This window comes from Vibrio pacinii DSM 19139 (assembly GCF_000711795.1).
Taxonomy (GTDB): domain Bacteria; phylum Pseudomonadota; class Gammaproteobacteria; order Enterobacterales; family Vibrionaceae; genus Vibrio; species Vibrio pacinii.
The window spans coordinates 1-57,671 of sequence record NZ_JONH01000015.1 but is presented as its reverse complement, the minus strand read 5'-3'; the positions used below and the strand labels follow the sequence as shown (position 1 = coordinate 57,671).

At 47.0% G+C, this 57,671-nt stretch carries 57 protein-coding genes and 2 riboswitches (1 of these 59 running past the window's edge); of the genes, 17 read left to right on the top strand and 40 right to left on the bottom strand.

Annotation, left to right across the window (positions count from 1 at the left end):
* The 18 genes from BS19_RS10990 to BS19_RS10905 all read right to left on the bottom strand — a co-directional run.
* Positions 1-983, bottom strand: partial view of a DUF6701 domain-containing protein gene (locus tag BS19_RS10990; protein WP_157631166.1) — the 5' portion only. Its footprint begins 2,332 nt before the window's first position; 983 of the gene's 3,315 nt are visible here — the first part of the coding sequence; its start codon is at positions 981-983; its stop codon lies off the left edge, out of view.
* A complete protein-coding gene (locus BS19_RS10985; RefSeq protein ID WP_038175306.1) occupies positions 980-1,432 on the bottom strand; it encodes a hypothetical protein in 453 nt (150 codons plus the stop codon). Before BS19_RS10985 ends, BS19_RS10990 begins: the two co-directional genes overlap by 4 nt.
* Positions 1,422-2,132 (bottom strand): PilW family protein, encoded by a 711-nt coding sequence (locus BS19_RS10980; protein WP_038175305.1) that lies wholly within the window; start codon positions 2,130-2,132, stop codon positions 1,422-1,424. Before BS19_RS10980 ends, BS19_RS10985 begins: the two co-directional genes overlap by 11 nt.
* Complete coding sequence (locus BS19_RS10975) at positions 2,132-2,704, bottom strand: type IV pilus modification PilV family protein (protein WP_038175304.1); 573 nt, start codon at positions 2,702-2,704, stop codon at positions 2,132-2,134. Before BS19_RS10975 ends, BS19_RS10980 begins: the two co-directional genes overlap by 1 nt.
* Positions 2,704-3,162 carry a prepilin-type N-terminal cleavage/methylation domain-containing protein gene (locus BS19_RS10970; RefSeq protein ID WP_038175302.1) on the bottom strand — a complete coding sequence of 153 codons (459 nt, stop codon included), beginning with the start codon at positions 3,160-3,162 and terminating at the stop codon, positions 2,704-2,706. The genes BS19_RS10975 and BS19_RS10970 overlap by 1 nt, the downstream gene beginning before the upstream one ends.
* 142 nt (positions 3,163-3,304) lie before the next feature.
* The gene (locus BS19_RS10965; protein WP_038175301.1) at positions 3,305-3,811 is read right to left on the bottom strand and encodes a type II secretion system protein; all 507 of its coding nucleotides are present in this window, start codon (positions 3,809-3,811) and stop codon (positions 3,305-3,307) included.
* Positions 3,812-3,844: 33 nt separating this feature from the next.
* Positions 3,845-4,411, bottom strand: a complete 567-nt coding sequence (locus tag BS19_RS10960; protein WP_038175300.1) for a prepilin-type N-terminal cleavage/methylation domain-containing protein — start codon at positions 4,409-4,411, stop codon at positions 3,845-3,847.
* A gap of 81 nt (positions 4,412-4,492) precedes the next feature.
* Entirely contained in the window at positions 4,493-4,966 is a 474-nt protein-coding gene (locus BS19_RS10955; RefSeq protein WP_038175299.1) for a hypothetical protein, read from the bottom strand.
* Positions 4,950-6,170 (bottom strand): type II secretion system F family protein, encoded by a 1,221-nt coding sequence (locus BS19_RS10950; protein WP_038175297.1) that lies wholly within the window; start codon positions 6,168-6,170, stop codon positions 4,950-4,952. Before BS19_RS10950 ends, BS19_RS10955 begins: the two co-directional genes overlap by 17 nt.
* A gap of 8 nt (positions 6,171-6,178) precedes the next feature.
* Complete coding sequence (mshE, locus tag BS19_RS10945; protein WP_038175296.1) at positions 6,179-7,903, bottom strand: MSHA fimbrial ATPase MshE; 1,725 nt, start codon at positions 7,901-7,903, stop codon at positions 6,179-6,181.
* Positions 7,900-8,979: a tetratricopeptide repeat protein gene (locus BS19_RS10940; protein WP_038175295.1), complete on the bottom strand. Its 1,080-nt coding sequence runs from the start codon at positions 8,977-8,979 to the stop codon at positions 7,900-7,902. The genes mshE and BS19_RS10940 overlap by 4 nt, the downstream gene beginning before the upstream one ends.
* A gap of 3 nt (positions 8,980-8,982) precedes the next feature.
* Positions 8,983-9,822, bottom strand: a complete 840-nt coding sequence (locus BS19_RS10935) for an ExeA family protein (protein WP_038175293.1) — start codon at positions 9,820-9,822, stop codon at positions 8,983-8,985.
* A 4-nt stretch (positions 9,823-9,826) separates the two neighbouring features.
* The gene (gene mshL / locus BS19_RS10930; RefSeq protein ID WP_038175292.1) at positions 9,827-11,494 is read right to left on the bottom strand and encodes a pilus (MSHA type) biogenesis protein MshL; all 1,668 of its coding nucleotides are present in this window, start codon (positions 11,492-11,494) and stop codon (positions 9,827-9,829) included.
* A gap of 15 nt (positions 11,495-11,509) precedes the next feature.
* Positions 11,510-11,836, bottom strand: a complete 327-nt coding sequence (locus BS19_RS10925) for a hypothetical protein (RefSeq protein WP_038175291.1) — start codon at positions 11,834-11,836, stop codon at positions 11,510-11,512.
* A complete protein-coding gene (pilO, locus tag BS19_RS10920) occupies positions 11,829-12,479 on the bottom strand; it encodes a type 4a pilus biogenesis protein PilO (protein WP_038175289.1) in 651 nt (216 codons plus the stop codon). Before pilO ends, BS19_RS10925 begins: the two co-directional genes overlap by 8 nt.
* Positions 12,479-13,918 (bottom strand): MSHA biogenesis protein MshI, encoded by a 1,440-nt coding sequence (locus tag BS19_RS10915; protein ID WP_038175288.1) that lies wholly within the window; start codon positions 13,916-13,918, stop codon positions 12,479-12,481. The genes pilO and BS19_RS10915 overlap by 1 nt, the downstream gene beginning before the upstream one ends.
* Positions 13,919-13,923: 5 nt before the next feature.
* The gene (csrD, locus tag BS19_RS10910; protein WP_038175287.1) at positions 13,924-15,936 is read right to left on the bottom strand and encodes an RNase E specificity factor CsrD; all 2,013 of its coding nucleotides are present in this window, start codon (positions 15,934-15,936) and stop codon (positions 13,924-13,926) included.
* 162 nt (positions 15,937-16,098) lie between these two features.
* On the bottom strand, positions 16,099-16,644 hold the full coding sequence (locus BS19_RS10905) for a single-stranded DNA-binding protein (RefSeq protein WP_038175286.1): 546 nt from the start codon (positions 16,642-16,644) through the stop codon (positions 16,099-16,101).
* Positions 16,645-16,926: 282 nt separating this feature from the next.
* Between BS19_RS10905 and BS19_RS10900 the strand changes: the two genes are divergently transcribed.
* From BS19_RS10900 to BS19_RS10885, 4 genes are all read left to right on the top strand, one after another.
* Positions 16,927-17,574, top strand: a complete 648-nt coding sequence (locus tag BS19_RS10900; protein ID WP_038175284.1) for a response regulator transcription factor — start codon at positions 16,927-16,929, stop codon at positions 17,572-17,574.
* A gap of 111 nt (positions 17,575-17,685) precedes the next feature.
* Entirely contained in the window at positions 17,686-18,561 is an 876-nt protein-coding gene (gene galU, locus BS19_RS10895; RefSeq protein WP_038175282.1) for a UTP--glucose-1-phosphate uridylyltransferase GalU, read from the top strand.
* Between the two features lie 131 nt (positions 18,562-18,692).
* A complete protein-coding gene (gene uvrA / locus BS19_RS10890; protein ID WP_038175281.1) occupies positions 18,693-21,515 on the top strand; it encodes an excinuclease ABC subunit UvrA in 2,823 nt (940 codons plus the stop codon).
* A 68-nt stretch (positions 21,516-21,583) separates the two neighbouring features.
* A complete protein-coding gene (locus BS19_RS10885) occupies positions 21,584-23,359 on the top strand; it encodes a PglL family O-oligosaccharyltransferase (RefSeq protein ID WP_038175278.1) in 1,776 nt (591 codons plus the stop codon).
* A 39-nt stretch (positions 23,360-23,398) separates the two neighbouring features.
* Here the strand turns inward: BS19_RS10885 and BS19_RS10880 are convergent, their stop codons facing one another.
* On the bottom strand, positions 23,399-24,520 hold the full coding sequence (locus BS19_RS10880) for a pyridoxal-phosphate-dependent aminotransferase family protein (RefSeq protein ID WP_038175277.1): 1,122 nt from the start codon (positions 24,518-24,520) through the stop codon (positions 23,399-23,401).
* A 221-nt stretch (positions 24,521-24,741) separates the two neighbouring features.
* Positions 24,742-24,919: riboswitch (Lysine riboswitch) on the top strand.
* Positions 24,920-25,032: 113 nt separating this feature from the next.
* Here BS19_RS10880 and lysC point away from each other — a divergent pair.
* The gene (gene lysC, locus BS19_RS10875) at positions 25,033-26,388 is read left to right on the top strand and encodes a lysine-sensitive aspartokinase 3 (protein WP_038175276.1); all 1,356 of its coding nucleotides are present in this window, start codon (positions 25,033-25,035) and stop codon (positions 26,386-26,388) included.
* A 72-nt stretch (positions 26,389-26,460) separates the two neighbouring features.
* On the opposite strand, the gene pmbA is transcribed toward lysC, so the two are convergent.
* Positions 26,461-27,804, bottom strand: coding sequence for a metalloprotease PmbA (gene pmbA / locus BS19_RS10870; RefSeq protein WP_038175275.1), 1,344 nt, complete (start codon positions 27,802-27,804; stop codon positions 26,461-26,463).
* Between the two features lie 109 nt (positions 27,805-27,913).
* Here pmbA and yjgA point away from each other — a divergent pair, with 109 nt between their 5' ends.
* Positions 27,914-28,441 (top strand): ribosome biogenesis factor YjgA, encoded by a 528-nt coding sequence (gene yjgA / locus BS19_RS10865; RefSeq protein WP_038175274.1) that lies wholly within the window; start codon positions 27,914-27,916, stop codon positions 28,439-28,441.
* A gap of 156 nt (positions 28,442-28,597) precedes the next feature.
* On the opposite strand, the gene thiQ is transcribed toward yjgA, so the two are convergent.
* From thiQ to mpl, 5 genes are all read right to left on the bottom strand, one after another.
* Entirely contained in the window at positions 28,598-29,302 is a 705-nt protein-coding gene (gene thiQ, locus BS19_RS10860; RefSeq protein ID WP_038175273.1) for a thiamine ABC transporter ATP-binding protein, read from the bottom strand.
* Positions 29,286-30,890 carry a thiamine/thiamine pyrophosphate ABC transporter permease ThiP gene (gene thiP, locus BS19_RS10855; RefSeq protein ID WP_038175271.1) on the bottom strand — a complete coding sequence of 535 codons (1,605 nt, stop codon included), beginning with the start codon at positions 30,888-30,890 and terminating at the stop codon, positions 29,286-29,288. The genes thiQ and thiP overlap by 17 nt, the downstream gene beginning before the upstream one ends.
* A gap of 9 nt (positions 30,891-30,899) precedes the next feature.
* Positions 30,900-31,907, bottom strand: coding sequence for a thiamine ABC transporter substrate binding subunit (gene thiB, locus BS19_RS10850; protein WP_038175270.1), 1,008 nt, complete (start codon positions 31,905-31,907; stop codon positions 30,900-30,902).
* A 48-nt stretch (positions 31,908-31,955) separates the two neighbouring features.
* Positions 31,956-32,077, bottom strand: a riboswitch (TPP riboswitch).
* A 59-nt stretch (positions 32,078-32,136) separates the two neighbouring features.
* On the bottom strand, positions 32,137-32,766 hold the full coding sequence (locus tag BS19_RS10845; RefSeq protein ID WP_038175269.1) for a flavin prenyltransferase UbiX: 630 nt from the start codon (positions 32,764-32,766) through the stop codon (positions 32,137-32,139).
* Between the two features lie 11 nt (positions 32,767-32,777).
* On the bottom strand, positions 32,778-34,130 hold the full coding sequence (gene mpl, locus BS19_RS10840) for a UDP-N-acetylmuramate:L-alanyl-gamma-D-glutamyl-meso-diaminopimelate ligase (protein ID WP_038175268.1): 1,353 nt from the start codon (positions 34,128-34,130) through the stop codon (positions 32,778-32,780).
* 312 nt (positions 34,131-34,442) lie between these two features.
* On the opposite strand from mpl, the gene fbp reads away from it, so the two are divergent.
* Positions 34,443-35,459 (top strand): class 1 fructose-bisphosphatase, encoded by a 1,017-nt coding sequence (gene fbp, locus BS19_RS10835; RefSeq protein WP_038175267.1) that lies wholly within the window; start codon positions 34,443-34,445, stop codon positions 35,457-35,459.
* A gap of 129 nt (positions 35,460-35,588) precedes the next feature.
* Here fbp and BS19_RS10830 read toward each other — a convergent pair whose 3' ends face one another.
* From BS19_RS10830 to tamA, 4 genes are read right to left on the bottom strand one after another with little or no spacing between them, the layout of a single operon-like run.
* Positions 35,589-35,948, bottom strand: a complete 360-nt coding sequence (locus tag BS19_RS10830; protein ID WP_038175266.1) for a DUF2799 domain-containing protein — start codon at positions 35,946-35,948, stop codon at positions 35,589-35,591.
* A gap of 57 nt (positions 35,949-36,005) precedes the next feature.
* Positions 36,006-36,353: a gamma-glutamylcyclotransferase family protein gene (locus BS19_RS10825; protein WP_038175265.1), complete on the bottom strand. Its 348-nt coding sequence runs from the start codon at positions 36,351-36,353 to the stop codon at positions 36,006-36,008.
* A 22-nt stretch (positions 36,354-36,375) separates the two neighbouring features.
* Positions 36,376-40,146 carry an autotransporter assembly complex protein TamB gene (gene tamB / locus BS19_RS10820; RefSeq protein WP_038175264.1) on the bottom strand — a complete coding sequence of 1,257 codons (3,771 nt, stop codon included), beginning with the start codon at positions 40,144-40,146 and terminating at the stop codon, positions 36,376-36,378.
* Complete coding sequence (gene tamA / locus BS19_RS10815) at positions 40,143-41,858, bottom strand: autotransporter assembly complex protein TamA (protein WP_038175263.1); 1,716 nt, start codon at positions 41,856-41,858, stop codon at positions 40,143-40,145. The genes tamB and tamA overlap by 4 nt, the downstream gene beginning before the upstream one ends.
* Before the next feature lie 116 nt (positions 41,859-41,974).
* Here tamA and msrA point away from each other — a divergent pair, with 116 nt between their 5' ends.
* Entirely contained in the window at positions 41,975-42,598 is a 624-nt protein-coding gene (gene msrA / locus BS19_RS10810; RefSeq protein ID WP_038175262.1) for a peptide-methionine (S)-S-oxide reductase MsrA, read from the top strand.
* Between the two features lie 46 nt (positions 42,599-42,644).
* Here the strand turns inward: msrA and BS19_RS10805 are convergent, their stop codons facing one another.
* On the bottom strand, positions 42,645-42,845 hold the full coding sequence (locus BS19_RS10805; RefSeq protein WP_038175261.1) for a DUF1107 domain-containing protein: 201 nt from the start codon (positions 42,843-42,845) through the stop codon (positions 42,645-42,647).
* A 205-nt stretch (positions 42,846-43,050) separates the two neighbouring features.
* On the opposite strand from BS19_RS10805, the gene BS19_RS10800 reads away from it, so the two are divergent.
* The 7 genes from BS19_RS10800 (at position 43,051) to BS19_RS10775 (ending at position 48,416) form a co-directional block, all read left to right on the top strand.
* Entirely contained in the window at positions 43,051-43,602 is a 552-nt protein-coding gene (locus tag BS19_RS10800; protein WP_038175259.1) for a YtfJ family protein, read from the top strand.
* Between the two features lie 76 nt (positions 43,603-43,678).
* On the top strand, positions 43,679-43,978 hold the full coding sequence (locus tag BS19_RS19795; RefSeq protein ID WP_245609276.1) for a DUF2607 family protein: 300 nt from the start codon (positions 43,679-43,681) through the stop codon (positions 43,976-43,978).
* Between the two features lie 65 nt (positions 43,979-44,043).
* Entirely contained in the window at positions 44,044-44,703 is a 660-nt protein-coding gene (gene zrgA / locus BS19_RS10795) for a zinc uptake protein ZrgA (protein ID WP_038175258.1), read from the top strand.
* A gap of 53 nt (positions 44,704-44,756) precedes the next feature.
* Positions 44,757-45,464, top strand: coding sequence for an ABC transporter ATP-binding protein (locus tag BS19_RS10790; RefSeq protein ID WP_038175256.1), 708 nt, complete (start codon positions 44,757-44,759; stop codon positions 45,462-45,464).
* Entirely contained in the window at positions 45,461-46,720 is a 1,260-nt protein-coding gene (locus BS19_RS10785; protein ID WP_038175255.1) for an ABC transporter permease, read from the top strand. Before BS19_RS10790 ends, BS19_RS10785 begins: the two co-directional genes overlap by 4 nt.
* 36 nt (positions 46,721-46,756) lie before the next feature.
* A complete protein-coding gene (locus tag BS19_RS10780; RefSeq protein WP_391090322.1) occupies positions 46,757-47,221 on the top strand; it encodes a DUF3299 domain-containing protein in 465 nt (154 codons plus the stop codon).
* Between the two features lie 298 nt (positions 47,222-47,519).
* Complete coding sequence (locus tag BS19_RS10775) at positions 47,520-48,416, top strand: TIGR03899 family protein (protein WP_038175251.1); 897 nt, start codon at positions 47,520-47,522, stop codon at positions 48,414-48,416.
* Positions 48,417-48,530: 114 nt separating this feature from the next.
* On the opposite strand, the gene pgi is transcribed toward BS19_RS10775, so the two are convergent.
* A complete protein-coding gene (pgi, locus tag BS19_RS10770) occupies positions 48,531-50,186 on the bottom strand; it encodes a glucose-6-phosphate isomerase (RefSeq protein ID WP_038175250.1) in 1,656 nt (551 codons plus the stop codon).
* Between the two features lie 458 nt (positions 50,187-50,644).
* Between pgi and BS19_RS10765 the strand changes: the two genes are divergently transcribed.
* Positions 50,645-51,067: a secondary thiamine-phosphate synthase enzyme YjbQ gene (locus BS19_RS10765; RefSeq protein WP_038175248.1), complete on the top strand. Its 423-nt coding sequence runs from the start codon at positions 50,645-50,647 to the stop codon at positions 51,065-51,067.
* Positions 51,068-51,127: 60 nt separating this feature from the next.
* Here BS19_RS10765 and alr read toward each other — a convergent pair whose 3' ends face one another.
* Together alr and BS19_RS10755 are read right to left on the bottom strand one after the other, a co-directional pair.
* Positions 51,128-52,204 (bottom strand): alanine racemase, encoded by a 1,077-nt coding sequence (gene alr / locus BS19_RS10760; protein ID WP_038175357.1) that lies wholly within the window; start codon positions 52,202-52,204, stop codon positions 51,128-51,130.
* 12 nt (positions 52,205-52,216) lie between these two features.
* Positions 52,217-53,629: a replicative DNA helicase gene (locus BS19_RS10755; protein WP_038175247.1), complete on the bottom strand. Its 1,413-nt coding sequence runs from the start codon at positions 53,627-53,629 to the stop codon at positions 52,217-52,219.
* Positions 53,630-53,801: 172 nt separating this feature from the next.
* Between BS19_RS10755 and BS19_RS10750 the strand changes: the two genes are divergently transcribed.
* On the top strand, positions 53,802-54,566 hold the full coding sequence (locus BS19_RS10750) for a DUF481 domain-containing protein (protein ID WP_211252999.1): 765 nt from the start codon (positions 53,802-53,804) through the stop codon (positions 54,564-54,566).
* 87 nt (positions 54,567-54,653) lie between these two features.
* Here the strand turns inward: BS19_RS10750 and rplI are convergent, their stop codons facing one another.
* From rplI to BS19_RS10715, 7 genes are all read right to left on the bottom strand, one after another.
* Complete coding sequence (gene rplI / locus BS19_RS10745; RefSeq protein WP_038175245.1) at positions 54,654-55,106, bottom strand: 50S ribosomal protein L9; 453 nt, start codon at positions 55,104-55,106, stop codon at positions 54,654-54,656.
* A 30-nt stretch (positions 55,107-55,136) separates the two neighbouring features.
* A complete protein-coding gene (gene rpsR, locus BS19_RS10740) occupies positions 55,137-55,364 on the bottom strand; it encodes a 30S ribosomal protein S18 (protein ID WP_000090472.1) in 228 nt (75 codons plus the stop codon).
* A 16-nt stretch (positions 55,365-55,380) separates the two neighbouring features.
* Positions 55,381-55,683 carry a primosomal replication protein N gene (gene priB / locus BS19_RS10735; protein WP_038175244.1) on the bottom strand — a complete coding sequence of 101 codons (303 nt, stop codon included), beginning with the start codon at positions 55,681-55,683 and terminating at the stop codon, positions 55,381-55,383.
* Between the two features lie 8 nt (positions 55,684-55,691).
* The gene (rpsF, locus tag BS19_RS10730; RefSeq protein WP_038175243.1) at positions 55,692-56,072 is read right to left on the bottom strand and encodes a 30S ribosomal protein S6; all 381 of its coding nucleotides are present in this window, start codon (positions 56,070-56,072) and stop codon (positions 55,692-55,694) included.
* A gap of 225 nt (positions 56,073-56,297) precedes the next feature.
* Positions 56,298-56,780: a bacterioferritin gene (gene bfr / locus BS19_RS10725; protein WP_038175242.1), complete on the bottom strand. Its 483-nt coding sequence runs from the start codon at positions 56,778-56,780 to the stop codon at positions 56,298-56,300.
* A gap of 74 nt (positions 56,781-56,854) precedes the next feature.
* Positions 56,855-57,043: a (2Fe-2S)-binding protein gene (locus tag BS19_RS10720; RefSeq protein ID WP_038175240.1), complete on the bottom strand. Its 189-nt coding sequence runs from the start codon at positions 57,041-57,043 to the stop codon at positions 56,855-56,857.
* Between the two features lie 298 nt (positions 57,044-57,341).
* Positions 57,342-57,671, bottom strand: a 330-nt coding sequence (locus BS19_RS10715) for an EF-Tu C-terminal domain-related protein (RefSeq protein ID WP_038175239.1), incomplete at its 5' end; no start/stop codon positions are given.

Sequence of the window (57,671 nt, the reverse complement as noted above, 5' to 3'; positions counted from 1 at the left end):
TGCAACACAACTTTACCCGTAACGTAGAGCGCAATATCATTATTGTTGAAGTTAAGGTTGCTAACCCAATACTCACCGGGCTGAAGCGTTATCGAACTGCCATTAACTCCAAAAGCAAAAGAGTTGTACAAGCCTGGTGAAAGCAAGACATTGCCGCCATTGGGCGAGACAACATTTTCACCACCATAATCAAATGAATTCAGCTGCGGCGGTCCTAAAGGAAACACGTTGCGGTCACGACTTACCGTACAGCTACCGCCAGCATTAACGCCATCTCTATAAACACACGCATTGTTACTATTACCATTGACTTGCGAACTTGCAAAGGCCAGAGGTTGTGAACGAGTGAATTGATCTAAAAAGATACGGTTACCGGCTCCGCTCCCTCCTGAGATACTCAAATAACCATCCCATTGCTGCCAACCTGAACCTGCCCTCACGTAGCGGTTTGTTTGCAAAGATTCTGGGAAATAATTACATAGATCAGGTAAAGGAGTGGGAGGTGGCACCACAGGTTCGTTACAGCTCAAGGACAAGGTCCCCTCACCAGATAACTGAACTTTATTGGGGTGAATCCCCTTCAAGTCCGCTGGATAAGATCCAATAAAAATATAGCCTGAACCATCATCAACATAGTAATCAAGTTGGCCTACACTACTACCACTCGCGGCAGGAAAAAATAACAACTGTACAGAGTAGTCTCCGCCAACAACCATAAAATCAGGGTCTCGAATAAAAGGGGCTCCGTCACTTGTGTTTGGAACGCGATCATCATTAGTCCAAATCGGGATAGAAGTATTGTTGCCGCCGACCGCTTTGATGCCATCTAATGACTCATTCAAACCAGAATTTTGAATCGAGAATACCACTTTAAATCCCACACTAGGGTCAACCTGACATGTATTGGCCAGCAGCAGCGGTGAGTACCACAAGCTCAAAGAAAATAATGATAGTAAAATACCCAATTGTTTGTTGATCATCATTCCTTCACCCATACTTGCTGACTTCTTACCACTTGTGATAACCCTGAACCACAAGTCACGCTGCTTTCAAGTCGATAAAATGTTTCGCCATCAAGGGGCCCTTTTACGTTACAACTTAGCGTGACGTTACGGCAACTTGCCACTGTACTGATGAGCTGATTGGCTCGATTTTGCAGCTCAACGGACACATCACCGGTATTGCTGTTTCCATCAGGATCACAATGAGCAGCGATTGCAGAGCTTGTCGAGCTGAGCGGATAAAACAGCGTCAAGGCTAGCTCGTTAACCGAGTGACTCAACAACCAAGCTTGAGTGCCCAGAACGTCACGGGTATGCGCATCACTGTTGGATAATTCTATTCGACTCAGTGCGGTAGCAAGAAAGCCCATTACAACAAGCACAAATATCACCACTATGTAGAGGTTACCTCGCTGGCGTTTAGGGAACATTGATCACCTGTATCTGTTGTTCAAAGTTAGTTGTTTCACCATTTTGCGCGAAAGTTAAATTGGTATGCACTAAGCCATTATTTTGCACCGTGGCTGGCAGGTATTCCAACACGCCGCTAACCACAAAATCTGACAGGGCCGCGCCATCTCTTTCAACTCTGCCTTGACCTGCCAATGAAGCAATACAATAGCGGCGTTCTTGATTGGGATTAAAGATATAATACCGCTTGGCGACCGATTCACTGCTAAGGTTACCGGCTTGATTTGCAACCGAGAATACCTGATTGGCTAAGGCCGTTACCCTCCCCGTCAAAGAGAATGAATCATCACGTACAGTGAGATTGGTGGTAGGGTTGATAATCATGGCTAAATTGTCAAAACTGCTTGCATCTAGGTCATCTCGCTGACCGACAATAAACTCGATATCATTATTCGAGATAGCATAGAACCCCGAATACACAATAGGATAAAAGAACACGCAATTATCTTGCGAACGAAACAGGTTTGGCACCGCGTGGCGCACTTCACGAGACATTTTCTCTAACACAAATTTAGCCTGGGTCTGCAAGCGTTGACGATCGACGGTGTCGGCGTAGCCTCGTGCGCCAAACTCGACAAATCCGGCAATACCCAACACCAAAATACCACCGACGACAATGGTTAAAATCATCTCAATTAAGGTAAAACCACGCTGACGCATCAGTAGTTACCTCGGTAGCCAATAAACGAAATTGGTGTGTGGTTACTGGCTGATAGGGTCAACGAAATTCGTTTTAAACTCGCATCAGACGCATTGGCATAAGCCACCGTAATATCCAAGCGAAAGTTTCGATAGGTGCCATTGCTATCGCCAATTAAATGATTAAGATCGTGACAGCCCGCGGTAGCATTTGGCGTCCAACAACCGATAAAGTCATCAACATCGTCATATCGATTAGGATTATCATCCGTTTCGCCACGATCGCTATCAATGCGGAGACTGCGGCTATTACCGTTGAACGCAGAGCAATCTGTCGCGCCTGTGTCGCTTGATGAGCAACGAACCAAACCACCTTGAAAATCACTATGATGGTCAAAACTGCGCGCCAAAATCTGCGTCATCACACTTTGACCTAAAGCGGCCGCGCGAGTCTGATAATGCGGATCGCCCGAACGTGCGATTTGCGGAACGAGAAAGTTAGCAATGGTGAGCATCGCCAACCCCATAACGATAATCACAATCACACTTTCAATCAGTGTGAACCCTGATGATACTCGTTGGCGACTATGCATTAAGTGCAACTCCCTTGCGCCACGTAGCCATTGGTTTCAATGCTAACGGCGCAAATTGAGGATTGAGAACGAATTTGCAGCTCTACTCGCTGGCTAGGCTCACCAAGTAAATTGAATTCGAGGCAGTTTAATACTGGAGAGAAGCGAACCTCGTCAATCGAAACCCAATCACTGCGCTGAGCATTAGCAAGGGTGCAGCCCTCAATGGATCCAAGGCAAGTTGAGGTAACTCGAAGCGCGGTCTTGCTATCGGCAGCGCATGAGTTGGCCCCATTAGACTGCATACGATTAACTTGCACTTGACGAATCACCGAAATGACCTGCTCTTGCGCGACCATCGGCGCAAAACTGCCACGCCCAATGTAGCGACTGGCCGCATAGAGCGAGACGATCGCGACTAAGATGATCACCACAATCAGTTCAACCAATGTAAAGCCAGTGTTTTTAACGCGTGTCATACTCGCCAACAATCAAAGTCAAAAAACTACCACTAAGTATAACCTAGCCGATTCAATTGCTGTTGTTTTTCAAGGAAATTTGCGAAGGGTTGGATAGAAAGGATTGAGAGAAGAAAAAGGCCAGCTAGGCTGGCCTTTAAACTTAGTTTGCAGCAGGCACACCACATGATTCACCTGCAACCCCATTTCTGAGAGCAACAGTTGCAGGAGTTGTTGCATTCGCAGCTTCAGTGTAACGAACACATTGTTCACTAAAGTTATTAAACCCATAGTCAATAAAAGCAGGCTCGACATCATCAGCAGATGTTTGAAGGACAACAAAATCATCAGATAAATCTAAAGCTTGTCCAATACCAGTTGCGTCTGCAATAGGGTATCCAAAGCTAGTTCTGACCCCATTGGATAACGGAGGTGTATTGTTATCGGTATCCGCTTCGTCACGCCCTAGAGTCTCTTCCCCAGCTATTGCTGAACCACCATATACAATTCCCATTGCACCAGAAATTGCTCCACGAAGACCTTCTAAAGAAGCCTCACGAGCATCACCCTGCAAATTCAAAAAACGGGGTGCCGCGGTGACCGCTAAAATACCTAAAATGACAATCACCACCACCAATTCAATTAGGGTGAAACCGCTTTGTTTTTTCATCGTTAACTCTCTCTATGTCGGTTGCTTACAGGGTTACTGCAAAGTTACGGTCACACGACCTGTTTCAATTTCATACACAAACTGGTGATCGCTGTTACCCTCTTTTTGTGTGTAGGTACAAGTGGCATCACCATCGTTCGCTTGCGCGGTATATTTGATATCTGAATTATTTTCAGCGTCAGCTATCGTCCCCACTCGTGGTGGGTTTTGCAGTAAGTTATCCATCAAATCAATGCATGCTTGATCGGTCAGTGAGAGAGGAAAACTACTGTCATCGCTATTGATCGCGTAAGGGTAACCATCACGGAAGTTACCATTAGCTTGATTTGAACTGGTCAGCCAAAAGTTGACGCCATCATAGTTGACTGAGTTACGCGTAACACCATTGATGCTCAGCGAAGGCCTGGCTTCGGCTTCCCACTGAGCACGCGCGGACAAAACCCCTGTCGCGTATCCACCCGCGACACCTTCAATGCTGGCCTTTTTAGCTTCATCGGTCACATCAAGAAAACGCGGCAGCGCAGCAACGGCGAGTAGTCCAACAACCACAATCACCACCACTAACTCGACCAGAGTAAAACCAGTTTGCTTATTTGCCATAGTGTAACAACCCGTTAGTTTCTGCTCCGCATTATACGGAGGTTATATGATTTCGCTATATGTCATATGTCAATAAATCGACTAAATTAAGAAGCCAACTTTTGCTGAAAAGTTATTATCAATCAGACTAATAGAAATAAATCCATTCTGATTATAGTTATACAAACAACGATAATGACCCGCTATAGATTCATTGCTAATCTCAAGCGGCTGACTGCCAAGTAACTCTGTTTCTGGGTACAAAATCTCCAGCCAATATTTACAATCTACTTGCGATTGATGATTGAGAGGTGTTATCCATCCTGTATTAGTGTAGTTCAGCCTTTGTGAGCCTATCTTGAGGCTGGTTGGTTGTTTTGCAAGTAGCCATTGTTGTTTGTAATAACTTGCCCGTTCATTTATGCGCTGATTAGCCAATTGCAACGCTGATTTACTGGCTTGTTGTTCAACCGCTTGCCATGCAAACAGAAAGCTCATAACCAAAAGGATAAGCAGTAATAACCAGATAACTAACCTAGATTTCTGAACATTATCGCCACTAGCCTTTAATTGCATCAAGCATGCCCCACATCGGCAAGAAAATCCCGAGTGCCAGTATCAGCACCATCGCGGCGACAATCACTAATAAAATCGGTTCTATGCGAGCGGTTAAGGTTTTTAAATCGTAATCGACTTCACGATCGTAAAAATCTGACACTTCCAATAGCAACTCGTCGATTCGCCCTGTCTCTTCCCCAACGCTGATCATTTGAATCACCAACGGTGTAAACACCCCACTGCTAATCGCCGTTGATGAGATGGTACCCCCAGCTTCAATCGAGGCTTTCATCTCTAACAAACGATTTTCAAGATATTTATTACCAAGCGCTTCAGCCGATAGCGCGAGCGATTGGTTTAGTGGTACGCCTGCTTTGAGCATTAAGGCAAAGGTGCGCGAAAAACGCGACAGCTGAGCCCGATTAACCAGTTCGCCCACCACAGGCATTCGCAAGCGCATTTTATCCCACTGTTCACGTCCAGCGGCGGTGTTAGTCCACCCCCTAAAGCCCAAAAATGCCGCAACCATTACCACAATCATCGCAGCCCAATAGTTAACAAAGAACTCTGAAGTCGTAATCAAGATCCGGGTCGGCAGCGGTAAATCGACACCAAAACGAGCAAACATACTGGAAAACTGCGGTATTACCTTCACGTTGAGAATAAACAGCGCAACAAGGATAAAGCTGATCACAAAGGTTGGATAACGCATCGCGGTTTTGATCCGTTTGCGCGTCTCAACTTCTTGCTCGTAATAATGGGCCAGTTGGAGCAGCGCTTGGTCTAGCCGACCAGTATTTTCGCCAACGTGAATCATCGAGACAAACAGCGGACTGAATACTTTAGGGTACATCTGCATCGAGCTCGATAGGCTGCGGCCATTGGTCAGCTCTTGAGTGACATCTTGCAAGGCTTCTTGCAGCTGTTTACTGGTACTATTTTGACTGAGACCCTTCATCGAACGCAGTAAAGGTACGCCAGCCTTGGTCAAGCTATAAAGCTGGCGACAAAAAATCACCAGTGCTTCAAGAGGCAGAGCCGGAGTCAACAAGGTTTTGATATCGAGACGTAAACTGCCACCTTGCCTGCCTAATTGTATTGAAATGGGGATAATGCCTTTGTTGATCAATTGCTCAACCACTACATCTTGAGTCGGTGCATCGATTGAGCCAGACGTCGCCGTTCCATCTGAGTGGCGGCCTTGATAATTGAATGTTGGCATAACCCCTCCTAGATGTAGATAGCTTGCGCAAAGCCTGATGAGTCCCCTTCACCTAAACTCATCACTTCACCTAAACTGACCACGCCTTGTATCGCCAATTCCATCGCAGACGCCAGCAGAGGTTTATAGTTGTCTGATTGGCGTGCCACGCGGGCAAAACCGACCGCATCATTAGCGCGCAACATGTCCATCATTTCCAGATCGAGCTCGAGCATTTCAAATACACCAATCCGGCCACTGTATCCGGTGAGATTACAGTTTTGACAACCTCTTCCAACCGAGAAAGTAACATTGACCTGATTAGGAAAACGCTGTGCAAGCCACTGCTTACTGCTGTCATCTAACCCGTGCTCGGTTTTACAATCGGGGCACACTTTACGCACCAAGCGCTGCGCAACAACCGCACGCACAGCACTTGCCACCAAGTAGCCGGGAGCGCCCATGTCCATCATTCGAAGAGCACTGTCTACAGCATCGTTAGTGTGCAACGTACTCAGGACTAAGTGACCGGTTAGCGCCGCACGCAAACCGATTTCAACCGTTTCTTGGTCGCGCATCTCACCAACCAAAATGATGTCGGGATCCTGGCGCAGAAAGGTTCGCAGAACCGTAGAAAAGTCTAAGTTAATTTTAGGATTCACCTGCACCTGATTGACACGCGGCAAGCGATATTCGACCGGATCTTCTGCGGTAATGATCTTTTTACTCGGTTGGTTGAGTTCGGTTAACGCGCCATACAAGGTGGTGGTTTTGCCTGAACCGGTAGGCCCAGTCACCAAGATCATGCCATGCGGACGTTTGAGTTGATGGCGTAATCGCATCAGCAAATCAGCAGGTAGGCCTGACTGCTCTAACTTGCGGACTCCGGCCGATTGGTTGAGCAGACGCATCACTACCGACTCACCGTATTGCACTGGCATGGTCGACATACGAATATCGACCGACTGACCTTTGCTGCGGATATTAAATCGGCCATCTTGTGGTAAACGTTTTTCCGAAATATCGAGATTGGCCATCAACTTGAGTCTTAACACTAAAGCCGAAGCAATATTGACCTCATTAAGCAGCGTCTCATGCAAAATGCCATCAATCCTTTGCCGTAAACGCAAAACGTTCGCGTCAGGTTCAATATGAATGTCAGAAGCCCCAACCTGAATCGCATCTTCAAATAGCGAGTTAATCAGCTTTACAACGGTCACTTCTTCGCTGTCAGTGCCTTCAACATTAAAATCAAACGCATCGGTAATTTGGTGCTCTGCTTGCAACTGCTCGGCAAACGAGGCGATCTCTTTGGTGCGGCGATAATAGCGATCAAAACCATCAACCAACTGTTTTTCTGGTGCAATGACAAATTCAATACTGTATTGCGCCAGTTGCCCCAATAATGCCTCTTGAGCAAACAAATCAGCCGGGTCACTCATGGCTACGCGCAGAGTGTCTCCTTGTCGGCCAATAACCAGTGCGCGTAAACGGCGCGCATGTACCTCTGGTAACAGTTGCACGGCATCGATATCGACATTTGCTCGACTCAAGTCAATCAACGGGATATCTAATTGCTGTGAAAGAAAGCTCAGCATTTGATGCTCAGTCAGAAAACCAAGCTCAATAAGGGTTGCACCCAACTTACGTCCGGTCGACTTTTGCGCGCTCAGCGCCTGTTCAACCTGCTGCTCAGTAATAATGCCCTCTTCTACGAGCAAATCACCCAGTCGCTTGCGGAGTTGAATTTTCATTGCGCTTGCTCCTCTAAACGACCGATGAGTGCTAAACGGTCCCGGATAAACTGCTGAGACTGACTGGATATTCCTAACTTAGTCAGCGCCTGACGGTAAGATGATTTCGCGGCCGCCAGATCAAAAGCTCGCTCTTGCTGGATCGCTAGCCCTAACCACCAGCGGCCACTTTGCGGCTCTCGCTCCACCAACTGGGAGTAACTCTCTAGCGCCAGTTGGTCTTGTTTCTGTTTTTGCGCCAATGCTGCGCGCAGCGACAGATACTCTATCGACGCATGCTCTGGTAACGCGCTCAGTACCGTTAATGCGGCCGGGTTTTGCTGCTCTTTGAGCAACATTTTCGCTAGCGCGAGGCGCAAATCAATATTGTCACTGTCTAAAGCAATGCCTTTTTGCAAGGTTTCCGCCGCTTTACGCACTTCGCCTTTACCGTAATAAAGCGCCGCGAGCCGCTGGCGAATATCGCTATCGTTTGGCGTATAACGCAATGCTTGGTTGTAAGCGTCTAACGCCTGAGAGAGATTATTGCTATCGAGCGCTTTTTTCGCGCGCTCAGAAGCCTTATCTGCCAGTTGCTGCGGCGTGAGAGCAACGTGCTCAATCACAACCTGCCCCTGCTGTGCTTGCGAGGCGACAACTTTATTGGTTGAAGCACTGACAAGCGTGTGGTTGACAGACGATTCCACCACTTGCGGTTGCGTTTTTGCTATCGGCGCGCTTTGAGAATGAGATTGCACGGCTTTGATTGGCGCAGACTCTGTTTGACTAGACTGAGACGCAGCAAGCGGATCATTTGACGCTAAATACATCGGTGACGAAACCACCGATGTTTTACTGGTCGGTGATACATCAGCAGTGGCAAGCGCCTCAACAGGTTCAAAGTGGTAAAGAGGTGCAGATGGCACTTGTTGCGAGATCGCCCAACCACCGACGGCTAAGCTTGTCGTAAAGCTTGCTACTACCCATGCCACAATCCGAGTCGATTTAACTGGCTTAACCTCGGCTTTGACCAGCACGCTATCGGTACTGGCACTTTTAGTCGATAGATCTGCCAACGCACGATTGATCGCACTCATAGGTTAACTCCATCCCCATAGCCACGGGCTTTTGAATTTAGGCTTACAACTGTCATAGGTGTCATATATCGCTCGATATAGCTGTGAATTATTGATGACTTTGGTTTGATCACTGCAGGCCAAAACCAAGCTTTTGTGACATATCTGGTTGATCAAACGTGGGTAGCCAAAACTGGCCCGCCACAGTGCTTTTTTGTGATGAAGCGTAAACAAACCAGCGTCGCCACCGACTTTATTGATGCGATTATCCACATAAGCAACAACCTCATCTAAGCTCAACCCACGCAGATGAGCGCTAAAGGTAATACGTTGACGCAGTTGGCGCAGGTGATGCTGAGTTAAACGTTGGTCCAATTCCGGCTGGCCGAACAATACAATTTGCAGCAACTTCTGTTGTTCGGTTTCTAAATTGCCAAACAGGCGTAATACCTCTAGTGCCTCATCACTTAACGCCTGCGCCTCATCCACCAACACCACCACTTGCTTACCTTGCTTCGCCAGTGCGAGTAGCTTGTGTTGGATGGCATTGACCACCGCATTTGGCTCGACTTGGGTGATGCCCAACTCATTAGCAACCGTTGCTCTTAATTGCTCGCCACTCAGAGCCGGATTTGGTAAAAAGACTAACTGAACGTGTTCGGCAACATGTCTAATAATGACGCGGCAAATCATGGTTTTACCCGTACCGACTTCGCCAGTCACCTTAATCAGCCCCTCGCCCATATCAAGTGCACCGAGCACGGTTTGAATCGCTTCATAGTGCGGAGCCAGCCCCAAAAACATTTCTGTGTCTGGCGTTAGGTGAAAAGGAAAATTGGCGAAACCAAAATGCTCAAGATACATGGCGTTACTGCTCGTCTGGGAACCACTCTTGCAGTAGATCGCGTGATCGTTCGAGCTCTTTTTGCCATGTGTTCACCCCAACCACTGAAGGCTTAAGCAAGATCACCAATTCCGTTTTTTCCGTGTATTGGTTGGTGTTCCTAAATAGATGGCCTAAACCTGGTATGTCGCCCAAAAATGGAATTTTAGACACTCTGTCTTGAGTGGCCGACTTCATTAGGCCGCCAATCACAACTACATCACCATCTTGAGCCCGAATTACCGAGTCTGATTCTCGAATCGCACTTGTGGCCAGTGGCAAGGTTAAGTCAGTCGAGCCATAAGTGATGCTTTTATTCTCTTGCTGCACATCAATCACCGCTGGGTGAACATGTAATAAAACATTACCTTGATCATCGATTTGCGGCGTTACATCAAGGGATATTCCCGAAAAGAAAGGCGTTAACTCAATATCAGTGGTGGTATTGCTACTCGAATTGCCGGTGTCGGTATTTGACGAAAAGTCAGTAACAAAATAGCTGTCTGTACCGACTTTGATCACCGCTTTTTGGTTATTCGAGGCCGTCACTCTTGGACTGGAAAGAACATTGAGATCGCCCTGAGTTGCCATAAAGCTCAACACGGCTTCAAAACTACCACTGGAAATCACTAAATTGGCTTGGCCGCCCAATAGAGTGCCGATCGTGTCTAAACCTGGCAGTTTGAGCGGTAAACCATTACTGTCTTTGACGGTTGACCCTTGACCTAAGGTGTAATCAGTTCCATTAGAGGAAAATGCCTTTGACCAATTGATGCCTTGTTGGTAACCGTCACTCAAGGTCACTTCTAATATTTTCGTTTCAAGGATGACCTGGCGATGCATTCGCTGTTGCGATACGCCCAAGAAATTACGCACTTCACGAATCTCGTCGGGAAAGGCGCGCACCGTAATCACACTCGCTTGCGGAGTCACCACCACACTTTGTCCTTGATTCGAACCTATCAACTGCTTGACTGCTTGTTGCAACTGTGGCCAGAAGTCACTCTCACTGGTAGTTTCGATTTCAGTTCCACCTTTCGCACTGCTATTGCGACTATTGGATGAATCATCATTGCTCGAAACGTTGGATGAGTTGGATGAATTATCATTGCTCGAACCGTTTTCCGGATTCGTTACGGTCCCAGTCGAAATCGAGGTAATTGAACGACCTGTACGTTTAAATTGCAGGTAGTCGACTGGCAATGTAACGGTACGCAAACCGGCAGGATAGACCTGAATAACATTGCCACTCTTGGTGATTTGGTAGCCATACATATCTTCAATCACGTTCAACACTTCATCAAGCGAAACGTCATTGAGATTAGCAGTAATGGTTCCGCTGACATTGGGGTGAATAGCCGCGCTATACGCCGTACCTTTGACTAAGCTGGCAAAAAATGCTTTTGCATCAACCTGATTAGCCTTAATTCGAAAACGTTTGATCGAGTGTTGAGCGACCAAGTCACCACTGCTGGTGGTTAATTCCGGCATCAGGTCGGCTTCAACCGACGCAGGCAGCTCATCTAATCCTAAACTGTTGTTTTGATTAATCGCCTCATTGAGCGCGTTTTTGGCTTCTACTGGATCGCGATGTCCCATCGAGCAACCGACTAACGTTGATGCAATAGTGATAGCTATAGCGAATTTACGCATATGTTTCTACTGACCTTACTGTTTCACTTCTAGAGAGAAGAGTTGTAGTTTCCACGTTTTACCACCGCGCGCGAGGGTAACGAGTTCTGGCTCAATGTGACGAACGGTGTAGCCTGAGACTCGCTCTCCAATAACCATAGGTTGACCATTTAAAATCGCGCTGCAATCACCAGATTGTGGGCAAACAATACTTTGCAGTTTTGGTAATGGGGCCACTTTGTTGACAGATTTAATGCCATTCGTTGCGGGCGCACTCCAACCAAGAGGTGCCGTCGGATCTTGCTTGGCTTGAACAGCAAGCGCGACAATCATTGAAAATGTTACGACAAGAAACCTAACCACTAATAAACTCCTGCCTGGTGCCCAAGGTATAAACCGTCAAAACTAATCGCGCTTGTGGGTACGACTCCACTTGATAATCAAACTGACGCCAATAATAGTTCACTGGCATCGCTTCCAATGCTTCTAAATAATTCACAATGTCAAAATAACGCCCAGTCAACTCGATTCGAACCGGATGGATATAGTACCCCGTCATGCCTTTATCCTCGCTGGGGGGAACAATCGGTTCTGCGGGCAAAGACTCAAGTGACACCAGACGTAACTGCTTTGAACCTAGTAATACTGATTCAAGTAATTGTGCCATTTCACTCGGAGTAATTAAGCTTTCGACCAGTTCAGCCAGTTGTTGCGAACTTTGTTGGCTCTGTGCCATCAAACGTTCAAGTTGCTTGTCTAACTCGCGATCCGGATCCTTATTCAACTTCGCTTGCATCAGTAGAAGGTCGGCTTGCAATTGCTGACCATTCAGCTTTGCATTAGATAACTGAAGGCTTAGCTGTTGATTTTTATTATAAACAGGCTCAACAACTAACGTCAGCAGACCGAAGATAATCGCCACCAATCCACACAAACTAATTAATACTTTTTCACGGGGGCTTAATTGCGCAAACTTCTCATTCCACCGCTGCCAATAACTCGCCATTAATTGCTCTCCCGCTGAGTTTTGAGCTCGAAAGTAATAATATCTTGTTCATTTCGGCCAATTTTTAGCTGTTCAAACGTTCGTCCCACTAAACTCAACTCGTTTTTAAACTGATTAACCCAATTCGGAATCGCTTGTGGACTTTGAGCCAATCCGGTTAAATCAAGGCCGTTGCCATCAATTCGGATCGTCTGTAACGAAATATCACTACGCCCTAACGTCGCGAGTGAACGCAGTACCGATGAGTACCCCACTTGCTGTGATTGATCGAATTTCTCAACGGCCGCCAACGCACTCTGGTTAGCCTCTATCTCTAATTGTAGCCTAGCAATCGCCGCCTCTTTGGCTGCGCTCGGTTTATGCTGACTCAATTGCTCGCTAAGCTGAGTCATCTGTTGTTTAAATGCCGCTTGCTGGCGACTGTGCTCAGCCAATTGCTGGTTTAAGCCACGCTGTTGATAATAGAGATTCGCTGTCACCACCACTAACAAGGTCGCCGCCACTCCCCATCCGATCGCGATATTGGTCAGGGTAAAGTATTCTTTTTTCGGTCTTAATTCTTCAGGAAAGAGATTTATTTCGGCGTGGGGCAAGTTTTCGCACACGCGCACTAGAATTTCACCGGACAATTCGGCCTGCTCAGACAACAGCGCCGTTTGAACACTCAAACGTTGATTTAATGCTTCAACAATCTCTTGCTGCGACTCTTCATCACAACAGATCATCATCTTATGCAAAGGGGCAGAGCGAAGCTGAGAGGAGAGATAATCAATCGAGCGCTGTAGTTCAAGGGCGATACCATCGAGCTGTAGCACACTGCTTGCGACACCGGTTAATGGCGGTGTAATGCCGCGCATCGTTCGCTGAAAAGCACTTTGAGCATTAATAAATGCACTGACTCGAAACGCCCCTTGTTGGCTGCGTTGCAGCAGCAAAAAGTGACTCAAGTCGCCCGCTGAATGGCCCCAGATTTCATCTTCAACCAAGACGCGTTCAAGTTCGATAGATAGTGACGTCAGTGTTCGATATAACTGGCTGACTAAACCTTTGTCCACCACGTAAACTTGCAACTTGTTATTGGTCGACAAATACATCGAGTCAATAACGACATCCGAGATTCGCTCACTGATGAGTTCTTTTAGCAAAAATGGCAGCGCCTGAGCTAACTCTTCATCTGGCACATTGGGTTTGTCTATCTGATAGGTCTTATAAAGTGAAGAGTGTAATACCACATCCAATTTAACATTTGTGATAGTCAGCCCTTGCAGCGTGTCCGTTAGCACTTGTTGCCATGGCTGACCATGAAGCTCAACCTGACGCGGTAACTCACTGTGCAAAGAGGAAGAAAAAAACAACGCGCTCGGCTGAACGACCACATAGAGATGTGTCGATGATTGCTCGCTGCGTTTAAACCTATTGATTATCGATTGAATGCTCATCTAATTCACTTTGCTTTACGCCACCGGTTGCGACGACCGATTTGCACTTTATGTTCTGGCGGTTTTGCTGGAAGGAGCGACGCTTGCAGGGGCAATAACTGCGTTTCTTCACTCAAATATCGCCCTTGTACTCCATGAATGCCTAATTGTACGCTGGTGTGGTATTCGGCCTTATTATCCACCCCAACCGCAATAAGCTTGGTGGTTAGCCCTTCACATGCCCCAAGTAAGCTTCTGACAAACAACTGGTTTTCATCACGCTGATCGATTCTCTTTATCAAGCTACGGTGCAGTTTTAAATAACTCACGGGTATATCTTTGAGATAATGCGTACTGACAATTGATCGACCTGCTTGGCCGACCGCGACTTGACAACCAAGCCCCACGATCATTTTGGTCACGGGCCGCATGTAATCAAGATGTTTAACCAAGCGCGCTTCGGTGAATTCAAAGATCAATCGCTGGCGCAGGCTGATACTAAGCTGCAGAATTTCATCACGAAACCACTTAAAATACTCTCGATCCGCAAAAGGTACCACATGCAAATTGATCGAGTAACTCTCTGAACTATCAGACTGTTTTAAATATTGCATAATGGCAGAAAACGCAGCCTTATCGAGAACCCCTTCATACCCAACGGATTCAATTGCTGAGTTGAACCTAGAAGCTTTGATCACTCCCTTTTCTGGATCATTGATTCGCGCAAACAGCTCATGGTGTTCACAGACAAGCTCTTGATGTGAGTTAAGCAAATAACACGGCTGGGCAAAAATGTAGATGTGTTCTGGTTTTAATGCCACATCAAAAAGTGTCCGCCAGCGAACGCTGCCTCGCTCGTCTTGTTGCACATGGTGCTTATGAAAACGACTCCAAGTATTCATCCCTTGTAACTGAGCACTTTTCAATGCGGTTTCAGCTTCATCGATGATGCGCCCTTGGCTCTCTCCTTCACGGTACATACTCACGCCAATGTGAACCCAATTGTCAACATCGAGAGGCAACGGCGGGGTGAGCTTGGTAATCTGTTTCAGACATTGAGTGGCGATATGAGAGACATCTTTACTCGATAAACTCGGAGCGAAGATGGCAAAGTCAGAGCTGTAGTAACGTGACAAAATGACATCGGGGTAGCGCTGAATGACATTATTAAGCCCTTCACCCACATCCACTAAGAAGTCATTTGCGACCTGTTTCCCCTGCTCTTCTTCTATCTGCTCCCAATCATCAATCCGTAGCATCAACACTCCTCCATGGGAGCCATTTTCAGACAGTGCCGCTTCAAGTTTACTATCAAATAGCACTCGATTAGCCGTCCCGGTCAGTTGGTCTAAAAAAGTTTGAGTTCGAATAAAGGTATCGAAACGACTGCGCTCTTGCCGCGCATCTTGCAGCTCTTCAATTAATCGATCTAACGCTTCACTGGCGGTATAAGGCCACTCTCGCTCATCGCCTTTGGCGTACTCTTCGACTCGACCAGCTAAAATCATCCGTCCACGCTCTTCGAGCATTTCTGAACCATACAGTTGTTCTTTGAGCCACTTCAAACCACGCAGCAAACAGAACACCACCAAACCAACCGCAAGCGTGATCGACCACAACGCCTGCATCGAATAGCCAAAACCAATATAAGGCGGGATTGCTTTAAAGCGAATTTGGTAGCCGCGATTACGTTCTAGGGTGTATTCCACCTCATACAACAACTCGCTCGCCACTTTCGATGAAGTATCTTTGAAGCGATAAATTACACCGTATGAAGAGAGCAACTCCATTTCAACAACACTTGAGGCTTGCAACATTTTCGGCATCCAACGCTGAAGAGAGTACGCCGCGTCAGGGTCTTCCATCTCTTTATCGACAACATCGACGATCCCTTGCAAAGAATGGTCAAGATATTCTTGGCCTAATCGTTTGAACGATAAAGTGCCACCTAAGAACAGGATAAACATCGCGCTGATAACAATAACAGTTACAAACGCAACCAAGCGTGTACTCAGTTTTAAGGTAGGCGTGTACCTCATGAATGCAGAATTCCTTTTCTCAATCGATAATATTCGGTTATTTCGCGGATGCTTTTAGCTTATAGAGATTAGTGTAGTCAACGACTTATACTCTCGGCGAGTTGCTGAGGTAACTATATAAAAAAGCCGCGACAAGCGCGGCTTTTTTTCGATAACAAACGTCTAAAACGGGATGTCGTCATCAAAATCCATCGGCGGCTCATTATATTGAGGCTGCGCCTGCTGTGGCTGAGATTGAGGTTGCTGCGCTGGCTGCTTTTGCATCGCCGGCTGTTGAGGTTGTCCCCAACCACCTTGCTGAGCTTGTTGAGGTTGAGATTGACCCATACCACCTTGAGCTGGTGCACCACCTTGCGCACGGCCACCCAACATTTGCAGAACACCCGTGTAACCTTGGACCACAACTTCCGTTGTATAACGGTCTTGGCCGCTTTGGTCTTGCCACTTACGCGTCTGCAATTGACCTTCTACATAGACTTGAGAGCCTTTACGTAGATATTCGCCCGCCACTTCGGCCAACTTGCCAAACAAAGCAACACGGTGCCACTCTGTTTTTTCACGCTGTTCGCCCGTCGCTTTATCACGCCATGATTCAGACGTTGCAATAGTAATGTTGGCAACTGCACCGCCACTCGGCATGAAACGTACCTCTGGGTCAGTGCCCAGATTACCGACTAAAATAACTTTGTTCACTCCACGGCTAGCCATGTTTCGCTCCGTCTAAATTTGGGTTGTTCAGAAAATAGCGCATAAGGATAACACGCTTTGTGCTCGCAACAAATCTCTCAACCACAATGTCGTTTCAGTTTATCAAGCAACATCAAACTGAGTCCGTTTTTAGAGTCGTCTCAAACTGTAACTATGCTGAGTAATCAGTAAATTACCTAGCCATATGAATCGCAGCGCAAACACTCAACCAAAATTAGCGCGCCTCTAAGACTTGCTGCACTCTGTGATTCAATTATTACAACCTTAGTATTAGAGGACATTATGGCTAGAAGCATATATACCAGAACCATCTCCTTCCTATGTGAAGACTCATCGCTTGAACATCCGTTTATCGATCAACTAGAACAAAAGTTGGGGATGGTAATACCACGAATAATACCAAACGAACTGCTACTCGCCTTACAACAACACAAACATCGAATTTTGCTGGTTGATTACCATAACTACACTAAGCTTAAAAGCCAGATACGCGCCCTTCCCTTAGCCGACAAATCGTTTGAAACCATTGTGTTTAACGTTAGCCAGCGATTGACCACCGACGAGCTTCTAGCGTTTGGCCATTTGAAAGGGGTGTTTTATAAAGACATCAATATTGATTTGATCATGCGCGGTTGTGAAGCCGTGATCAACGGAGAAAACTGGCTGCCAAGAAAAGTGACCGCTCAATTGCTGTTTCACTATCGCAGCGTCGTCGATACGCAAACCACTCCAGCCACAGTCGATCTGACCGCACGTGAAATTCAAATTTTGCGTTGCCTAATGAATGGCTCTTCAAATATACAGATCGCCGAAGACATGTTTATTAGCGAGTTTACCGTGAAATCACACTTGCAAAAGATCTTCAAAAAACTCGGGGCGAAAAACCGCGTTCAAGCGGCCGCTTGGGCCAAACAACATATGAGAAACTAAATCGACGACGATTGTTTCGTCATTCTGAGCGCACAGTGATTATCTCATTTAGGGTTTCATGATAAAGTTGCGCCAGTTTGACGAATAATAACAAGTTAAAGGGTTCTACTGATGATTAAGAAATGCCTATTTCCAGCCGCGGGTTACGGTACACGCTTTTTACCTGCGACCAAATCAATGCCAAAAGAGATGATGCCAGTGGTGAACAAACCACTGATTGAATATGGCGTCGAAGAGGCAATTCAAGCAGGTATGGATGGTATGTGTATTGTCACTGGACGTGGTAAGCACTCGATCATGGACCACTTTGACATGAATTATGAGCTCGAACACCAGATCAGTGGCACCAACAAAGAAGATCTGCTGATTGATATTCGCGATATTATTGATACCGCCAACTTCACCTATATTCGTCAACGTGAGATGAAAGGCCTCGGCCACGCAATTTTGACCGGGCGTGAATTAATTGGTGACGAGCCGTTTGCGGTGGTTTTAGCCGATGACTTATGCGTTAACGAGCAGCAAGGCGTACTCGCCCAAATGGTTGCCCTATTTAAGCAGTTCCGCTGTTCGATTGTCGCCGTGCAAGAGGTGCCAGCGGATGAAACCCATAAATACGGCGTTATTGCCGGTGAGATGATCAAAGACGATATTTATCGCGTCGATAACATGGTAGAAAAACCTGAACCAGGCACTGCGCCGAGCAACCTTGCCATTATTGGCCGCTACATTTTAACCCCAGATATTTTTGAGTTGATTGAAAATACTGAACCCGGTAAAGGCGGCGAAATTCAAATTACCGATGCGCTGCTCAAACAAGCACAAGCGGGCTGCGTACTTGCGTATAAATTTAAAGGTCAGCGTTTTGACTGTGGTAGCGTCGAAGGATATATCGAAGCGACCAATTACTGCTTTGAAAACCTCTACCTTAAAGACACCAAGACTTCAGAACTTGGCAAACAAACCACCACCAAAGAGAGCGAGTAATATCAGCCTTTGAGTGGCAATGAAAGGCAGCTTAAACGGCTGCCTTTACTGTTTTTTTATCCAGTATTTATTTGCACATTTCTCACACTATGTAATACTTAGCCAACTAATTTTTGCATAGAGTGACAAGCATGGATCAGATAGAAGTCCGCGGCGCCCGCACCCATAACCTGAAGAACATTAATCTCACCATTCCCCGAGATAAAATCACTGTCATTACTGGTTTATCAGGCTCAGGCAAGTCCTCGCTTGCTTTTGATACCCTCTATGCAGAAGGCCAACGTCGTTACGTCGAATCACTCTCTGCTTATGCGCGTCAGTTTTTATCCTTGATGGAAAAACCCGATGTCGACCATATTGAAGGCTTGTCGCCAGCGATATCGATTGAACAGAAATCCACTTCACATAACCCGCGTTCCACGGTTGGAACCATTACCGAAGTGTACGATTACCTGCGTTTACTTTACGCTCGCGTTGGCGAACCTCGCTGTCCAGAGCACAAAGTCCCCCTTGCGGCGCAAACCATTTCTCAGATGGTCGATAAAGTCTTGGAATTGCCCGCTGGCTCAAAAATGATGTTACTGGCGCCAATCGTCAAAGAGCGAAAAGGCGAGCACGTTAAAACCCTAGAGAACTTAGCCGCGCAAGGCTTTATCCGCGCCAGAATCGATGGTGAAACCTGCGATCTTTCCGATCCTCCGACGCTTGAATTACACAAGAAACACACGATTGAGGTGGTGGTTGACCGATTCAAAGTCCGCGATGACTTGCAACAAAGGCTAGCCGAATCTTTTGAGACCACATTAGAGCTCTCTGGCGGGATTGCGGTACTTGCACCAATGGAAGGCTCAGACGATGAAGTGGTTTTTTCTGCCAATTTTGCTTGCCCACATTGTGGCTATAGCATGCAAGAACTTGAGCCGCGCCTGTTTTCATTTAATAACCCTGCAGGTGCTTGTCATACCTGTGATGGCTTGGGCGTCCAGCAATACTTTGATCCGGCCAGAGTGATTGTCGATGACAGTTTAAGTTTGGCGCAAGGAGCCATTCGCGGTTGGGATCAAAAGAATTATTACTACTTTCAGATGCTTTCATCGCTCGCTGAACATTATGGTTTTGATCTTCACGTGCCGTTTAAGTCCTTGGCGAAAAAGACCCGGGAGATCATTCTTACCGGTTCAGGCCGAGCTGAGATCGAGTTCAAATACATCAATGACCGCGGTGATATTCGCGTTAAACGTCACCCATTTGAAGGGATTCTAAATACGCTAGAACGCCGTTATCGTGACACTGAATCCAATGCCGTTCGAGAAGATTTAGCCAAGTACATTTCGACCAAAACCTGCGCTAGCTGTGACGGCAGCCGCTTGCGCATAGAAGCACGGAATGTCTTTATTAACGATACCACGCTCTCGCAGATCGTTGAGTTAAGTATCGCCGATGCGCTGAGCTTTTTTGCCTCCCTGCAACTAGAAGGCCAACGCGCGCAAATCGCTGAAAAAGTGATGAAAGAGATTAACGACCGACTGCAATTCTTAGTCAATGTCGGTCTCAACTACTTAAATTTATCCCGCAGTGCCGAAACCCTTTCTGGCGGCGAAGCGCAACGTATTCGTTTGGCGAGCCAAATTGGTGCCGGACTCGTCGGCGTGATGTATGTGCTTGATGAGCCTTCCATTGGGTTGCATCAACGTGATAACGAACGTCTACTGAAAACCCTTACCCACCTGCGCGATTTAGGCAATACGGTACTGGTGGTTGAGCATGACGAAGATGCAATTCGGATGGCTGATCATGTGATTGATATCGGTCCAGGCGCTGGTGTTCATGGCGGCAATGTGGTTGCTGAAGGCACCATGGCTGAGATCATTGCCAACCCTAACTCGCTAACGGGTCAGTATTTAAGTGGCAAACAGCAGATCGCCATTCCTGAAACTCGCACGCCTAGAGACAGTAAAAAAGTCGTCGAACTTATTGGTGCCTCTGGTAACAATTTAAAGAATGTCAACCTCGAGATCCCTGTCGGGCTGTTTAGTTGTATTACCGGTGTTTCTGGATCGGGTAAGTCAACCTTAATCAACGATACTTTCTTTAAAATTGCTCATACCCAGCTTAACGGCGCCACCACCGCCATGCCAGCGCCGTATAAAAAGATTAAAGGGTTAGAGCACTTTGATAAGGTTATCGATATTGACCAGAGCCCTATTGGTCGAACACCGCGTTCAAATCCCGCCACTTATACCGGCATCTTTACCCCAATTCGTGAACTGTTTGCAGGAACCCAAGAGTCACGCTCACGTGGTTATAAACCAGGGCGTTTTAGCTTTAATGTCCGGGGCGGTCGCTGTGAAGCGTGTCAGGGAGATGGCGTAATCAAGGTTGAAATGCACTTCTTACCTGATGTTTATGTCCCTTGTGATGTGTGTAAAGGCAAGCGCTACAACCGCGAAACACTAGAGGTTCGCTATAAAGGCAAGAGCATTGATGAAGTGCTAGAGATGACGGTCGAAGATGCTCATCAATTCTTCCAGCCCGTCCCTGTGATTGCACGAAAACTGCAAACCTTAATGGATGTCGGCCTCTCTTATATTCGTCTTGGTCAGGCCGCAACAACCCTTTCAGGTGGTGAAGCGCAACGCGTTAAACTGGCTCGAGAGCTATCCAAACGTGATACCGGAAAAACGTTGTATATTCTCGATGAGCCGACGACAGGTCTGCACTTCCACGATATCAAGCAGCTACTTGCGGTCTTGCATCGCCTACGTGATCATGGCAACACGGTCGTGGTGATTGAACACAACTTAGATGTGATAAAAACCGCTGACTGGATTATTGACCTAGGGCCTGAAGGAGGCCAAGGTGGTGGCGATATTATTGCGTCTGGCACTCCCGAAGCGGTAGCGCTGGTTGAGGGGTCACACACAGCGCGATTCCTTAAACCTATGTTAAGTTAGCATTTAGTTGTAAGATTAACAGACCAGTGACTACCTCACTGGTCTGTTTTTTTGAGGTGTTGTAATTTATGGCGACTACGCATGTAGCTGGAACAGAGCTGGAAATAAAGGCGCCAAAGCCGCCGTTAATCAAACCTTTCTTAGTTTCTATTGCAATCGTATTTTTGCTAGCGATGCACTGGTTTATGCCCAATCCGGGCGGCTCTGGGCTTGCACTATCTTTTAATGCCACGACATGGCTCGCCATCAGCTTCTCCCTTGCCATTGGTTTCTACCAGATCGGCTCGGAAGGAGCGCTCCGTTACAACAAACTTACTCTAGGGTTATTCATCTGCTGTGTCATGATGACACTGCCCGTTCTCTATACTAGCGCCAATCCCGATTTGGCCGCCGGCAGATTAATTGGTTTATGGGCGGGGTACTTGTTGTTTGTGGTATTACAACAGATACGTTTTAGCAACAAACAAAAACAGCGCCTGTTGTGGTTTGTGGTCATTGCGGTGTTGATTCAAAGCCTATTCGGCTGGGTGCAATTGTTACTCCTCGAGCCAGACAATGTGTTTGGCTACGACACGCTCAATAATCGCCCTTATGGTATTTTCCAACAGCCCAACGTAATGGCCAGCTTTTTGGCAACTGGCTTGGCACTGTCGGGGTACTTATTGGCACGTCATCCAACCAAATACCAACGCCGAATCAGTGAAGTCGCCTTGCTCTATCTCACCCCGATAGTGACGCTCCCCCTACTGATTGTCTTAGCGTCCAGAACCGGCTGGTTAGGGGCGGTGTTAGGCGTTGTTTTTCTCCTGCACTACCTTTATCGCTTTGCGACGAAAAAGCGTTTTTGGGGTTGGATAGTCTCGATTACGCTTGGTATCGTTATCGGCTTCTCTCTTTCGGCTTTACCGGGGCAATCTTCAACGCTGATTGGCCACAAAGCCAACCTTGAAAGTCCAAGACAATATACCTTTCCACAAGCGTTAGATATGTTGATTGAAAAGCCGTTTACCGGTTATGGATACGGCCGCTTTGAGCCGGAGTATTTGGTTTATACCGCACGCCAACATCAGCTCAACCCAAGTTATCAACCTGGGCTTGCCGCCATGGATCACCCGCACAATGAACTGCTTTATTGGGGAGTAGAAGGGGGATTACTGCCTTTGTTGGCGATTATACTGGCGGCGTTATTCGTCTTAGCCCGATTATTTCAAGCCAAGAAAGGCACACGTTTAGCCATGTTCGCCCTGTTTGTGCCTATCGTATTGCACAGCCAGCTTGAGTACCCGTTTTATCACTCATCAATACACTGGTTAACCTTTATTATTCTGCTGTTTTGGGTTGACCAACGCGCCAGTCGCTACCGCAGTTTATCATTGAGTTTTATTTCAAAAGCCGCACTAAGAGTGGCTAGCTTGATCGTCCCTATCGTCACCAGTATCTATATGTTGAGCGCTCTACACACCAACTATGTGCTCACTCAATTTGAGCGTTCACAGCCTAAAGATCCACAGATCCTAGAGCGCGTTTCTAACGCTATCGTTTGGCAGGACCGTTACGATTGGGACATTTACAGTACCTATCTTAATCTGGGTCTCATTGAGCAAAATAGCCAGTACATTCAAGCTTACATTGACTGGTCTTTGTCGATGATTAAGGACAAACCGAGACCAGCCTTTTACAGCAACTTAATTTTGGCGTATCAAGGCATTGACGACACGATTAAAGCCGAACAGATCCGTGCCGAAGCGACATTCTTATTCCCCAATCGCGATTTTTCACAGATTCACTATATCGCTCCTGACATCGACGCTTTAAAAGCTGATAATCAACGGCTAGCACACTAAAAGGGCGACCATAAGGTCGCCCTGTCGCTTAAAGTGTGATTACTGAGTCAAGGACTCTTCGAGCGCTCTTAAGCACAGTGCGACGTTCTCATGGCGAGCAGCATAGCCCATCAAGCCGATTCGCCACGCTTTACCGGCCAGCGCACCAAGGCCAGCACCAATTTCTAAATTATAGGTTTCGAGCAAGTGAGAGCGTACTTTCGCTTCATCGATACCTTGTGGAACATAAATCGCATTCAGTTGTGGCAAACGAGACGCTTCAGCCACAACAAACTCAAACCCCAGCTTTTCTAAGCCTTGCTTAAGCTTTTCATGCATCTCTCGGTGGCGCTGCCAAGCATTCTCCAAGCCTTCTTTTTTCAGCATTAATAGCGCTTCATGTAACGCGTACAAACTATTGACTGGCGCCGTGTGATGATAGCTGCGCTTACCTTCACCACTCCAGTAGCCCAACACTAAGCTCTGATCGAGAAACCAGCTTTGCACTGGTGTGGTGCGTGATTGGATTTTTTCGATCGCCGCAGCAGAAAAGGTCACTGGCGACAAACCCGGCACACAAGACAGACACTTTTGACTGCCAGAGTAGACCGCATCCAATTGCCACTCATCTACTTTTAACGGCACGCCACCAAGCGAAGTTACGGCATCGACAATGGTTAGCACGCCATGTTGCTTGGCCAATTTACCGAGCGCTTGTGCATCGCTACAAGCGCCAGTCGAGGTTTCTGCATGCACAAACGCCAGCACTTTAGCGTCTGGGTGAGCGCTAAGTGCTTGCTCGACTTTATCGACAGACACTGGTGCGCCCCACTCATCATCGACGACTTCGGCAATACCACCAGCGCGAACCACGTTTTCACGCATCCGTTCACCAAATACCCCATTGCGACAGACGATAACTTTCTCACCCGGCTCAATCAAATTAACAAAACAAGTTTCCATGCCCGCACTACCCGGAGCCGACACCGCGATGGTAAATTCATTTTCCGTTTGGAACGCGTATTTGAGTAGTGCCTTTAACTCGTCCATCATGCCAACAAACAAAGGGTCCAAGTGGCCGACCGTTGGGCGACTCAAAGCTTGCAAAACTTGTGGAGAAATATCTGAAGGTCCTGGTCCCATAAGGATGCGCTGGGGAGGAATAAAACTTTGAATTGTCATTGGCTGCTCCATAATTATTTTTGTTGTTGTCTTTGTTGTGACTTTCCACCTTAATCGAATTCCAATCACCCGGCAATTAGCCCAAAGTCGGCAGGTCAAACCAGTGTCACAAGTTTGTTAATTTTAAAATGCCAATAAGCAACAAATTCTCGTTGACATCATACGAAGAAACACGTTCAATGCAGAAATAAGTGGTGAATATTTATGCCACTGGCAAATTATTTTGCAGAAGAGGAGCACTGCCCAGGTAGGTGTGTTGTGGAGCCGCAACTCCAACACAATCCATCGAGGGGGAGCAGTGCCGAGGTAGTTCCGGGGTGTCGGCTTGGATCTATCGGTTGTTAGGGTTGAATCCCTACGACTGTCATCAGCCCCGTCTGATGATGAGCTTCTGAGGTACATCATTCAAAAATAGACCTCTCTTTCGCTCAACTCTCTTCATCAAAGTAAAAACATTGGATGTTGGTCTAATGACCAAATTTTTTATTTCAGGAAGTCGTGGGAGATACGCTGTGAGCAGTTTTAATGTAGCTAAATTTGGTGGCACAAGCGTTGCAAACTTTGAAGCAATGAGCCGCTGTGCTGCAATTATCGAAAATAACCCGAACACCAAACTGGTCGTCAGTAGTGCGTGCTCCGGCGTGACAAATCTCTTAGTTGAGCTCGCCAATGGGGTGCAAGATCACAGTCGTCGTAGTGAATTATTGGCCCAACTCGCCCACATTCACGATGCGGTACTCAATCAGCTTAATGAGCCAACTCAAGCAGCGAGTGAGGTGTATGCCATTCTTGATACCGTGACCAGCCTGGCTGAAGCGGCGTCAATTCAGTCAAGCAACAAACTGACTGATCACCTAGTTGCATGTGGTGAATTAATGTCGACTCACTTACTGACGCAGTTAATGAAAGAGCGTGGCATTAACGCGGTACGTTTCGATATCCGCGATATCATGCGCACCGATGATAATTTTGGTAAAGCAGAGCCCAACCTCGAGCGTATCGGTGAGCTAGCCAAAACCGCTTTGGTTCCTGTTTGCCAAGAACACGTTGTCGTCACTCAAGGGTTCATTGGCTCAGATGAGCAAGGCAACACCACAACCCTTGGTCGCGGTGGCAGTGATTATAGTGCAGCTTTGATTGCCGAAGCGGTTGCGGCGGCAGGTCTAGAGATTTGGACTGATGTTCCGGGGATTTACACCACCGATCCACGGATTGCCGCTAAAGCCTCACCGATTCCAGAAATCAGCTTTAGTGAAGCTTCTGAAATGGCCAACTTCGGCGCTAAAATTCTGCATCCATCGACCTTGGTCCCAGCACTACGCCATGACATTCCGGTCTTTGTTGGTTCATCGAAAGAGCCAGAAAAAGGCGGAACGTGGATTCGTCACCAAGTCGAAAGTTCACCTCTGTTTCGAGCCTTGGCATTACGTTGCAATCAAACCATGGTCACGCTGCGCAGTGCGAAAATGTTCCATGCGTATGGTTTTCTCGCCAAAGTGTTTGAAATTTTGGCTAAACATAAAGTCTCGGTCGATTTGATTACTACGTCAGAGATCAGTGTCTCACTGACTTTAGATCAAACTGGCACCTCTGGCGGCGCTCCGCAATTACCATCAGCGGCCAAACTCGAGCTCGAAGAGCTGTGCAGTGTTGAGGTTGAACATAACTTATGTTTAGTGGCATTGATTGGGAATAACATGAGTGAAAGCAAAGGCTATGCAAAACAAGTCTTTGGTACACTAGAAGACTTCAATCTACGTATGATCTGTTACGGTGCGAGCCCGCACAATCTGTGTTTTTTGGTCAATGAGTCTGTTTCCAAGTCAGCGATCCAAAAGCTGCATGCCGAGCTATTTGAAGCCGAGTAACAATCATCGAGTAACAATCAAGACAAACAAAAAAGGTTGGCCCGCGCCAACCTTTTTTATCGATGACCGTTGTTATTCACCGGCCACTTTCATCCGCTCAAGCAAAATAGAACCGGTCTGAATTTGAGACCGCGTTTCAACATCGTTGCCCACAGCGACAATTTGATTGAACATCTGTTTTAAATTACTCGCGATGGTAATTTCAGACACTGGATACTGAATTTGACCATTTTCAACCCAGAAGCCAGCGGCGCCACGAGAGTAATCACCGGTAACAATGTTAACACCTTGCCCCATCACTTCAGTAACCAATAAACCGGTACCTAATTCGTTGAGCATCTGTTCGAAATTCTGCCCAGTCGAGTTAACAAACCAGTTGTGAATCCCGCCCGCGTGACCGGTTGGTGTCATGTCCATTTTACGCGCGGCGTAGCTCGTTAATAGGTACGTGGCGAGCACACCATCTGTAATGATCTCTCTATCTTGAGTGAACACCCCTTCACTATCGAATGGGCTTGATGCCAAACCGCGCAGTATGTGTGGCTTTTCCGAAACGTTAAACCATTCAGGCAGTACTTGTTCCCCCAATTGATCAAGTAAAAACGACGATTTACGGTACAAGTTGCCGCCGCTGATCGCCATCACTAAATGCCCCAACAATCCCGTTGCCACATCCGCTGCAAACATCACTGGATAGTGACCGGTTTTGAGCTTTTGCGCATCCAAACGACTGACGGTTTTTTCAGCGGCTTTCTGGCCGACCATTTGAGGAGTCCAAAGATCATCTTTATGACGTGCAACCGTGTAACTGTAGTCGCGTTCCATTTCCCCATTGCGGCCTTGGCCAATGACACTGCAACTGGTGCTATGGCGGCTAGACGCATAACTGGCGAGCAAACCGTGACTGTTGCCATATACTCTCAAACCGTAGTGGCTATCGTAACTCGCGCCATCGCTTTGTTTGATTTTATCGCTAAATGACAAGGCTTGTTGTTCGGCAGCAATCGCCACCTCAGCAGCACTGTCTGGATCCGGCGTGTCTGGGTGAAACAAGTCAAGTTCAGGAATATCTTTGACCATCAACTCTTTCGCAGCAGGACCAGCAAAAGGATCTTCAGAGGTGAACTGAGCGATATCAAGCGCCGCTCGCACCGTCTGTTCAATGGCTTTTTCACTTAAGTCAGAAGTCGACGCGCTGCCTTTGCGTTGGTTACGATAAACCGTGATGCCAAGAGCACCATCGCTATTAAATTCGACGTTTTCCACCTCACACATACGGGTAGAAACACTCAAGCCTGTGGTTTTACTGATCGCCACTTCAGCCGCATCAGAATTCGCTGCTGCCATCTCCAATGCCTTTGCTACTGCAGCTTCTAGCTCAACGCGCTGTTGAGCAACTTGCTCTCTTACGTCCATATCTACTTCATTTCTTAAGATCAATTGCCATTAGGATAACAAGAATTTCGCTTTCTCCCCACGATTCTTGTTAAAATAGAGAAATAGATGGTCATATTAGGGTAGAAAGATGGCACGTAAAAACCAAAAAGCGCCATGGGAAGAAGAAGAAGAGATCATTTGGGTCAGCAAAACCGAAATGAAACGCGACATGGAAGAGCTACAAAAGCTTGGTGAAGAGCTGGTTGAACTTAGACCGTCGGCTCTAGAAAAATTTCCTTTGAGTGAAGACCTAGCCGATGCAATAAAAGACGCCCAACGCTTCAAGAACGAAGCACGTCGTCGTCAGTTGCAATACATTGGTAAGTTAATGCGTTTTGAAGATATCGAACCACTGCAAGCAGCGCTAGATAAAGTCCGCAACAAACACTCACAGGCAACAGCAGAGTTACACAAACTTGAGCAGCTGCGTGACCGTATTGTTGAAAAAGGCGATGAAGCGATCTCAGAGGCAACCGAGCTTTATCCAAGTGCGGATCGTCAGCGATTACGTCAATTGGCTCGCCAAGCCAACAAAGAGAAACAAGCCGGTAAGCCAGCTAAAGCATATCGTGAAATCTTCCAAGTGCTTAAAGCGCTCAATGAAGAAGAGAGTTAAGCGATTAGCGATTAGCGATTAGCGATTAGCGATTAGCGATTAGCGATTAGCGATTAGCGATTAGATTTAAGGGTTGACGTGCATGCGTCAACCCTTTTCGTTACCACCTCACCATTCCAGCACAACAGCGTGATACTCAGACGCCTGACTTTTTATTTAATCGCTGGCACGAACAAATTCGCTCAATGCAGGGTGGCAGTGCTGTGTCGTAAGCTGGGTGACAGGGCCATTCGCGGCCACTTTTCCGTCGGCCACAAAAATAAAGTCACTCGCGATCGATCTGGCATCACTAATGTGGTGTGTCACCATCAACACTGTAATGTGTCGTTCATCAGCCAGCTTGCTCACCAATGCGAGCATCTCTTCGCGTAAAATAGGATCAAGAGCAGAAAAGGGCTCGTCCAGTAGCCAAATGGGATGCGGCTGAACAAAACAGCGCGCCAATGCGACTCGTTGACGCTGGCCGCCTGAGAGCTGTTCAGGGAGACGATCAAGGTAAGCATCGACTCCGACTTGTTGCGCCGCTTGAACCACTTGTTGCTGCTGCTGAGGCGTCAGCTTAAGCCCAGGGTGCAAGCCTAAAGCGATGTTCTGCTGCACCGTTAAGTGAGCAAACAGATTATGCTCTTGAAACAACATCGCAAATGGCCTTTGGTGCGGCGCTCGGCCAACAAGATTGACCCCATCGACCATAATTTGCCCTTTACTCGGCTCAATAAAGCCTGCCACTAGCGCCAGTAAGGTGGATTTACCGGCACCACTAGGCCCCATCAGAGCAACAATCGAACCTTGGGCGATGGTGACATCAAAATGGAATAGCTCATCATGATAATAATAATCGACCTTATTGAGACTTAACATACTTGACCTTATCGTTGGCGTTAAACAACACTTCGAGTAGCGAAAAACAACCGACGCTCAGCAGTAACAGGGTTAGCGATACCACTGCGGCAACTTCCATCTGATAACTGCCAAGCAGTTGAAACAGATACAGTGGCAGAGTTCGGAACTCTTGGCTGCCAAACAGTGCAATCGCACTCAGGTCGCCAATCGCCAACATAAAGCTGATAGCAAAGGCATGGGCAAACGGCTTTTTCAATGCTCGCCACTCAACCACTTTAAAACGCTGCCAACCTTTAAGGCCTAGACTCGCGCATAAGTACTGATAATGCTGCTCTATATGTAACATAGGTTGAGCAAGGGTTTTTATCACATATGGCAAGCCCATTAACGCATTGACCGCAACGACCACAACAAACGCTAGACTGAACACATCGGTTACCGTGCGCAGCAGCAAAAAGAGCCCAGTAGAGACCACCAACCCTGGCGTAACCAATATGATCGTTGCCATTAACTCAATATGATCAGCACTTTTATGCCGTCGATTGAGTCTTAAACGGCGACTGGTTAACAAAATCGCATAACCACTGACGACCGCAATCACACTAGCCAACGTCGCCACTTTCAATGAAGCCAGTAATGCCGACCAAAAACGACTGTCCACAAACACGGTCAGCGCTTTGCTATTGAAACCACTGAGTACCACCATCAATAGCGGGGGTAACACCAATAACATCGCCAAACCGATCCAGCTCCAGTCCCAGCATTTCATGTAGCCACTGTCTCTCACTAACCGGATGTTCTTTGCTTGCGAGCCCACCGCTGTCGCCATCGGTTTGGCTAAGCGCTGAATCGTTAACGCCATGATCGCGCACAACAGCATTTGCCACAGCGCCAATAACGCCCCAGTTTGGAGATCAAAATCAAACTTAATCGCTTGATAAATGGCCAGCTCTATCGTGGTCGATTTGGGGCCGCCGCCTAATGCCATGACGGTGGCAAAACTGGTGAAACACAACATGAACACTAAACCACAAACATGCGGAAGCTGCTGACGCAGTCTCGGCCACTCTACCCAACGGAATTTTTGCCACGCGCTCATGCCAAGGTGCGCGCACAACTTATGTTGTTCAAGGGGAATCGTATCTAAGGCTTGCAGTAACAGTCGCGTCGCATACGGCAAGTTAAAAAAAACATGCGCGAGCAAAATACCGTTGAGGCCGTAGATAGAAAATGGCAGCGCTATGTCGAGGCTATTCAGCCATGAAGCGAGCAAGCCACTGTTGCCATAAATAGCCAGCAGACCAAAAACACCGACCAACACTGGCAGCACTAACGTAGTCGCAAACAGTTTAAGCAGCAGTGACTTGCCGAAAAACGCTCGCCTCGACAGTGCGTGAGCAACGGGAATCGCGAGCCCTACGCTAAGTAGTGTCGAAACAAAAGATTGGTAGAAACTAAACTTGGTGACGTGGCGGTAATAGGGATCGTTCCAGACACTCATCACATCAAGCGTTGGCGCTTGTATTAATAGAGCAGCGAATGCGGATACAACAAAGGTCGCGATAATCATCGCGACCCATAAACCGACTTTAGGAATGGTATACAAAAGACACCTTTAGAAAGTCAGTGCGTTTTGCCATTCGCGAATCCAAGCTTTGCGGTTTTGCGCCACCTCATCTGCCGAGAAAGCAAGTGATTTGCTAGGCACAGTCAGAGTATCAAATCCTTGTGGCAATTTAACGTCGGTAACAGGGTACATCCAGTTGCCAGTTGGCATCGCCGATTGGAAGTCATCACTGAGAATAAACGCCATAAACTGATCGGCCAGTTTGTCATTTTGAGTACTTTTCACCTTGGCCGCGACCTCTACCTGAGTGTAGTGACCTTCGGCAAAGTTAGCCGCTGCAAACTTTGCGTCATTCTCTGCAATCAAATGATAAGCGGGCGATGTGGTGTAAGACAAAACCAAATCCGACTCACCAGCAAGGAACATTGAGTAGGCTTCTGACCAACCTTTGGTGACAGTCACCGTCTTGTTGGCTAACTCTTGCCAAGCTTGCGGCGCATCCTCACCGTAAACCGATTTAATCCACAACATAAGCCCTTGTCCAGGCGTTGAGGTGCGCGGATCTTGGTAGATCACTTTCAAATCGTCACGAGACTCAATCAACTGTTTAAGGCTGGTTGGTGGGTTAGCCAGTTTCTCTTTGTTGTATACAAAAGCAAAGTAGCCAAAGTCGTAAGGTACGAACGTTTGGTCATCCCACCCATTAGGCAGCGTCACCGTACTGGTATCGACGGTATGTGTTGTTAGTAGCCCGGTTTGTTTCGCTTCTGCCATCAGGTTGTTATCTAGGCCCAACACGATATCGGCTTTACTGTTACTGCCTTCCAAACGTAAGCGATTAAGAATCGAGACGCCATCATCGAGCGCGACAAAGTTAACGTCACAACCACATTGCGCTTCAAACGCTTTTTCAATCGTCGGACCTGGGCCCCACTCTGCGGCAAACGAGTCATAGGTGTACACCGTTAAGGTGTCATTCGCCGCTTGGGCGGAAAAAGAGGTGATCAATGCAACGGCAAGGCTGCTGATAGAAATAGGGGTTAGAGTGTAGTTCACTGCTCGCGCTCTCCTTGTGTGAGCGGCACAGGCTTGAGGGACAGTAACTTGGTGTCCATACTCAATTCCTACGCCAGCATTATCTGGTTCAGGTACACGGGTCCCAAGCAAAGCCTGATCTCAGCCACCAGCCAATAAAGATTGACTCGGTAGCTCCCCGATGAGTTACGCTCAGATTGTAATAGTTATCAGACTCAATAGCCATCCCCTAATAGTTGGAGGTGCAGCTTTAAATATGACGGGGATCATAGCCCCAACGTGGAACGAGCCCTTGCTCAATACCCAAGTGATCGAGAATGCGCGCCACCATAAAGTCAACTAAATCGTCAATCGACGTTGGCTGATGATAAAAACCTGGCGCAGCTGGCATAATAGTGACGCCAAGCTGCGACAGCTTATGCATATTCTCGAGGTGGAGGGTTGAAAATGGTGTCTCACGTACGACCAACAGCAGCTGGCCACGCTCTTTAATCACCACATCGGCGGCACGCTCAATAAGGTTGTCCGACATACCGTGAGCAATCGCAGCGACACTGCCAGCCGAACAAGGACAAACCACCATCTGCTTTGGTGCCGCCGAGCCCGAGGCAACCGGAGAGAACCAATCATCTTTACCACACACCACCAGTTTGTCTGGCGCGCAATTAAGCTGTTTTACTAGCGCTTGCTGCGCAGCTTGTGGGTTAGCTGGCAACTTTAGCTCTTGCTCAGTCGCCAACACCACGCGCGCGGCTGAAGAAATCAGCAGATAAACTTGATAATCGGCGGCGAGCAAACACTCTAGCAAACGCAGACCGTAAGGAGCGCCGGATGCGCCAGTAAAAGCTAAGGTGATGGCTTTAGGTTTGTTGTTACTCATAGTTACTCAGTTCAGTCGGCGAGTTTCGCCAATAATTTGCTGTGAATACCTTCGAAGCCGCCATTACTCATCACCAACACTTTATCACCCGGTTGCGCACTGGCAACAATGTCGGCCACCAGTTGATCAATGTCATGCGCAACTTGGGCGGGTTGATAACACTGCTCAGCAACATCGGCAACAGACCAATCGATATTATTCGGTTGATAGAGAAACACGCGATCAGCTTTGGCCAATGACGCGGCTAACGTATCTTTGTGCACACCACGTTTCATGGTTGCACTGCGCGGTTCAAGTACCGCTATAATTTTATCCTTGCCGACCTTGTTACGTAAACCACCTAAAGTCAGTTCAATCGCAGTGGGGTGATGAGCAAAATCATCATAAACGGTCACACCGTTAACCTGCCCTTTTAACTCTAGTCGGCGCTTGGTATTAATAAAGCTTGCCAGCGATTGACAGGCGAGGTCGGGGGTAACGCCAACATGGCGCGCCGCTGCAATCGCCATCAAAGCATTATCGACATTGTGATCGCCGACTAAATCCCAACCGACTTGACCCACTTTTTTACCCTGGAACAAAACATCAAATTTAGATCCATCACGCTCAAGCTTTTCAGCCTGCCAATCACCGCCTAAACCACTGAATTCGGTTTCGCTCCAGCAACCACGAGCTAAAACATCGCTAAGCGCCTGATCTTGCTTGGGAGCGAGAATACGACCATTACTTGGTACAGTGCGAACTAAATGATGGAACTGACGCTTAATGGCTTCAAGATCATCAAAAATATCGGCATGATCGAACTCAAGATTATTCATCACCAAGGTACGAGGGTGATAATGAACAAACTTAGAACGCTTATCGAAAAAAGCGCTGTCATATTCATCGGCTTCGACCACAAAAAACATACTCTCACCCAAACGTGCCGAGACTCCGAAGTTACCCAACACGCCACCAACAAGAAATCCAGGTTGATAACCACACGCCTCGAGGATCCACGCCAGCATACTTGATGTGGTGGTTTTACCATGTGTCCCTGATACGGCAAGCACCCAACGATCATGGAGTAAAAACTCCTGCAGCCACTGTGGGCCTGAGGTATAGCGCAAATTGGTATTAAGTACATGCTCTACGCACGGATTACCGCGGCTCATGGCATTACCGATCACCACTAGGTCAGGCGCAGGATCAAGCTGTGAAGGATCAAAGCCTTCTATTATTTCAATACCTTGTGACTCTAGTAGTGTGCTCATCGGCGGATAAACGTTGGCATCACTACCCGTCACTTTATGCCCCAGTTGACGAGCTAACACCGCTGCGCCACCCATAAATGTGCCGCAAATCCCCAAGATATGAATATGCATAACCGACCCTGTTTTAGGCGAAAAATAATCCGCTCATTATGGCGGCAAAGCGCTAAAAAGCGAACTACTTTGACTATCGATTATCATGATAGTCAAATCACTTGGTTACTCTTCAGCCACAAGTCACTACTAGGCAAACAAAATGTAAGTTGTTCTTTAGTCGACAAATAAATTGAGATCTCAAACAGTTAGTTCATTACCAATAAAAAGATCTTACTTTTACACTTAGGCTTGGGTAGTCATTCACGATCCGCAGAGATCTGTCCACCCCATCCCCCTATCATTGAGCGACTTTTTTTAAAGGAAAAATCCATGTCTGGAATGCGCACCCTTGGCGAGTTCATTGTTGAAAAACAAGCGGACTTCCCCCACGCTAGCGGTGATCTATCATCCCTACTCTCTTCAATCCGTCTTGCTGCTAAGATTGTTAACCGTGAAATCAACGCGGCTGGTCTTGGTGACATTACTGGCGCTGTCGGTACGGCGAACGTACAAGGCGAAGATCAACAGAAACTTGATGTCTACGCTAACGATAAATTCAAAGCCGCTTTAGAAGCACGCGATCAAGTGTGTGGTGTGGCCAGTGAAGAAGAAGATGAGGCAGTAGCGTTTAACAAAGAACTGAACAAAAATGCCAAATACGTGGTGTTGATGGATCCACTTGATGGCTCGTCTAACATTGATGTGAACGTTTCTGTTGGTACGATTTTTTCTATCTACCGCCGAGTGTCACCGATTGGTACTCCACCAACACAAGAGGATTTCCTCCAACCAGGCCACAAACAAGTCGCGGCGGGTTACGTGATCTACGGATCCTCCACCATGTTGGTTTACACCACAGGTAATGGCGTCAACGGCTTCACTTACGATCCATCGCTAGGTACCTTTTGCCTTTCACACGAGAACATGATGATCCCACAACAGGGCAGCATCTACTCAATCAATGAAGGTAACTATATTCGCTTCCCACTTGGCGTAAAAAAATACATTAAATACTGCCAGGAAAGTGCGCCAAGCGACAATCGCCCTTACACCTCTCGTTATATTGGTTCACTGGTTGCAGACTTCCATCGCAACCTGCTTAAAGGCGGTATTTACCTTTACCCAAGTACGCAAAGCCACCCGAACGGTAAGCTGCGCTTGCTGTATGAGTGCAACCCGATGGCTTACATTATTGAACAAGCTGGCGGCGTGGCTTCTGATGGTGTTAACCGCATCATGGACATCAAACCGACGGAGCTGCACCAACGTGTTCCTTTCTTTGTTGGCTCAAAAGATATGGTTAAAAAAGTAGAGCTATTTTTAGAGCAAAATCGCGAACCATCATAATCTGCCAAGCCAGTTCCAAAAGTAAAAGAGTCGACCAAGGTCGACTCTTTTTTTGTGTGCTGACTCTTTTATCCGCTTAAGTGTGTTAGCGGGTTAAAAGTTTGTTAGCCGGTTAAAACTGTTAGTCAGTTAAAGCCTTGAACCCGCTGTCGAGCTGCGCCCTGACATGTAATCTTGTTGAAAGAAAGGATCGAGCTTGTCGCAGATACCTTGGTAAGGTTTACCCGTGACACCGAGCATGTAAGCATTTTGAGCGCAATATGTCGCTCTACCCTGCTCGTAACCATTCTCATAAGCCATATAGAGCTCTGGGGTGAGATAACCATCACTGTCGAGCTTGGTCAGTTTACTTTGTGACTGCTTCAGCCAGCCATTTTCAGCGCGTAGCTGACCGTAATCGATCCAGTCTTGTGCAGCATTCGACATTGGGGGTGGCTGAGTACTACAACCTGCCAGTAATAATGTCATTAATAGTAATTTCGTTTTCATCGCTCTCTCCTTCATCGTTGATTGGCCGACTAACCAAAGTGATGAATGAACAACTACCTATACCTTTTGACACCAATCTCCAGAAGCAATCAACACGTCCAGGTGACTGGCATCTTGGTAAAAATAGATCCAAGCCAGTCCAAATGGTGTGTCAATTTGCTCTCGTCGATAAGTCACGGGGACATCTTCGAGCAAATCAAGCTGCTCAAGTGTCGCCTCATCAATCAGATAAACTTCACCAACAATGGTACTACGTCCTTTTGTTACGGCTGGATACGGGCCAAGATCATATAAACTGTAAATAGGTGGCGTCATGTGTGTGCCAAGCCATTGTGCTTGGGCCATCAGATGATGGTTAGCTTCCCCATGGCGTAACGTGCCATAAACAAAAACTAAATGTTGCATCCCTACCCTGCCTTTTATGTTCCTAATCAAACTCAAACTGGTATAGCACATCTACCGCGCTGTCGACTCCGGACATCGCTTCTAAATAGAGATCCTGCATCAAACGATAGCGCACCGTAAACTCACCGACTGAATCAAATATTCCCACGCCATATTTCACTTGCAGCCCTGGTAAAATATAGCCGCTTACCGTCACTTGCGAATCATCACCTGAACCCGCAGTATCAAGTTGAAGATCTTGGACACCAAAAGCTTCACCGATTTCACCCACCACGCGACCACTTTTCGCTAAACTAAGGCCGATTAAGGTCGTGGTCATGGCATTGCCGCCCGTTTCACCATCAATGTCTTGCCCACGCAGTAAATAAGACAAAGCGTTAGCTTGAGGCATCGCCGGTTCAGAGAAAATCGTCACCGTCGGTTCACTGGCTGGCCCACTCACTTTGACCCCAGCGGTAACGTCATCTCGCGTATTTTCCGGATTACGTATCGCGGAGATCTGAACATAAGGTTGATCGACCGGACCATTCATTAGAATTTTGCCCTCATTGATCAGCAAATCTTGGCCAAATGAGCGATAAGAGCCGTCGGTAATATTGATTTCACCAGTGACAAATGACCCTTTGTCTTTTTGAGCCACGTTAAGCTGACCAACTAAACCGCCTTCTAGTCCAAAGGCGGACAATTTAAAGTCATCACCAATCTTGATATTGATATCGGTTTCAACCGCAAAAGGCACAGAGCTCTGCTCATCGATTGGTTCCAATTGTTGATTCAAAATCACCTGATCTTTCGATACTCCCACCGCACTGGATGGTAACTCTTCAACTAAGATACGCCCCCAAGGCAGCGCAATATCCCCATCAATTCGCGCATAATTTGGCGTGGCAGAGATGGTCATGTCAGGCTGAACTTTGATCTTAACCATAGGCGGAAGGTCGACTAACAGCTCTTGGGCGTAAACGCGCACATTGGTGCTCCAATCTTGCATATTTTGCCAGTCAGCATCACCGGACAACTCTAACTGGCCGTCGGGTGTATTCAGCGCCGCCGCCAAAGAGGCTTGATAGCCATCAAAGTTAAGCAACACACGACCAGACTCAATTTCAACCGGAGAGATCTCCCCTTTAAGCTTAATGTCATCGACCACAAACCGCCCTTTAACCTGAGGTTGAAGAGCAGGTCCAGTAATCGCTAAGTCTGTCGAGATATTGGATTTGAGCTGACTAAACTCACCAATGAGCGGGGCGAGGAAATCAAGATTAAAGGTCGTCAGTTGCAAGCGACCATCGAGTTGCTTGTCTTGACTTAAAACATTGGCAATCGCGACATTGCCAGAAACATCACCATTGTCCGTGACATCAAGCAGCCAATCGGCCTGTAACTGGTTGTTGTCGAGCAGGGCATTGAGCGCCACTGACTCCCAGCCGATACTCACCGCTTGCTCTAACTCTTGGGTCACTTGACCTTTCGGTAGTTGCAGCGCCGCCTTGATATACGGCGGCAAGTCTGGTGCCCACTTAGCGGTTACTTGCGCATTTACTTGCCCTGCAACCACAGTTTGCTTCGGTATCAGCATCGCGATTTGATCAAAATTAAAGTGCTCAAGAGAGAGCGTTGCTTCGCCACTTTGACCGACATTGATGTCTTTATCTAGACATAAGGTTGAATCCGCTTGCTGCCAACAATGAGCCGCCACCGAGACTTGCTCAGTCGCCATATCAAAAGCTAAGGCTGTCGATTGAGCGAGACGCCACTCACCCTGCTTCGAGGACAACTGCATCCGCTTTAAATCGCCACGCCAAGCCAGTTCGGGCTTATCGTCAAGAGCGCCGGAAAGGGTTAACTGGGTCGAAGCAATATTTGAGCTAACATCAAGAATTAAATCATGCGCTTGCTGGGAGCCATTCAAATTTAACCTGAGATCATCAACCATATAATCTTGATAATGTGCTTGTGTGACTTTGAGCGCTAAACGTCCTTCAGGAGTCGGGAGTGGCGTCACACGCCCATTCAATGTCACCTTCTCGACCTGAGCTTGCTGCTGCCAATCAATCGCGTCTAGCTCTAAATTAAGGCCAATCTCTGGTGCTTGCAGTGCACCACGTAGTTTGACGTTACCACGCGCTCTGCCTTGCAGATCAGGCAGCGTTTTGATCATTTCAGGAAAATTGATCGCCAAGTCCATCTGCCATACTTGGCCAAGCTCGCCTTGCGCTTCAATTTTATTCGGCCCATGAGACAAAACCAAACGTGGTGTCTTGACCATCAACTCGCCGTTGCCCGCATTGTCGGCAGCACTCAATGCCCCTTCAATATTGAGCGGATAGCCACGCAGTAAACCATCAATATCCAACTTAGGCAGCTCAACATTCCAACCGCCCTGCTTGGTCAAACGACCAGTAGTAGAGACAGAGCCACTAAGATCGCCTTCCGCATCTGGCCATTGCAAACCCGGCTGAATATGGCTGATGTTTAGATTCGCCGCCCAATTGATTGGCGCTTGCCAGTTGGCCATCACATCCCCTGTCAGGCTGCCCCCCAAGGTCGCCATATCAACCCGACTTAGCTCAATGTGCGACAAATCCCCTTTGCCTTCGAGTGACAAAGAGAGATCAGGTAAGGCTTGACCTTTGATCTCACTATTAAGTGCTAAGGTATAGCCCTCTAGAGATCCACGGCTTTGCAGCGAGTCTAGCGCAACAAAATACTCCCCTTGGCCAGTGAGAGGCCATTGCACGTCAACGTCCGATAGTTGGACATCAAAAGGGAGCTCACGACGCAGCGGTTGCAACTGGGCATGAATATCGCCTGTCGCTAACCCATCAAACACTGCCTTCACATCCAAATCGGCGACACTGCCACTGGCTTTAACAACCACCGTTTGTCCTTTGGCTACCGGCTCTTTAACCGTGGCGTTAAGGCTAAGTGTCAATGGGTAGTCACCAGCAAGCTTAATATTGGTGGCAAGCTGGGCATTCACTTGCGGCATATCTAGAGTTAAGTTTTTGACATTGATCTGAGATTGCTTGGCATTGGCCACCAAGGCTAAATGATTGACAATCACGGGGGTCGCTTGTTCAAGCTTGAAATCACGAATATCTAAACCGAGCAATTCAATTTGCAGCGGTAGAACCACCTCAGGCAGCTCGATAGTCTCTGATGGCTCATTTGTCGCGCTCGAAGCAGTGCTCTGCGCTTCAACACTCTCCTTGTCAGCTAAAGCGACACGAGGCGAGATCAGTGCCATTTTATTGATTCGCAGGCGGTTACCTTGAAACGAAGCACCGGTGGTAAACGAGCGCCAACCAATCTGATGGCCAAGAATATCGAGTTCGATATTGCTCAACGCCAAGCGAGCAACACTGATCGGGATAGGTGAAGTAATCACGCTAGATGATGAAGAGGGGTCACTCGTCTGTGGAGCTTGATCAGAGCTTGGCGGCAATTCAGGCATCGAAAAATTCAAACCGTCAATCGCCAGTTCATCCACACACACTCCCGGCTCGGTCAGACAGGCGGGATTGATCGCCAATGTCAGCGTTTGTGCTTGCGTCGAAATATTCAACTGAGGATCATCAAAGCGTACCTTGTTGAGCGTAAAGCGCGGCAACACCGCACCGTCAGTCGACTCAATACTTAGCTGTGGCAGGGCTTTTTCGGCTCCCCAAACAATCAAGTTCAAGCCGGGATTGGTCAACAGTAGCATCGCTAGTGTCAGCAACAGCATAAACAACAAGCTGACAACAGAGAGTGAGAGCCACTTCGAGCACTTGATCACCACTTTAATCATAACTCTGGTCCTAAGGTAAAGTGGATTTGAAATTCATCGCCTGGCGCCGCATCCAATCCCCATGCAAAATCTAAACGAATAGGACCAACAGGTGATGCCCAGCGCACCCCGACCCCTGTACCGCGTTTTAATTCTGGTTGGTCATTAAATGCATCGCCAACATCATAAAATAGCGCGCCCCACCAATTTCCGTAAACACGATACTGATATTCCAATGAACTGGTCGCCATATATTTCGCCCCGGTTAATGCACCACTGACATCTTTCGGCGAAATCGACTCGTAACCATAGCCGCGTAAATTATTATCGCCACCAGCGAAAAAGCGCAAAGAAGGCGATAACTTGTCAAACTGTTCAGCAAAGTTTGCGCCGCCATCAAGACGGAAAATGCCGCGATGATTGTCGCCAATACTACGAATCCAAGTCATGCCACCTATTAAGCGAGTGACACGCGTTTCCGATAACAGGCTAGGATCGCCATACTCAAGCGTAACACTTTGGCGATCGCCCCACATCGGCATCGCACCACCACGAATACGCGTACGCGATAAAGAGATGCCGGGCAACACAAACTGACCGCTATCATCTTGTATACCTTGTTGGTAGTTCTCAATCAAATAGCGCACGAACAGGGTTCGCTGCCAACCACTGTCCATCACCCAATGACGCTCTAACGCAAGATTAGATTCCAAGCTTTTGGTATCGCGGCTATCGAGATTCTTCATGCCATACTGAATACGGTAGTACTGTTTTAAGACATCATCGAGCGGGATGCGATAGCCAGCGGTCACTGTCTGCTCGGGCGCGGATAGAGAGAAACTGCTGTCAAAACTGTGTCCACGACTATTAACCCACGGTTTTTTCCACTTCAGCGTGCCACGAACACCCACATCGGTCGAATACCCGAGACCCGTTTCCAATTGATTACGTGCTTGCGGAGCCAAAGAAACTTTCATTGGCAATTCTCTTCCTTGCCCAAGCTGGCTCAAGTCTGGCTCGACAAACACCGATGAGAACCAATCGGTATTCGACAGGTTCTGATTGTACTCCCCCACCTGAGACACCAAATAAGGATCTCCGGATTGATAAGGCGCCAGCGATGCGACTCTGTCCTCTTTTATCTGGCTCCCCGTGATAACATTCTCACCAAAGTGGTAACGAATGCCGCTATCAAAGTGAAGACGAACAAAGGCTTGATTAAGTTCAGGGGCAACTTCCAAACGACTAAGCTGATAGCTGCCTTCAAAATAACCATGCCGCAGGGCCAGATTACGAATCGCACTTTTCAACGAGTCATACTGGCTATGCACCAGAGGCTGTCCTTGTTTCAACCCACTGTTTTCGATCAAGGCGCTAAATTCAGGATCACGGCTAGCTTCGCCGCTGATCTGAATATCAACCAACTCAACTAACACCACTGGACCTGGGTCAATATTGACGGTCACTCGGTTTTGATCGTCTGACACAACAAACTCGTACTTGGGATGGTAATAACCTAGCGCGTTAAGGGCCTCGGTGAAATTACGTTCTAAGCGCGCTTGAAAGCGTAAACTGACTTCGTAGTCATCTGGTGGAATCGCCGACAAATAAGCATCAACATTATCTAATAAGGCGCCTTCAATACCTTTGATATCCAAATCAACGCCTTGCGCCCAACTGACAGGCGCAAACGTAAGGAGTGAGATTAGGACTGGTAAAGGCTTTCGGATCATGCTTAATTATCTGTCTACATCATTTACAAGAATAATAACGCCTGTACAAATAGAAGTCTGTATGAAAACAGTCAATTAGGCGGTCTTTATAAAAAAACTCATTAAGGATGTTTATCATGCTCGACAAACAAAGCCTAATCTCGGCGCAAAATGCGCTACCTGGCCGTGAGACGCCAATAGCGATCGACGATGTTCATTTCGTTAACCAATCCAGTTTGACCGCAGAACCTGCGCAAGGTTGCGAAAAAATCTTACTCGGTATGGGCTGTTTTTGGGGCGCTGAACGACTGTTCTGGCAATTGGAGGGAGTGATCAGCACCAGTGTTGGTTACGCGGGCGGCTATACTCCCAACCCAAGTTATCAAGAGGTGTGCAGCGGGCAAACAGGCCACACTGAAGTGGTACGTATTGTCTTCGACCCAAAGAAAATAACCCTCGAGCAACTACTGCGTACTTTTTGGGAGAGGCATGACCCGACTCAGGGAATGCGTCAAGGCAATGATTTAGGGACACAATACCGTTCAGCCATTTATGTCTATAACGATGAGCAACAACAGCAAGCGCAACAGTCGAAACTTGCGTATCAAGCTCTGCTCGGAGATCAAGCGGACAATATCACCACAGAGATCACGGCTGCTGGTCCATTTTATTACGCCGAGCAGTATCACCAACAATATCTAGCCAAAAACCCTGATGGCTACTGTGGTTTAGGCGGAACTGGTGTTTGCTTCCCCGCATAAACGAAAAAAGTCGCCTCCGGGCGACTTTTGACTAACAATCACTTAGTTATGCAGAAAGCGACTCTATTGCCTGATTGATCTCTTTAAACGTCATCAGTTTTTGTTGATCCCGTACATCAGGCAACAACACCTTGCCATTATCAAAATCAAACTCTCCGACACCTGCAATTGCGAACTGACCTTTAAACAAAGTTTTAACAAATCGCGCAATCTGTTGTGGGTGATAGTTGGGAAATTTACGCAGCATAGCAACTCCAATATCCTTTTATGATACGACCGATAAAGGCCGCGTCGCTCTTATCCTTAGAACGTGTCAGGATTATACCTGATGACGTTCCAATGTGAACCATTTTGTTAACAAAATGATCTATGCTCACGCTATTACAGCGATTTTTACCCGCGATAAAAATTTCGGTATATACTTTTTTCGCTTACATAAAAGGAACAATATAATGAAAACGAAAACTTTACTTGCTCTGGTAATCGCATGCTCTCCAAGCTTTGCTTTTGCACATAACATCGCCATCGGTCAACCAGTGGCTAGTATTGAAATCGCCAGTCATGGCGAAATCGTACTCAATGGTGACCAGACCGAGTTCCAAGCTTGGTCGAGTCAAGACATGCTAGGAAAAGTGCGGGTTATCCAAGCCATTGCGGGTCGCAGCAGTGCTAAAGCGATGAACGCGCCATTAATGACCGCGATTACCGCAGAAGAATTCCCGCAACAGAGTTATCAAACCACCACCATCATCAATCAAGATGATGCGATTTGGGGAACGGGTTCATTTGTGAAATCGTCTGCCCAAGACAGCAAAAAAGAGTTTCCTTGGTCTTCAATGGTGCTAGATAAAGAAGGCCGCGTGGCCAAAGCTTGGCAACTCGCTGAAGAGTCATCGGCGATCATTGTGCAAGACAAACAAGGCCAGGTTTTGTTTGTCAAAGAAGGGGTATTAAGCGACCAAGAGATCGAACAAGTCATTCGCTTAATCAAACAAAACATCTAGGCTAACGGCTTAACTTTCGCCTTTTAAATGGAATTGTTATAGTATAACAATTCCATTTTTTATCAGTGTCGTTGTTGTGAATCGAGCAAGTCTAAAGCCTACCCGCTCTCACACGGTTGCCTTACTGGCCATCGTGATGTTGCTATGGCTAAACTTCGCTTATATCGATCATCAATACGATCGCTCATCAACACACCATAGTCAGCACGACTGCCAGCTTTTTGCTTGTGGATTACATGGCGCAAGTGCCGCCGTGGCGACGTTAACGATCACACCGTTAACCAGTATCAGAGCAACATCACCAGTCTTTCATTTCTTCCTCGTCAGCATTTGGGCCTACCATGCCCGCTCTCCACCCAAGGTTGATTATAGTTAAGCAATAACACAACCCAACTCACCGCTGTAGGTGGCTTTAAACACGACTATTAATCAGGACTGACAATGAAAAACCTTACTCCCATTGCCCTTGGCATGACTCTCGCTATCAGCGCTGTCGCACACGCTGAAGAAGGCTTTCGCCAACACGATGCTCACGTTCACGGGCAAGTCGAATTTAACATCGCTCAAGATGGCTCCGATTTATTATTTGAAATCACGGCGCCAGGTGCTGATGTGGTAGGCTTTGAGCATGCGGCGCAAACGGATCAGCAGCAACAACAACTCAATGCAGCCGTGACGATTCTCAATCAAGCAGACAAAGTGTTTGTTCTGGCCGACAGTGCTGGCTGTCAGTTGATTGACCAATCGGTGACTCACACGCTCGGTGAGGATGACCACGACCATCACGACAATCATGACAATCATGACAATCATGACAATCATGACAATCATGACAATCATGACAACCATGACCATCACGACAACCATGACGATCACAAACATGATGAACAACATCAGCATCATGACGAGCATAAATCAAGCCACGGTGAATTTACCGTCCAGTACCACTACCAGTGTGACAACATTAAGGCGTTAAACAACATCGAGACCCAGTGGTTTACTCAGTTTCCGAGCACTGAATCAATCAAGGTCAACCTGTTGACGGATACCAAACAAGCTGCACTCGAGTTACATCAAGATCAAACAGCGATCTCATTCTAATGACAACCGTGGCTCAGTCTGGCTGAGCCACCTTGCATGATTGGACATCAACAATGGACATAAAACCCCATCACTGTGTGGTTGAACTCAACCAAGTGAAGTTTACTTGGCCTAGTAATGACAAACCGACATTGGATATCCCCTCTTTGTCGGTAAAGCGCGCAGAGCACCTTTTTATCAAAGGGCCGAGTGGATGCGGTAAATCGACTTTACTCGGGCTGCTGACTGGTATTCATACTGCCACCTCAGGCAAGGTGTCCGTACTGGGAGAAGCACTTTCATCCATGACAGGTAGCCAGCGCGATAAGTTTCGTGCCGACAATATAGGTTATATTTTTCAACAATTTAATTTATTGCCATACCTTAATGTCATTGAAAACGTCACTCTACCTTGTCAGTTTTCATCGCATCGACGCCAGCAAGTCGAAGGGGACTTAATCGCCAACGCAAAAGCTTTGCTCGATAAGCTGCATCTGCCCAGCTCACTCCTGAATAAACCGGTAGCCGAGTTAAGTATTGGTCAGCAACAGCGAGTCGCGGCAGCGCGCGCTTTGATCGGTCGCCCCAACATCATCATTGCTGATGAGCCGACGTCATCACTTGATTTTGATAATCGCAGCGCGTTTATTGAGTTACTGTTAGAACAAGTCAATCAGGCGAATTCAACGCTATTGTTTGTCAGCCATGACCCGACCTTAGAAGCTTTCTTTGACAAAACGATTAACCTCCAACAGTTAAATCAAGCCGGAGGCTACCTATGACCCCAACGCTAACATTGGCTTGGAAAAGCGTCCGTAACCGTAAAGTGACGGCGATTCTGAGTATATTGACCGTGGCTATTTCAGTGATTTTACTACTTGGCGTGGAGCGAATTCGCACCGAGGCCAAAAGCAGCTTTGCCAACACCATTTCTGGTACTGATCTGATTGTCGGCGGCCGCTCGGGACAAGTAAATTTATTGCTTTACTCAGTCTTTCGCATCGGTAATGCAACCAATAATATCGACTGGAAAAGCTATCTAGAGTTCAGCCAGCACCGCGCTGTAGATTGGGCTATTCCTATCTCACTCGGAGACTCTCACCAAGGGTTTCGGGTCATGGGAACCAATCATCAATATTTTGCCCACTACCGTTATGGACAAAAGCAAAACCTAGCCTTTACGCAAGGCCGAGAATTCAATGGTCTTTTTGAAGCCGTAATTGGCGCAGAGGTAGCCCGCACGCTTAACTACCAGATTGGCAGCGATATGGTCATTGCCCATGGCATTAGCGATGTGGGTTTTAGTCGTCACGATACCTTACCGTTTAAGGTCGTTGGTATCTTGGCCCCAACGGGCACGCCGGTTGACAAGACGGTGCATGTTTCATTACAAGCTATTGAGGCGATTCATGTTGGATGGGAAAGCGGGGCCAACTTAGGCAATACCCCAAGTGCCGAGCAACTGGCCAGTATCGACTTTCAACCCCAACAAATTACCGCCATGATGCTAGGTTTAAAGTCAAAAATTCAGACCTTCGCGCTGCAGAGGCAAATCAATACCTACAACAAAGAGCCGTTAAGCGCTATTTTGCCGGGCGTTGCCCTACATGAGTTATGGGCAATGATGTCGGTGGCAGAACAAGCCTTGATGGCGGTCTCGGTATTTGTGGTCGTGGCAGGACTGCTCGGTATGCTATCGAGTTTGCTGACGAGCCTGCAAGAGCGTCGGCGTGAAATGGCGATTCTGCGTGCCATGGGCGCTCGGCCTCGTCACGTATTTAGCTTGCTCATTCTCGAAGCCAGTGTATTGACCTTTATCGGTCTCATTGTCGGGACGATCGGCTTATATGCGATGTTGACGTTGGCCGCACCACTGATTCAACAGACCTACGGCATCAATTTATCACTAAGCGGTTTATCCTATTACGAGCTTTTACTGTTAGCAGCTGTACAACTGGCAGGAACCACCATAGGATTTATTCCCGCCCTTCGTGCGTATAGACAATCACTTAACGACGGAATGACAATCAGAGTATAACCAATGAAAACCATTAGCCTATTACTTATCACCCTCATGACATTCGGTGTAACCAGTTTTACAACTCATGCCGAAGAGACCTTAACGCTCGACTGGATTGACTTAATTCCAGAAAGTGAGCGCAACCAGTTTGATTCCTATGGCATGCCAGCCGTCGATCACTCCACAGATGTAATGAAACAGTCCAAAGTTGGCGGAATCAGGCCGGAGCTTAACGGCAGTAAAGTGAAAATACCGGGATTTGTGATCCCATTGGAAGGGGACGAAAACAACGTCACTGAATTTTTGCTGGTCCCTTACTTTGGCGCGTGTATCCATGTGCCACCACCGCCGCCAAACCAAATCATCTATGTCCGCTTTCCTAAAGGCGCGCCCGTGCAGCAGTTGTGGGATGTTATTTATGTGGTAGGCACACTCAAAACTGAAACCGTCAGCCACGAGTTGGCAGAGACTGGCTATGTGATTGAAGGCACAGAGATTGCTGAGTACGATGATCTGTAAGTGTTAAAAAAATGAGCCGCCTGTTAACGCCCTTTTTTATGCCAAATAGCTAGATAGATAACCGAGTATGGCTAGGTAACAGAGTAACAATAGGGCGATTGACAGGTGCTTCTTTATTTTATTGTCATTAAAATACTTCATAAGCCCCTCAAAAGTAACGATAACAATTTTAACAACTTGTTATCATTTATGGTAGCGATATTTTTATAAACTGGCTCACAGTCTTTGTGTGGCGGGCTTGGCGCTTCCGAGGTAAAGTAAACACTTGAGTTAACAATCTGATGGCTAAGGAAATAGCATGTCTGAGACCAATAAGCCCGTTGTCCTAGAACACGAAGCCGAACCACCTCGGCGCCAAGAAAAAAAGTCTAGCTACATCAAAGACAGCGCAAGCCGAGTTCTCAACATCGCTCAAACCTACGGTCTAGATGCCCTACTGCAAACCGAGAAGCCAGAAAAAAACGCCTTAGAACGCGCCCTGATCAGGGAGAGGAGACGCAAAGAGTTACGGCAGAAAAATCTTGAGCAAATCCTGAAGCTCGCCCACATTTCCTGCAAAGACGAAATGGCTGGTGATCCCGAACAAGATTGGCTGTTACGCTTTTTCGATATGGCGCAAGAAGTGCACAATCACTCAATGCAACGCCTGTGGGCACAAGTGCTAAAGCGAGAGGTGACCAATCCAGGCTCAACCTCGATGAAAGCACTGAAAGTTTTACAAGATATGACGCCGAAAGAGGCGCAGATTCTTCAGCGCGCGTCCTCTTTGGCCTGCAGTTTTGGTGGCGACAATAGCCGTAAGTTATTAGTCGGCTATCGAGCGCAGGGGGGCATCTTTAGTTTCGGTAAGCGTGCCACCACCAGCAATATTAATGTCGGCAACTTCCAACTGCCCTACTCAAGTTTATTGGTATTGTTTGAGCTAGGATTGATGCATGGCACGGAATTAGAATCTGGAGAAATTGAACTGGATTCACCGTTACCACTGCTTTATCAGGGTAAGCAGCTATCATTACAGGCGCACAGCAAAGGCGTAAGGTTGCTCTACTATCGCTTTACACCCACGGGCAACGAGCTGTGCAAATTGCTCGGAAACAAACCCAATATGCAGTACTACGATCAGATGGTTGCGATGCTCAGCCAGAAATTTATCGCCAATACGGAAGTGGAAAGCAGTATTCATCATACGGTGTAAGCGCTATCTGCAAAACCCTATCGTCTCCACACCACAAAAAACGCCAACCTTTCGGTTGGCGTCATTATTGGCTTATCACCCAAACAATGGGCGCTGCAGATTCAAGCTTGACTGTTATTGCGCTTTGAACGCTTTAAATGCGTTAATCAAACCATTGGTCGAGCTGTCATGTGAATTGATCGCGGTATCATCGGCAAGCTCTGGCAAGATTTGGTTTGCTAGCTGTTTGCCTAGCTCCACACCCCACTGATCAAAGCTAAAGATGTTCCAGATAACCCCTTGCACAAAAATCTTATGTTCGTACATTGCAATCAAGTTACCGAGTGTACGCGGAGTGATCTGCTTAACTAGGATAGAGTTCGTTGGACGATTACCTTCAAAGACTTTGAATGGCGCGAGTGTCGCCGCTTCTGCTTCGCTCTTGCCTGCTTTCGCAAACTCTGCTTTAACCGTTTCTTCTGACTTACCAAAAGCAAGGGCTTCCGTTTGGGCAAAGAAGTTAGACATCAGCTTCTGGTGATGATCACCAGCAGGATTATGGCTAAGCGCTGGCGCAATGAAGTCACATGGGATCAACTTAGTGCCTTGGTGAATCAGCTGGTAGAACGCGTGCTGACCATTGGTACCCGGTTCGCCCCAGATAATTGGCCCAGTCTGGTACGTCACAGCATTACCATCACGGTCAACGTATTTACCGTTCGATTCCATGTTGCCTTGCTGGAAGTAGGCAGCGAAACGGTGCATATATTGATCGTAAGGTAAGATAGCTTCAGACTCTGCGCCGTGGAAGTTGTTGTACCATAAGCCAAGCAACGCCAGAATCACTGGAATGTTGTTTTCAAACTCTGTCGCGGCGAAATGGTTATCCATTTCATGCGCACCGTCCAATAGCTCAATAAAGTTGTCGTAACCAACCGCTAGTGCAATAGAAAGACCAATGGCAGACCAAAGAGAGTAACGACCGCCAACCCAGTCCCAGAACTCAAACATGTTGTCTGTATCGATACCAAACTCAGACACAGCGCTCGCATTGGTCGACAGTGCTGCGAAGTGTTTAGCGACATGCGCTTGATCGCCAGCAGTCTCTAGGAACCAATCACGAGCAGAATGTGCGTTTGTCATGGTTTCTTGAGTGGTGAATGTCTTCGATGCAATTAGGAATAGAGTGGTTTCAGGGTCTACTTTTTTAAGCGTTTCAACGATGTGCGTACCGTCAACGTTTGAAACAAAGTGAAGATTTAGATGGTTTTTATAAGGCGCTAGTGCTTCAGTCACCATATAAGGGCCTAAGTCCGAACCACCAATACCGATGTTAACAATATCTGTGATCGCTTTACCCGTATAGCCTTGCCACTCACCGCCAATCACGCGCTCAGTGAAAGATTTGATTTTCTCTAGTACAGCATTAACCGCTGGCATCACGTCTTCGCCATCAACCATAACCGGTTTGTTGCTGCGATTGCGGAGCGCGGTATGAAGTACAGCGCGATCTTCGGTTTTGTTGATCGCTTCACCACTGAACATCGCTTCGATGGCTGCTTTTAGCTCAGTCTCATTAGCTAGAGCAAACAGATGATTGAGCGTCTCTTGGTTAACTAGGTTTTTAGAGTAGTCGACAAGAATATCGTTGCCGAAACGTGCTGAGAAGTTGTCAAAGCGAGCCGGATCTTGAGCAAATAACGCTTTCATATCCATATCTTGTGCAGATTTGAAGTGCGCAGTTAGCGCTTTCCAAGCTTGTGTTTGCGTTGGATTGATATTTTTCAACATGGTGTCTATCCCAATGTTACAGTAGGTTCTATTCCATTCAGCCTAGCGACAACTGGTGGAATCCCCGATTAAGCAAAATAATAATATTAGGTATGTTTAGGCAAAATGCCACTAATACCAGTCGCGACAAATAGATGGTCAGATAGTTGCGCAGGAAAAATCGCTTAGAGCAAGGCATAGATTACAGCTAGCTAGTTGACCTACCTACAAAATCTATAACGACGCTATCAGCGATTTTAACTAGCAAGAATGACCAGACATTTATTCTGATTGGTATAACTACCTTTGTAATTTTTTTTCAGGCGAATATTATGACGCAGGCGACTTACGCTCACATTGAGTTAGGTCACGTTCCCTGCTTCAAAACTAAACAAACACCCTACTCGCAAGTAAGAGCTTACCATTAACCTTAGCTAAGCTTAACCATTAGACGCAAATCATCAAATATAGGTTGCCGTATGTGGACTCAAAAAACACTGAAAATTAGCGCACGTAAGCGTGGATTCCATCTAATTACCGATGAAATTGAACAACAATTACCGCAAATAGCAGATTATTCTGTGGGAATATTACAGTTATTTATTCAACATACCTCGGCCAGTTTGACCATCAATGAAAACGCAGACCCGACCGTCAGACACGATATGGAGCAACATTTTAACCATTTTGTGCCAGAGCGGGCATCTTACTATCAACATACATATGAAGGTGATGATGATATGCCTGCCCATATCAAGGCCTCGACGTTAGGTTGTAGTGTCATGATTCCAATCAGCAACGGACGCTTGGCTTTAGGAACCTGGCAAGGTATCTATTTGGGGGAGCATCGAGATCAGGGCGGTAGCCGACGTATTGTTGCCACTTTTCATGGTCAACTATAGATACAAGAAAGCTGGCTTATTATGCCAGCTTCGTGATTTAAGGCATGTTGTTAAAGCAAGTTACTGGGAATATTCCATATCGACGCGTGATGTGAGTTTAGTCACCAGCTCATAGGCAATCGTGCCAATATGAGAAGCCACCTCTTCAACCGGAAGATCTTTCCCCCACAAAATGGCTTCATCGCCAACACAATCGTTCGCGTCTGGACCGAGATCGACGGTGAGCATATCCATAGAGACACGGCCAGCGATCGGCACTTTGCGCCCATTGACCCATACCGGTGTGCCATTGGGCGCCATTCTTGGGTAGCCATCGCCGTAACCAATCGCAATAACGCCGATTTTGGTATCTCGCTCACTTGTCCAGATACCACCATAACCAACACTTTCGCCAGCTTTAACTTCACGTACCGCAATCAAGTGCGACTTGAGCGTCATGACAGGCAGATAGCCCATCTGCTGCGCATTTCTATCCCCAAATGGCGAAACGCCGTACATTATAATGCCCGGACGTACCCAATCCATTTGGCTATCAGGCCAGACTAGTAGCCCTGCCGAGGCGGCCATTGAGCGTTCACCTTCACACCCTTGGGTCAAAGACATAAATAGTTCGATCTGTTGAGTGGTAGTCGGTTTATCCAGTTCATCAGCACAACCAAAATGACTCATATATCGCAAAGGTTTAGCGACATTGCGGCACTTTTTCAAACGCTCCACAAAACCATTGTATTGCTCAGGGCGGACCCCTAAACGATGCATTCCACTGTCGATTTTTAGCCATACCACAACCGGTGTCTCAAGCTGAGCTTGCTCTAGCGCCTCAAGTTGCTCCTCACAATGCACCACAGTTTGGATATTGTTGGTCACCAGTACTGGTAAGTCTCCTTGAGAGTAAAACCCTTCGAGCAACAAAATCGGTTTCACGACACCACTAGCACGTAGTTGCAACGCCTCTTCAATTCTGGCGACGCCAAACGCATCCGCTCCTTGCGCGCTTTTCGCAACATGACGCAGACCATGACCATAACTATTGGCTTTCACCACCGCCATGACTTTGCTGTGCGGTGCTTGCTGCTTTATTTGCACTAAGTTGTGCTTGAGTGCGGTCAAATCAATGTAAGCCGTTGCGGCTTTCATATGCGTCATAAATTATTCGTCGTCCATATCAAATGAAGGGCCTGCATAATTATCAAAGCGTGACCACTGTCCTTGGAACGTCAGGCGAACCGAACCGATTGGACCATTACGCTGCTTACCCAGAATGATTTCGGCGGTGCCTTTCATTGAACTATCTGGGTTGTAGACTTCATCACGATAGATAAACATGATCAAGTCAGCATCTTGCTCGATAGAGCCCGATTCACGTAAATCTGAGTTTACTGGGCGCTTATCAGCACGTTGCTCTAGGGAACGGTTCAACTGCGACAATGCTACGACAGGAACATTCAACTCTTTGGCCAAGGCTTTCAGTGAGCGCGAGATTTCAGCAATCTCCAGTGTACGGTTATCTGACAGCGCAGGGACGCGCATTAATTGCAGGTAGTCGACCATGATCATCGACAGACCGCCGTGATCGCGAGCAATACGACGAGCGCGTGAACGTACTTCGGTGGGCGTCAAACCTGAGCTGTCATCGATGTACATGTTCTTCTTCTCCATCAGGATTCCCATGGTTGAAGAGATACGCGCCCAATCTTCATCATCAAGCTGACCAGTTCGAATTTTGGTTTGGTCAACACGCGACAACGAGGCCAACATACGCATCATGATCTGCTCCGCGGGCATCTCTAGCGAGAAGATCAAAACTGGCTTTTCTTGTTCCATCGCTGCGTTTTCACATAAGTTCATCGCAAAGGTGGTTTTACCCATCGACGGACGTGCGGCGACAATGACAAGATCCGAGCCCTGCAAACCCGCCGTTTTTTTGTTGAGATCAGTGAACCCAGTGTTGACCCCTGTCACACCATCTTGTGGTGACTTGTACAATAGCTCGATACGCTCAAGGGTCTTCTCAAGAATATTGTCAACGTTCTGTGGGCCTTCGTTCTCGTTGGTGCGTGCCTCTGCAATCGCAAATACTTTACTTTCTGCCAGATCCAACAGATCTTCTGAACTGCGCCCTTGTGGGTCGTAACCTGCATCGGCAATTTCGTTAGCAACCCCAATCAAATCACGTACTAAAGCGCGCTCAGCAACAATGTCTGCATAAGCATTGATGTTAGCCGCGCTCGGGGTGTTTTTAACCAAATCGGCAAGATAAGCAAAGCCACCGACGTCGTCGAGTTGCTCACGCAGTTCAAGGAACTCCGACAGTGTAATAAGATCGAGCGGTTTGTTGTCTTCAAGAATCGACTTAACTGCTTCGAAAATAAGACGATGCGGACGGCTGTAGAAATCTTTCGCGACAACACGTTCTGAAACCGTATCCCAACGCTCATTATCAAGCAGCAAGCCACCGATAACGGACTGTTCAGCTTCTAGTGAATGAGGGGGAAGTTTAATCGCATCGACTTGTGCGTCTCTAAACTTTTTGTTTCGATAATCTACTTTCGCTTCGGCCATGGTTCTGCTCAACAACTTGCTCTGGACCGCTAATTATAACGAGAATAAAGCCGATGTCTGTAGTCTGTTGATACTTTGTCACCTAGTGAATCAGATTTAACCTGTTGTTGACGGTATCGTCCTCATTTCGCATTACCATTGTTGCGGTGTTTTTTTAATATTGAGGTCGTTAGTGTCTAAACTTTGGCTATTGAGCATGGGGTTACTCAGCTCAATGTGTGCTTATGCCGATGAACAAGGACAGGACCACTCGGATATTGAAATTCCTTCCCCTTGGGATGCGGAAGTGGAGTTTGGCTATCAGGCACATACTGGTAATTCTGACTCACGCTCACTCAACTCACGCCTCAATCTGGAATACGTTGAAGGCCGTCATCGTACCTATGGCGAGTGGAAATACTACTTGCTGTATAAGGATGGGGAAGAGGACAAAAGGCAATCGACCTATACCGCACAGAGCGACTACAAACTGAGCCCGAAAACCTACCTTTATGGCAGCTTTCGTGGTGTTGATTCTCGCTATACGGCCTATTTCAAGGATTATACCTTGTCGGGCGGTTTAGGTTATCAGTTTGCCAATACCGAACACTTTGTCTTAGAGGTGGAATTTGGCCCAGGTTTTCGCTATCAAGAACCTAACCTAGATGAAATTGATGACGATGACATTATTTTTCCTGAAACCGTGCGCGAAGGTATTTTTAGGGGCAACCTCAATACTCGCTGGCAAGCGTTAGATAGTCTATCGATTGCAGCCGACGTAACCGTCGTCTCAGGCTACAGTAATACCCGGACCGACACTGACATCAGTGTGACTAATAATGTCACCGAAGATATTGCTTTGAAACTGGCCTATTCTCGCCAATACCACGATAAAGTACCAGAAGGGCTAACAAAAGCAGACTCGATCTTCTCGGTTAACTTGCTGTTCCAATTTTAGCTGACTGGCCAGTCAGCCAACACCGAACAATAGGCATAAAAAAAGCACCTGCAAGCAGGTGCTTTTTAAATACGTCGTGAAACTGAATTAGTCAGCAGCAACAACTTGTAGGTTCACAGTAGCGAAAACTTCAGAGTGAAGTTGAACGCTGATCTCGAACTCACCAGTGTTACGTAGTGCGCCTTCAGGAAGACGAACTTCGCTCTTAACTACTTCAACGCCAGCTGCAGTGATTGCATCAGCGATGTCGCGAGTACCGATAGAACCGAATAGTTTACCTTCGTCACCAGCTTTAGAAGCGATAACAACAGCTTCTAGAGCGCCAAGCTTCTCAGCGCGAGCTTCAGCAGCAGCAACTTGTTCAGCAGCTTTTGCTTCTAGTTCAGCGCGACGAGTTTCAAACATTTCAACGTTAGATTTAGTAGCCATAACCGCTTTACCCTGAGGGATAAGGAAGTTACGAGCGTAACCAGATTTAACGTTAACCGTTTCGCCTAGAGCACCTAGTTTACCGATTTTATCAAGTAGAATAACTTGCATTGTTTAATTCCTCTTTATAAAACGAGCCGATTACTGATGCTTGTCAGTGTACGGAAGTAGAGCTAGGTAGCGTGAACGCTTAATAGCGCGAGCTAGCTGACGTTGGTATTTAGCACTTGTACCAGTGATACGGCTAGGTACGATTTTACCAGCTTCAGTGATGTAGTTTTTAAGAGTTGCTACGTCTTTGTAATCAATCTCTTGAACGCCTTCTGCTGTAAAACGGCAGAATTTACGACGACGGAAGAAACGAGCCATGGGCTATCTCCTGATCTTAAATTTGAGTAATGTTGTCGGCATGCAGCACTAATTTACCTACACCGTTACGGCCGGTTTGATAAGTGACAAAACCACTTACCTTAATGCTACTACCTTGTACTAAACTCTGAGTTAACGCTTGTGACCTAGGCCCACTGACAACGACCGGCATACGACAATAAACTTGTCTCGGAAGGTCAGCCTCGATGATAGTAGAGCGATGCTCTAACCAAAACCGACAGTGTTCGATACCACCTGGGCTTTTGCTACGAATGGGCGGTTTGACAATCGTGCCAGAAAGCTCCATTCGATTGGCCATAAGACAAATTACTCAGCAGCGGCTTCTGGCTTAGCTTCAGCACGCTCTTCGCGACGAGGAGCACGCTCTTCTCGTTGCTTAAGCATGATAGATTGCTCAGTGATCGCCGCTTTAGTACGCATGACCATGTTACGTAGAACTGCATCGTTGAAACGGAAAGCAGTTTCTAGTTCATCGATTACAGCTTGGTCAGCTTCAACGTTCATAAGAACGTAGTGAGCTTTGTGAAGCTTGTTGATTGGGTAAGCCAGTTGACGACGACCCCAATCTTCTAGACGGTGGATAGTACCGCCAGCTTCAGTGATAGAACCAGTGTAACGCTCGATCATGCCAGCAACTTGCTCGCTTTGATCTGGGTGCACCATGAATACGATTTCGTAATGACGCATGGGTTGCTCCTTACGGATTATTCAGCTTCCACAATTGGCTCAGTCGTCCAGAGGAAGCAAGGAACTAAAGATAATTGACTGAGTTTTAAGGAGCACGAATAATACAGAAAGAAACCAGTATAAGCAAGAGAAATGTGGTGGCTTGCTGGCAGCCTAACGTTGAGGCGTAAGCAGCCAGCAAGATCTTGTTCGGAGTGGTTAGCAACTCATCGGAGCGACGATAACTTAGCCCTCATCGTCATCAACATATTGCGCTTGGAGGTAGTTTTGAATACCAGTCATGTCAATTAATCCCAGCTGCGTTTCAAGCCAGTCGACGTGCTCTTCTTCATCTTCCAAGATGGTCAGAAACAGATCACGTGACACATAGTCATGGACATCTTCGGCATAGGCAATCGCATTCTTTAAATCGGGAATAGCCGCCATTTCGAGCTTGAGATCGCACTCCAGCATCTCTTTGACATCTTCACCGATCATTAATTTACCGAGATCTTGTAAATTGGGTAATCCTTCCAGAAATAGAATGCGTTCGATTAAATGATCGGCATGCTTCATTTCATCGATCGACTCATGATATTCCTTATCTGCTAGGTGCTTAAGTCCCCAGTCTTTATACATACGTGCATGTAGGAAGTATTGATTGATTGCAATGAGTTCATTGCCGAGCGCTTTATTGAGATGTTGGATAATGATTGGATCGCCTTTCATGACATTCGCCCTCCTCTTTGGCTCCTATAACTCTAGAAGCAAATGGCACGCTGTCAAAAAGACTGGGTGAAAAACTAGCTGGCTTGTTTAATAACTAAGAACTCGGTTTCGGCTAATATCTGTTTGGTTGGCTTAATACACTTGCCACATTGACTCCCCAGAGCAGTACATTGCTTAATACCTTTAATATCAGTAATGCCCTCATCAATCGCTAACTTCTTAATTTTCTTGTCTGAAATACCATGACAAAGACAGACATACATAGCTAACTCGCTCCGTTCCACCTAACAATCAATAATATAAACGACAATAGTTATCATTACCAATCGTAATTTATGAGAGTTAAGAATATTTCGTTATATCTATTTGTCTATAACCACTGACATTCAACTATTTAAAACTTTACTATACTGAGATGCTTGATTAGTCGATGAACTTCAATGAGTTACAATACAACATTAAATATTTTACTTATAACTAAAACAAAAAAAGGGAAGCCGAAGCTTCCCTTTTTCAGATGCGTGTTCTTCAAAAATGAAGAAGTGTGCAAGTCTTCAACAATTAAGCGAAGATCTTAGCAACAACACCAGCACCAACTGTACGGCCACCTTCGCGGATTGCGAAACGTAGACCTTCGTCCATCGCGATTGGTGCGATTAGCTCTACAGTCATCTTGATGTTATCACCTGGCATTACCATTTCTACGCCTTCTGGTAGTGAGATATCACCAGTTACGTCAGTTGTACGGAAGTAGAACTGTGGACGGTAGCCTTTGAAGAACGGAGTATGACGGCCGCCTTCGTCTTTAGAAAGTACGTATACTTCTGACTCAAACTTAGTGTGTGGGTTGATAGAAGCTTTCGCTGCTAGTACTTGACCACGTTCTACGTC

Bases quoted from the DNA above. Each gene is read 5' to 3' on its own strand.
- BS19_RS10985 (WP_038175306.1), bottom strand. From the start codon at position 1,432: ATGTTCCCTAAACGCCAGCGAGGTAACCTCTACATAGTGGTGATATTT.
- BS19_RS10980 (WP_038175305.1), bottom strand. From the start codon at position 2,132: ATGCGTCAGCGTGGTTTTACCTTAATTGAGATGATTTTAACCATTGTC.
- BS19_RS10975 (WP_038175304.1), bottom strand. From the start codon at position 2,704: ATGCATAGTCGCCAACGAGTATCATCAGGGTTCACACTGATTGAAAGT.
- BS19_RS10970 (WP_038175302.1), bottom strand. From the start codon at position 3,162: ATGACACGCGTTAAAAACACTGGCTTTACATTGGTTGAACTGATTGTG.
- BS19_RS10965 (WP_038175301.1), bottom strand. From the start codon at position 3,811: ATGAAAAAACAAAGCGGTTTCACCCTAATTGAATTGGTGGTGGTGATT.
- BS19_RS10960 (WP_038175300.1), bottom strand. From the start codon at position 4,411: ATGGCAAATAAGCAAACTGGTTTTACTCTGGTCGAGTTAGTGGTGGTG.
- BS19_RS10955 (WP_038175299.1), bottom strand. From the start codon at position 4,966: ATGCAATTAAAGGCTAGTGGCGATAATGTTCAGAAATCTAGGTTAGTT.
- BS19_RS10950 (WP_038175297.1), bottom strand. From the start codon at position 6,170: ATGCCAACATTCAATTATCAAGGCCGCCACTCAGATGGAACGGCGACG.
- mshE (WP_038175296.1), bottom strand. From the start codon at position 7,903: ATGAAAATTCAACTCCGCAAGCGACTGGGTGATTTGCTCGTAGAAGAG.
- BS19_RS10940 (WP_038175295.1), bottom strand. From the start codon at position 8,979: ATGAGTGCGATCAATCGTGCGTTGGCAGATCTATCGACTAAAAGTGCC.
- BS19_RS10935 (WP_038175293.1), bottom strand. From the start codon at position 9,822: ATGTATCTTGAGCATTTTGGTTTCGCCAATTTTCCTTTTCACCTAACG.
- mshL (WP_038175292.1), bottom strand. From the start codon at position 11,494: ATGCGTAAATTCGCTATAGCTATCACTATTGCATCAACGTTAGTCGGT.
- pilO (WP_038175289.1), bottom strand. From the start codon at position 12,479: ATGGCGAGTTATTGGCAGCGGTGGAATGAGAAGTTTGCGCAATTAAGC.
- BS19_RS10915 (WP_038175288.1), bottom strand. From the start codon at position 13,918: ATGAGCATTCAATCGATAATCAATAGGTTTAAACGCAGCGAGCAATCA.
- csrD (WP_038175287.1), bottom strand. From the start codon at position 15,936: ATGAGGTACACGCCTACCTTAAAACTGAGTACACGCTTGGTTGCGTTT.
- BS19_RS10905 (WP_038175286.1), bottom strand. From the start codon at position 16,644: ATGGCTAGCCGTGGAGTGAACAAAGTTATTTTAGTCGGTAATCTGGGC.
- BS19_RS10900 (WP_038175284.1), top strand. From the start codon at position 16,927: ATGGCTAGAAGCATATATACCAGAACCATCTCCTTCCTATGTGAAGAC.
- galU (WP_038175282.1), top strand. From the start codon at position 17,686: ATGATTAAGAAATGCCTATTTCCAGCCGCGGGTTACGGTACACGCTTT.
- uvrA (WP_038175281.1), top strand. From the start codon at position 18,693: ATGGATCAGATAGAAGTCCGCGGCGCCCGCACCCATAACCTGAAGAAC.
- BS19_RS10885 (WP_038175278.1), top strand. From the start codon at position 21,584: ATGGCGACTACGCATGTAGCTGGAACAGAGCTGGAAATAAAGGCGCCA.
- BS19_RS10880 (WP_038175277.1), bottom strand. From the start codon at position 24,520: ATGACAATTCAAAGTTTTATTCCTCCCCAGCGCATCCTTATGGGACCA.
- pmbA (WP_038175275.1), bottom strand. From the start codon at position 27,804: ATGGACGTAAGAGAGCAAGTTGCTCAACAGCGCGTTGAGCTAGAAGCT.
- yjgA (WP_038175274.1), top strand. From the start codon at position 27,914: ATGGCACGTAAAAACCAAAAAGCGCCATGGGAAGAAGAAGAAGAGATC.
- thiQ (WP_038175273.1), bottom strand. From the start codon at position 29,302: ATGTTAAGTCTCAATAAGGTCGATTATTATTATCATGATGAGCTATTC.
- BS19_RS10845 (WP_038175269.1), bottom strand. From the start codon at position 32,766: ATGAGTAACAACAAACCTAAAGCCATCACCTTAGCTTTTACTGGCGCA.
- mpl (WP_038175268.1), bottom strand. From the start codon at position 34,130: ATGCATATTCATATCTTGGGGATTTGCGGCACATTTATGGGTGGCGCA.
- fbp (WP_038175267.1), top strand. From the start codon at position 34,443: ATGTCTGGAATGCGCACCCTTGGCGAGTTCATTGTTGAAAAACAAGCG.
- BS19_RS10830 (WP_038175266.1), bottom strand. From the start codon at position 35,948: ATGAAAACGAAATTACTATTAATGACATTATTACTGGCAGGTTGTAGT.
- BS19_RS10825 (WP_038175265.1), bottom strand. From the start codon at position 36,353: ATGCAACATTTAGTTTTTGTTTATGGCACGTTACGCCATGGGGAAGCT.
- tamB (WP_038175264.1), bottom strand. From the start codon at position 40,146: ATGATTAAAGTGGTGATCAAGTGCTCGAAGTGGCTCTCACTCTCTGTT.
- tamA (WP_038175263.1), bottom strand. From the start codon at position 41,858: ATGATCCGAAAGCCTTTACCAGTCCTAATCTCACTCCTTACGTTTGCG.
- msrA (WP_038175262.1), top strand. From the start codon at position 41,975: ATGCTCGACAAACAAAGCCTAATCTCGGCGCAAAATGCGCTACCTGGC.
- BS19_RS10805 (WP_038175261.1), bottom strand. From the start codon at position 42,845: ATGCTGCGTAAATTTCCCAACTATCACCCACAACAGATTGCGCGATTT.
- BS19_RS10800 (WP_038175259.1), top strand. From the start codon at position 43,051: ATGAAAACGAAAACTTTACTTGCTCTGGTAATCGCATGCTCTCCAAGC.
- zrgA (WP_038175258.1), top strand. From the start codon at position 44,044: ATGAAAAACCTTACTCCCATTGCCCTTGGCATGACTCTCGCTATCAGC.
- BS19_RS10790 (WP_038175256.1), top strand. From the start codon at position 44,757: ATGGACATAAAACCCCATCACTGTGTGGTTGAACTCAACCAAGTGAAG.
- BS19_RS10785 (WP_038175255.1), top strand. From the start codon at position 45,461: ATGACCCCAACGCTAACATTGGCTTGGAAAAGCGTCCGTAACCGTAAA.
- BS19_RS10780 (WP_391090322.1), top strand. From the start codon at position 46,757: ATGACATTCGGTGTAACCAGTTTTACAACTCATGCCGAAGAGACCTTA.
- BS19_RS10775 (WP_038175251.1), top strand. From the start codon at position 47,520: ATGTCTGAGACCAATAAGCCCGTTGTCCTAGAACACGAAGCCGAACCA.
- pgi (WP_038175250.1), bottom strand. From the start codon at position 50,186: ATGTTGAAAAATATCAATCCAACGCAAACACAAGCTTGGAAAGCGCTA.
- BS19_RS10765 (WP_038175248.1), top strand. From the start codon at position 50,645: ATGTGGACTCAAAAAACACTGAAAATTAGCGCACGTAAGCGTGGATTC.
- alr (WP_038175357.1), bottom strand. From the start codon at position 52,204: ATGAAAGCCGCAACGGCTTACATTGATTTGACCGCACTCAAGCACAAC.
- BS19_RS10755 (WP_038175247.1), bottom strand. From the start codon at position 53,629: ATGGCCGAAGCGAAAGTAGATTATCGAAACAAAAAGTTTAGAGACGCA.
- rplI (WP_038175245.1), bottom strand. From the start codon at position 55,106: ATGCAAGTTATTCTACTTGATAAAATCGGTAAACTAGGTGCTCTAGGC.
- rpsR (WP_000090472.1), bottom strand. From the start codon at position 55,364: ATGGCTCGTTTCTTCCGTCGTCGTAAATTCTGCCGTTTTACAGCAGAA.
- priB (WP_038175244.1), bottom strand. From the start codon at position 55,683: ATGGCCAATCGAATGGAGCTTTCTGGCACGATTGTCAAACCGCCCATT.
- rpsF (WP_038175243.1), bottom strand. From the start codon at position 56,072: ATGCGTCATTACGAAATCGTATTCATGGTGCACCCAGATCAAAGCGAG.
- bfr (WP_038175242.1), bottom strand. From the start codon at position 56,780: ATGAAAGGCGATCCAATCATTATCCAACATCTCAATAAAGCGCTCGGC.
- BS19_RS10720 (WP_038175240.1), bottom strand. From the start codon at position 57,043: ATGTATGTCTGTCTTTGTCATGGTATTTCAGACAAGAAAATTAAGAAG.